This window comes from Companilactobacillus sp. HBUAS56275, from assembly GCF_036913655.1.
Classification (GTDB): domain Bacteria; phylum Bacillota; class Bacilli; order Lactobacillales; family Lactobacillaceae; genus Companilactobacillus; species Companilactobacillus pullicola.
Window position 1 is genome coordinate 1 of sequence record NZ_JAYKKK010000001.1, and the last position, 57,671, is coordinate 57,671.

General features: G+C 36.4%; 54 protein-coding genes and 1 pseudogene (1 of these 55 running past the window's edge). 44 read left to right on the plus strand and 11 right to left on the minus strand.

Annotated features, from left to right (window positions below):
* Window positions 1-563 precede the first annotated feature (563 nt).
* From U8526_RS00005 to recD2, 3 genes are read left to right on the plus strand one after another with little or no spacing between them, the layout of a single operon-like run.
* Window positions 564-1,214 (plus strand): histidine phosphatase family protein, encoded by a 651-nt coding sequence (locus U8526_RS00005; protein ID WP_334339909.1) that lies wholly within the window; start codon window positions 564-566, stop codon window positions 1,212-1,214.
* 8 nt (window positions 1,215-1,222) lie between these two features.
* The gene (locus U8526_RS00010) at window positions 1,223-1,885 is read left to right on the plus strand and encodes a tetratricopeptide repeat protein (protein ID WP_334339910.1); all 663 of its coding nucleotides are present in this window, start codon (window positions 1,223-1,225) and stop codon (window positions 1,883-1,885) included.
* The gene (gene recD2, locus U8526_RS00015; RefSeq protein ID WP_334339911.1) at window positions 1,878-4,259 is read left to right on the plus strand and encodes an SF1B family DNA helicase RecD2; all 2,382 of its coding nucleotides are present in this window, start codon (window positions 1,878-1,880) and stop codon (window positions 4,257-4,259) included. The genes U8526_RS00010 and recD2 overlap by 8 nt, the downstream gene beginning before the upstream one ends.
* Before the next feature lie 143 nt (window positions 4,260-4,402).
* Here recD2 and U8526_RS00020 read toward each other — a convergent pair whose 3' ends face one another.
* From U8526_RS00020 to def, 5 genes are all read right to left on the minus strand, one after another.
* Window positions 4,403-4,732 carry a diacylglycerol kinase gene (locus tag U8526_RS00020; RefSeq protein WP_334339912.1) on the minus strand — a complete coding sequence of 110 codons (330 nt, stop codon included), beginning with the start codon at window positions 4,730-4,732 and terminating at the stop codon, window positions 4,403-4,405.
* Complete coding sequence (locus U8526_RS00025; protein WP_334339913.1) at window positions 4,680-5,357, minus strand: diacylglycerol/lipid kinase family protein; 678 nt, start codon at window positions 5,355-5,357, stop codon at window positions 4,680-4,682. Before U8526_RS00025 ends, U8526_RS00020 begins: the two co-directional genes overlap by 53 nt.
* Before the next feature lie 54 nt (window positions 5,358-5,411).
* Complete coding sequence (gene rnjA / locus U8526_RS00030; protein WP_334339914.1) at window positions 5,412-7,103, minus strand: ribonuclease J1; 1,692 nt, start codon at window positions 7,101-7,103, stop codon at window positions 5,412-5,414.
* Between the two features lie 3 nt (window positions 7,104-7,106).
* Window positions 7,107-7,319: a DNA-directed RNA polymerase subunit epsilon gene (locus U8526_RS00035; RefSeq protein ID WP_334339915.1), complete on the minus strand. Its 213-nt coding sequence runs from the start codon at window positions 7,317-7,319 to the stop codon at window positions 7,107-7,109.
* A 137-nt stretch (window positions 7,320-7,456) separates the two neighbouring features.
* Window positions 7,457-8,017: a peptide deformylase gene (gene def, locus U8526_RS00040; RefSeq protein WP_334339916.1), complete on the minus strand. Its 561-nt coding sequence runs from the start codon at window positions 8,015-8,017 to the stop codon at window positions 7,457-7,459.
* Between the two features lie 221 nt (window positions 8,018-8,238).
* On the opposite strand from def, the gene U8526_RS00045 reads away from it, so the two are divergent.
* From U8526_RS00045 to holA, 16 genes are all read left to right on the plus strand, one after another.
* Window positions 8,239-9,237 (plus strand): D-2-hydroxyacid dehydrogenase, encoded by a 999-nt coding sequence (locus U8526_RS00045; RefSeq protein WP_334339917.1) that lies wholly within the window; start codon window positions 8,239-8,241, stop codon window positions 9,235-9,237.
* 145 nt (window positions 9,238-9,382) lie between these two features.
* Window positions 9,383-10,483: a pyruvate dehydrogenase (acetyl-transferring) E1 component subunit alpha gene (gene pdhA, locus U8526_RS00050; RefSeq protein ID WP_334339918.1), complete on the plus strand. Its 1,101-nt coding sequence runs from the start codon at window positions 9,383-9,385 to the stop codon at window positions 10,481-10,483.
* A 2-nt stretch (window positions 10,484-10,485) separates the two neighbouring features.
* Window positions 10,486-11,463 carry an alpha-ketoacid dehydrogenase subunit beta gene (locus tag U8526_RS00055; RefSeq protein WP_334339919.1) on the plus strand — a complete coding sequence of 326 codons (978 nt, stop codon included), beginning with the start codon at window positions 10,486-10,488 and terminating at the stop codon, window positions 11,461-11,463.
* 26 nt (window positions 11,464-11,489) lie between these two features.
* On the plus strand, window positions 11,490-12,776 hold the full coding sequence (locus tag U8526_RS00060) for a 2-oxo acid dehydrogenase subunit E2 (RefSeq protein WP_334339920.1): 1,287 nt from the start codon (window positions 11,490-11,492) through the stop codon (window positions 12,774-12,776).
* 5 nt (window positions 12,777-12,781) lie between these two features.
* Entirely contained in the window at window positions 12,782-14,209 is a 1,428-nt protein-coding gene (gene lpdA, locus U8526_RS00065) for a dihydrolipoyl dehydrogenase (protein WP_334339921.1), read from the plus strand.
* Between the two features lie 131 nt (window positions 14,210-14,340).
* Entirely contained in the window at window positions 14,341-14,631 is a 291-nt protein-coding gene (locus tag U8526_RS00070) for a UPF0223 family protein (RefSeq protein WP_334339922.1), read from the plus strand.
* Window positions 14,615-15,394, plus strand: coding sequence for an inositol monophosphatase family protein (locus tag U8526_RS00075; RefSeq protein ID WP_334339923.1), 780 nt, complete (start codon window positions 14,615-14,617; stop codon window positions 15,392-15,394). Before U8526_RS00070 ends, U8526_RS00075 begins: the two co-directional genes overlap by 17 nt.
* Before the next feature lie 55 nt (window positions 15,395-15,449).
* The gene (typA, locus tag U8526_RS00080; protein ID WP_334339924.1) at window positions 15,450-17,309 is read left to right on the plus strand and encodes a translational GTPase TypA; all 1,860 of its coding nucleotides are present in this window, start codon (window positions 15,450-15,452) and stop codon (window positions 17,307-17,309) included.
* A gap of 898 nt (window positions 17,310-18,207) precedes the next feature.
* Window positions 18,208-19,380 (plus strand): FtsW/RodA/SpoVE family cell cycle protein, encoded by a 1,173-nt coding sequence (locus U8526_RS00085; protein WP_334339925.1) that lies wholly within the window; start codon window positions 18,208-18,210, stop codon window positions 19,378-19,380.
* Window positions 19,364-19,651, plus strand: coding sequence for a YlbG family protein (locus U8526_RS00090; protein ID WP_334339926.1), 288 nt, complete (start codon window positions 19,364-19,366; stop codon window positions 19,649-19,651). The genes U8526_RS00085 and U8526_RS00090 overlap by 17 nt, the downstream gene beginning before the upstream one ends.
* Window positions 19,651-20,205, plus strand: a complete 555-nt coding sequence (gene rsmD / locus U8526_RS00095; RefSeq protein WP_334339927.1) for a 16S rRNA (guanine(966)-N(2))-methyltransferase RsmD — start codon at window positions 19,651-19,653, stop codon at window positions 20,203-20,205. Before U8526_RS00090 ends, rsmD begins: the two co-directional genes overlap by 1 nt.
* Before the next feature lies 1 nt (window position 20,206).
* Window positions 20,207-20,698, plus strand: coding sequence for a pantetheine-phosphate adenylyltransferase (gene coaD / locus U8526_RS00100; RefSeq protein WP_334339928.1), 492 nt, complete (start codon window positions 20,207-20,209; stop codon window positions 20,696-20,698).
* Between the two features lie 6 nt (window positions 20,699-20,704).
* Window positions 20,705-21,760, plus strand: a complete 1,056-nt coding sequence (locus U8526_RS00105) for a SepM family pheromone-processing serine protease (protein WP_334339929.1) — start codon at window positions 20,705-20,707, stop codon at window positions 21,758-21,760.
* 42 nt (window positions 21,761-21,802) lie between these two features.
* A complete protein-coding gene (locus U8526_RS00110; protein WP_334339930.1) occupies window positions 21,803-22,432 on the plus strand; it encodes a helix-hairpin-helix domain-containing protein in 630 nt (209 codons plus the stop codon).
* A gap of 79 nt (window positions 22,433-22,511) precedes the next feature.
* Window positions 22,512-24,686, plus strand: a complete 2,175-nt coding sequence (locus U8526_RS00115; RefSeq protein WP_334340605.1) for a DNA internalization-related competence protein ComEC/Rec2 — start codon at window positions 22,512-22,514, stop codon at window positions 24,684-24,686.
* Window positions 24,652-25,674, plus strand: a complete 1,023-nt coding sequence (gene holA / locus U8526_RS00120) for a DNA polymerase III subunit delta (RefSeq protein WP_334339931.1) — start codon at window positions 24,652-24,654, stop codon at window positions 25,672-25,674. The genes U8526_RS00115 and holA overlap by 35 nt, the downstream gene beginning before the upstream one ends.
* A 77-nt stretch (window positions 25,675-25,751) precedes the next feature.
* Here holA and rpsT read toward each other — a convergent pair whose 3' ends face one another.
* Window positions 25,752-26,000 carry a 30S ribosomal protein S20 gene (rpsT, locus tag U8526_RS00125; RefSeq protein WP_334339932.1) on the minus strand — a complete coding sequence of 83 codons (249 nt, stop codon included), beginning with the start codon at window positions 25,998-26,000 and terminating at the stop codon, window positions 25,752-25,754.
* A 223-nt stretch (window positions 26,001-26,223) separates the two neighbouring features.
* Window positions 26,224-26,280 (minus strand): annotated as a pseudogene (locus U8526_RS00130) (IS200/IS605 family transposase); the annotation flags it as partial.
* A gap of 354 nt (window positions 26,281-26,634) precedes the next feature.
* Here U8526_RS00130 and U8526_RS00135 point away from each other — a divergent pair.
* The 8 genes from U8526_RS00135 to yihA all read left to right on the plus strand — a co-directional run bounded on the left by U8526_RS00135 (window position 26,635) and on the right by yihA (window position 36,048).
* Window positions 26,635-27,804, plus strand: coding sequence for an RNA-guided endonuclease TnpB family protein (locus tag U8526_RS00135; RefSeq protein WP_334339933.1), 1,170 nt, complete (start codon window positions 26,635-26,637; stop codon window positions 27,802-27,804).
* Window positions 27,805-28,010: 206 nt separating this feature from the next.
* Window positions 28,011-28,280, plus strand: coding sequence for a 30S ribosomal protein S15 (rpsO, locus tag U8526_RS00140; RefSeq protein WP_334339934.1), 270 nt, complete (start codon window positions 28,011-28,013; stop codon window positions 28,278-28,280).
* Window positions 28,281-28,458: 178 nt separating this feature from the next.
* Window positions 28,459-30,156, plus strand: coding sequence for a ribonuclease J (locus tag U8526_RS00145; protein WP_334339935.1), 1,698 nt, complete (start codon window positions 28,459-28,461; stop codon window positions 30,154-30,156).
* 37 nt (window positions 30,157-30,193) lie between these two features.
* Complete coding sequence (locus U8526_RS00150; protein ID WP_334339936.1) at window positions 30,194-31,141, plus strand: tetratricopeptide repeat protein; 948 nt, start codon at window positions 30,194-30,196, stop codon at window positions 31,139-31,141.
* 205 nt (window positions 31,142-31,346) lie between these two features.
* On the plus strand, window positions 31,347-32,537 hold the full coding sequence (tuf, locus tag U8526_RS00155) for an elongation factor Tu (protein WP_334339937.1): 1,191 nt from the start codon (window positions 31,347-31,349) through the stop codon (window positions 32,535-32,537).
* A 210-nt stretch (window positions 32,538-32,747) separates the two neighbouring features.
* Window positions 32,748-34,034: a trigger factor gene (gene tig, locus U8526_RS00160; RefSeq protein WP_334339938.1), complete on the plus strand. Its 1,287-nt coding sequence runs from the start codon at window positions 32,748-32,750 to the stop codon at window positions 34,032-34,034.
* A 136-nt stretch (window positions 34,035-34,170) separates the two neighbouring features.
* A complete protein-coding gene (clpX, locus tag U8526_RS00165) occupies window positions 34,171-35,418 on the plus strand; it encodes an ATP-dependent Clp protease ATP-binding subunit ClpX (protein WP_334339939.1) in 1,248 nt (415 codons plus the stop codon).
* Between the two features lie 48 nt (window positions 35,419-35,466).
* Entirely contained in the window at window positions 35,467-36,048 is a 582-nt protein-coding gene (gene yihA, locus U8526_RS00170) for a ribosome biogenesis GTP-binding protein YihA/YsxC (RefSeq protein ID WP_334339941.1), read from the plus strand.
* Between the two features lie 59 nt (window positions 36,049-36,107).
* Here yihA and U8526_RS00175 read toward each other — a convergent pair whose 3' ends face one another.
* Window positions 36,108-36,683: a histidine phosphatase family protein gene (locus tag U8526_RS00175; protein WP_334339942.1), complete on the minus strand. Its 576-nt coding sequence runs from the start codon at window positions 36,681-36,683 to the stop codon at window positions 36,108-36,110.
* A 333-nt stretch (window positions 36,684-37,016) separates the two neighbouring features.
* Between U8526_RS00175 and tyrS the strand changes: the two genes are divergently transcribed.
* From tyrS to U8526_RS00210, 7 genes are all read left to right on the plus strand, one after another.
* The gene (tyrS, locus tag U8526_RS00180; protein WP_334339943.1) at window positions 37,017-38,261 is read left to right on the plus strand and encodes a tyrosine--tRNA ligase; all 1,245 of its coding nucleotides are present in this window, start codon (window positions 37,017-37,019) and stop codon (window positions 38,259-38,261) included.
* Window positions 38,262-38,528: 267 nt separating this feature from the next.
* The gene (locus U8526_RS00185; RefSeq protein WP_334339944.1) at window positions 38,529-39,428 is read left to right on the plus strand and encodes an aspartate carbamoyltransferase catalytic subunit; all 900 of its coding nucleotides are present in this window, start codon (window positions 38,529-38,531) and stop codon (window positions 39,426-39,428) included.
* The gene (locus tag U8526_RS00190) at window positions 39,428-40,711 is read left to right on the plus strand and encodes a dihydroorotase (RefSeq protein ID WP_334339945.1); all 1,284 of its coding nucleotides are present in this window, start codon (window positions 39,428-39,430) and stop codon (window positions 40,709-40,711) included. The genes U8526_RS00185 and U8526_RS00190 overlap by 1 nt, the downstream gene beginning before the upstream one ends.
* Before the next feature lie 2 nt (window positions 40,712-40,713).
* Entirely contained in the window at window positions 40,714-41,406 is a 693-nt protein-coding gene (pyrF, locus tag U8526_RS00195; RefSeq protein WP_334339946.1) for an orotidine-5'-phosphate decarboxylase, read from the plus strand.
* A complete protein-coding gene (gene pyrE / locus U8526_RS00200) occupies window positions 41,406-42,041 on the plus strand; it encodes an orotate phosphoribosyltransferase (protein ID WP_334339947.1) in 636 nt (211 codons plus the stop codon). The genes pyrF and pyrE overlap by 1 nt, the downstream gene beginning before the upstream one ends.
* The gene (locus U8526_RS00205) at window positions 42,041-43,189 is read left to right on the plus strand and encodes a quinone-dependent dihydroorotate dehydrogenase (protein ID WP_334339948.1); all 1,149 of its coding nucleotides are present in this window, start codon (window positions 42,041-42,043) and stop codon (window positions 43,187-43,189) included. The genes pyrE and U8526_RS00205 overlap by 1 nt, the downstream gene beginning before the upstream one ends.
* A gap of 136 nt (window positions 43,190-43,325) precedes the next feature.
* The gene (locus tag U8526_RS00210) at window positions 43,326-44,138 is read left to right on the plus strand and encodes a Cof-type HAD-IIB family hydrolase (protein ID WP_334339949.1); all 813 of its coding nucleotides are present in this window, start codon (window positions 43,326-43,328) and stop codon (window positions 44,136-44,138) included.
* Window positions 44,139-44,141: 3 nt separating this feature from the next.
* Here U8526_RS00210 and U8526_RS00215 read toward each other — a convergent pair whose 3' ends face one another.
* On the minus strand, window positions 44,142-44,513 hold the full coding sequence (locus tag U8526_RS00215; RefSeq protein WP_334339950.1) for a hypothetical protein: 372 nt from the start codon (window positions 44,511-44,513) through the stop codon (window positions 44,142-44,144).
* A gap of 127 nt (window positions 44,514-44,640) precedes the next feature.
* Window positions 44,641-46,227 (minus strand): L-lactate permease, encoded by a 1,587-nt coding sequence (locus U8526_RS00220; protein WP_334339951.1) that lies wholly within the window; start codon window positions 46,225-46,227, stop codon window positions 44,641-44,643.
* A gap of 864 nt (window positions 46,228-47,091) precedes the next feature.
* Between U8526_RS00220 and U8526_RS00225 the strand changes: the two genes are divergently transcribed.
* The 3 genes from U8526_RS00225 (at window position 47,092) to U8526_RS00235 (ending at window position 49,693) form a co-directional block, all read left to right on the plus strand.
* A complete protein-coding gene (locus U8526_RS00225; protein WP_334339952.1) occupies window positions 47,092-47,442 on the plus strand; it encodes a PadR family transcriptional regulator in 351 nt (116 codons plus the stop codon).
* Window positions 47,435-48,811, plus strand: coding sequence for a DUF4097 family beta strand repeat-containing protein (locus U8526_RS00230; protein ID WP_334339953.1), 1,377 nt, complete (start codon window positions 47,435-47,437; stop codon window positions 48,809-48,811). The genes U8526_RS00225 and U8526_RS00230 overlap by 8 nt, the downstream gene beginning before the upstream one ends.
* A gap of 111 nt (window positions 48,812-48,922) precedes the next feature.
* Window positions 48,923-49,693 carry a DUF4097 family beta strand repeat-containing protein gene (locus U8526_RS00235; protein ID WP_334339954.1) on the plus strand — a complete coding sequence of 257 codons (771 nt, stop codon included), beginning with the start codon at window positions 48,923-48,925 and terminating at the stop codon, window positions 49,691-49,693.
* Window positions 49,694-49,764: 71 nt separating this feature from the next.
* On the opposite strand, the gene U8526_RS00240 is transcribed toward U8526_RS00235, so the two are convergent.
* Window positions 49,765-50,307, minus strand: a complete 543-nt coding sequence (locus U8526_RS00240) for a hypothetical protein (RefSeq protein WP_334339955.1) — start codon at window positions 50,305-50,307, stop codon at window positions 49,765-49,767.
* 169 nt (window positions 50,308-50,476) lie between these two features.
* On the opposite strand from U8526_RS00240, the gene U8526_RS00245 reads away from it, so the two are divergent.
* The 7 genes from U8526_RS00245 to U8526_RS00275 form a co-directional block, all read left to right on the plus strand.
* Window positions 50,477-51,982 (plus strand): YfcC family protein, encoded by a 1,506-nt coding sequence (locus U8526_RS00245; protein ID WP_334339956.1) that lies wholly within the window; start codon window positions 50,477-50,479, stop codon window positions 51,980-51,982.
* A 13-nt stretch (window positions 51,983-51,995) separates the two neighbouring features.
* Window positions 51,996-53,330, plus strand: coding sequence for a M20 family metallopeptidase (locus U8526_RS00250; protein ID WP_334339957.1), 1,335 nt, complete (start codon window positions 51,996-51,998; stop codon window positions 53,328-53,330).
* A gap of 129 nt (window positions 53,331-53,459) precedes the next feature.
* Entirely contained in the window at window positions 53,460-54,767 is a 1,308-nt protein-coding gene (gene aroA / locus U8526_RS00255; RefSeq protein ID WP_334339958.1) for a 3-phosphoshikimate 1-carboxyvinyltransferase, read from the plus strand.
* A 75-nt stretch (window positions 54,768-54,842) separates the two neighbouring features.
* Window positions 54,843-55,664 (plus strand): HAD family hydrolase, encoded by an 822-nt coding sequence (locus tag U8526_RS00260; protein ID WP_334339959.1) that lies wholly within the window; start codon window positions 54,843-54,845, stop codon window positions 55,662-55,664.
* 1,008 nt (window positions 55,665-56,672) lie between these two features.
* A complete protein-coding gene (locus U8526_RS00265; RefSeq protein ID WP_334339960.1) occupies window positions 56,673-56,981 on the plus strand; it encodes a PTS sugar transporter subunit IIB in 309 nt (102 codons plus the stop codon).
* A 116-nt stretch (window positions 56,982-57,097) separates the two neighbouring features.
* The gene (locus tag U8526_RS00270; protein WP_334339961.1) at window positions 57,098-57,427 is read left to right on the plus strand and encodes a PTS lactose/cellobiose transporter subunit IIA; all 330 of its coding nucleotides are present in this window, start codon (window positions 57,098-57,100) and stop codon (window positions 57,425-57,427) included.
* An 18-nt stretch (window positions 57,428-57,445) separates the two neighbouring features.
* On the plus strand, window positions 57,446-57,671 hold the 5' end (the start) of the coding sequence (locus tag U8526_RS00275; RefSeq protein ID WP_334339962.1) for a 6-phospho-beta-glucosidase. Its footprint extends 1,220 nt past the window's final position; 226 of the gene's 1,446 nt are visible here — the first part of the coding sequence; its start codon is at window positions 57,446-57,448; its stop codon lies beyond the right edge, outside the window.

Consider the following 57,671-nt stretch of genomic DNA (forward strand, 5'->3'; position numbering starts at 1 on the left):
TTGTAATCGGCAAAGCCGATAACAATAATCTCATAGCTGAACGCATTCCCAATTTTTGCTCCGGACTAAAGAGTACTTTGATTGTTTAGTTGGTCAAATATAATTAGGTATTTAGACTTTGTTTCAAAAAACGTTCTTAATCTAGAAGAAAAAATCTGTATATAACGTGTAATGTGTGTAATAGGTAATATATTTAATCAGTCTAGAAATATATAATCGATTAGAACCGTTCCAGAAAAAATATAGAAATTAATAAACAGAATAGTACAAATATTTAACCCGGAACAACAAGGCACTATTGGTCTCAGCCGTGAGATTTTACTTGGTGGGTTTCCCACCTAGTAAAAGACCTGTATTTGAGATAATTGCGAACTTCAATTAGCTCAAATCAGTGTCCACAGCGTTCCAGACCAATAGCGCCTTGTTGTGGAGGGTGGCATACTTAACCAATAAGCTTTTCTGAGGGTTTAGTATTTATTTTCTGTAAAATTAGGGCTTAACTTGAAAAAAAATACTAAAAAACCCATAATTATAGTTAATTAACTTTGTAAGGTGAGAGAAAAATGGAATTGTATTTTGTCAGACATGGAAAGACCCAATGGAACTTAGAGGGGAAATATCAAGGTGGACATGGGGATTCACCTTTGTTGTCAGAAAGTATGCACGATATTGGTTTGTTAGCGAAGCGTCTTGAAGATGTTGAAATTGATCATATGTATTCAAGTCCGCTTCCACGCGCTAAAACAACTGCTGAAACGCTGATTAAAGATTTGCATCGTGACATTGACTTATCCATTGTTGATGATTTACGTGAATTCGATCTAGGAATTATGGAAGGTCGTAAATTTTCAGAATTAGAACGTGAGATGCCTGAGGTTATTTACGCTTTTAGAAATCAACCTAAGGATTACGATTATGATTTGATCCGTGGCGAATCTTTTGAAGAAGTGGCTCAAAGAACTACAGGCGCTGTTCAAAGAATTGTTGAAGCTAATAATGAAAAGGGTAGTATCGTAATTGTTAGTCATGGTGCTGCTTTAGTTACAATGATTCAGTCATTGTTGGGAACGAAAGTTGACGACATTAGAAAAGATGGCGGATTGTCGAATACAAGTTTGACGCATTTACAATATAATGATGGCCAATATAAATTGGTTGAATGGAATGAAACAGGTTACTTACATAAGAAACTTGAGAGTTCCGATACGATTTGAGGTATTAGATGGATAAAAAAGCAGAAAAATTATTCAACGATGGCAATAAACAGGATGCGATTAAATTATTAGTCGCCGATTTGAATAAAAATCCTAAACAGTTGCCGGAAATTTTACAATTGTCGACTTACTTAGTTCAAGCTGGCGATTTAGAACAAGCGGAGGAATTATTAGCTCGTTCGTTAGAAATGTTCAAGAATAATCAGGATTTACTTTATAATTTAGGAAATGTTTATTATTTGGCTGACAAGTATGATAAAGCTAATCAGATTTTTCAAAGTTTAATTGATGACAACTATGCCTTTGAAGCTTATTTTATGATGGCTAAAACATTGGATCAGCAAGGTAAACGTCAATTAGCAATTATGTATGCTTTGACGGCGGCTGAAAAAGCTCCCAAAGATTTACAAGCTAATGAGTTATTAGCCGATTTATTGCTTGCTAACGGTAATTTTAATGAGGCACTAGGATTTTATAAGGTTGCCAATGAAATCCAGCCAGAAGCTAAGCATTACTTTAATATGGCATTGTGTGCAATGAATCTAAAGCAAGACTATCAAAACTATTTAAATGAGTCCAAAAAATTGGATGAAGCTTACTATGTGAAGCACGAGAAAAAATTAGCTGATCTACAAGAATTTATTAAACAGCAAGGAGATAAGAATGACTGAAAGTGAGAAGCAGTATTTTGTGGGTACTGTTAAAGCCATTTTCTTCGAGAACCCTGAAAATCTATTCAAAATCTTTACGATCAAGATCAAAAAAACTAATACTGATTGGGACGCTAATGATATCGTCGTAACCGGTAGTTTTGGTGAAATCTCGGAAGAAGAAGAATATCGTTTTGAAGGCAATATGGTCGATCATCCAAAATACGGCAAACAATTTCAAGCCACTTCTTACAAACGTAGTCGTCCCAGCGGACGTAAAGAGTTGATCAGTTTCTTTTCCAGCGATGAATTTCCTGGGATTGGTAAAAAGAAAGCTGAAAAAATTGTTGATACACTTGGAGAAAATGCCATCGACAAGATTCTACAGGACCCTCATGCTTTGGATTTTTTGAAATTGGGTGAAGAGAAGACTAATAATATCGTTGACCAGATTTCAAAGAATCATTTAACAGAACAAGTTTTGTATCAACTCAATAATTATGGTTTCGGGACTACCTTGAGCGCACGTATTTTTCAAAAATATGGTCCGCAGACACTGGATAAGATTACAGAAGACCCCTATCAATTAGTTTTAGATGTTAAAGGAGTCGGATTCAAACGTGCTGATGAGTTAGCCAAGCGATTAGGAATTACTGGCGATGACCCCAGAAGAATCAAAGGAGCCTTGATTCAGATGGTCAGTTTGATCATCAATGAGACAGGTGACACCTATGTGGCCCAGGATGATTTGATCAAACGAGCTAGTGGTGTCCTTAATGCTAATTCGACTACTGATTTAAATAAGAAACTATTATCAGGATTGAAGAAGTTAGTCAACGATGGCGTTTTAGCAGTTGAAGACGGTCACGTTTATGAGAAAAATTTATCTGACAGTGAATGGTCGATTGCGCAATCACTCAAAATGATTACCGATACCTTCAAAGGTGTGGAATGGACTAAGCGTGAATTCAAAAAAGAGTTGAAGCATGTTGAAAAAACGTTTAAAGTCCAATACGATGAATCACAGGAAAGGGCTATCGAACAGTCTTTGACACATTCAATTTTCCTACTAACAGGTGGTCCGGGAACTGGTAAAACTACGATTATTAATGCCATCGTTTCGTCATATGCTAAGTTAAACGATATGACGTTAGATCCCAGTTCTGAAGATTATGCTATTGCCTTAGCTGCTCCGACTGGACGGGCGGCAAAACATATGGGTGAATCAACCGGTTTACCTGCGATGACGATTCACCGTTTACTAGGATTGACTGGTACAGAAGACGACGAATTTGCGGAACCAACTTTGGATTGTAAATTATTGATCATTGATGAGATGTCGATGGTCGATACGAAATTGTTTAGAACTTTGATCAATGCCGTTCAACCGGGAACACAGGTTGTTTTGGTAGGTGATAAGGATCAATTGCCATCAGTAGGACCAGGACAAGTTTTCTCAGATTTGATCAATAGTGACGCTTTTCCAACAACAATTTTGAATGAAATTCATCGTCAAGATGAGGATTCAACGATTATTCAATTAGCGCATGACATCAATGAGGGTATTATTGATGAAGGTATTTTCCAAAATAAAGCTGACCGTAGCTTTATCAATTCCAATAGCCGGAATGTTCCAGAAGTGTTGTCACAAATTATCAGCAAGTCAGAGGATCGTGGTTTTGATATTGCTGATGTCCAAGTATTAGCACCCATGTATCGAGGACAAGCAGGAATTGACAATTTGAATGTTGTCATTCAAAACGTCGTCAATCCTATGGCACCGAAGCGAAAAGAAGTTTCTGTTGGCAATACGAAATATCGTATCAATGATAAAGTCGTTTATCTGGTCAATTCTCCAGAAGATAATGTCTTTAATGGTGAGATTGGTAAAATTGTCGGAATCTTGTTAGCTAAAGAAAATACTGATCACGTTGATAAATTGGTGATCGATTTTGATGGCAACGAAGTCTCCTTGGATCGTAAGGATTGGTTAAATATCTCTTTAGCCTACTGTACTTCGATTCATAAGGCTCAAGGTTCTGAATTTGAAATGGTTATTCTACCGTTAGTCAATGAAGAATCTCGAATGTTGCGTCGGAATCTATTATATACAGCGGTAACCCGCTCAAGACGTCTGTTAATCATGGTCGGTGACCGTTCAGCTTTTGAAAGATCGATCCGTGATCAGTCCAACGAACGGCAGACAACTTTAAAAGAACGGATTTTTGCTACATTTAAGATTAAGCCTAAAAACGAAGATCCCGAAGAACCAGAAGACAGCGAGCCAATAGATTATCATTTAACCTTGGATATGGTAATGAACAATTCTATTGATCCAATGATCGGCATGGACAATGTCACTCCATATAATTTTCTCGAAAAAAATAACGCTTAGTATTATTGAATAAAATAATAATATTTAGAGATTCATATAAAAAAGCAGCTTCTATTAGGTATTCAAGGACAAACACGTATGTTCTTGAATCTCTTAATAGGAGCTGCTTTTTATTTGGTATTTGGATTTTATAATAAGATATATTAGGCGTTATTTTTCACGGGTAGCCAGAAAGGATGTTGACTGATTTCAAAATTAAAATCAAATTCATGCTGATTTAATTCCTCACCATCCATTTGACCATGCTGGTTAGTATAATTCTTTAATTCAAACTTGTCGGTTTCAATATGCCAAACATTTTTATCTTGCAAGTGTGAACCATTTGTTAATAATTTAGTCATCAATTTAGCAAATTTCGGTGTACTGATTTTTTTAACTACTACCAAGTTTAGATGATGATTAAATGGTGTAGCAGTTGGATCAATGGCAAAACCACCCCCCAAAATAAGGATGGTTGGTAGCAACAACGACATATGCAGAATCAAAGTGCTTTTGGTGTTGCTGATAATTGACATCTAATCCAAAAGCTTGTTGACGCTTCAGTACTTTGAGCAGATTGGTGAAGTAGGAGAGAGTCCCCAATCCTAGACTGTTGAGAAACTCTTTGCGTTCTGAATGATTAGTGTAATAAACAGTACTGGCGTCAAAGCCGATTCCAATATTATTGATAAAATAATGGGAAAAGTTTTTACTAGTTGCTTTACCAACATCGATCATTCGAGGATTTTTCAAAGAGAGAATGGCTTGCATCAGAATAACGGGATCCTTAGTCTTTAATTTGATTCCGCGACAAAAGTCGTTACCAGAACCACCAGGGATATAACCTAAAGCAGTGTCAGGATAATTGGATGTTTTAACGCCATTAACCGCCTGATTTAAAGTTCCATCGCCACCGATGACGACAATTTTATCATTTTGGTGTAGGTCGGCTAATTGTTTAGCAATTCTTTGACCGTCACCGTCACACTTTGTTAAATGAACCTCATAGGGAATATTTTGTTGTCTCAGAAAGTCTGTGACTTTGTTACAAGCTTTTTGGGCACGTCCGTTTCCAGCGTGATGGTTTAAGATGATTTCGATTCTTTCAGTTTTTTCCATTTTATAACCCTTAAATAAAAAAAGTAGATCAAGTGATCTACTTTAAAATTGAATTTAGATTGAAGTACCAATTAGCATTGGTAAGATAACAGGATTTCTTTCAGTACGTTTGTAAAGGAATTCTTGTAATCCTTCAATGATAACACGTTTCAGCACTGCTTCGGTTACTTTAGTTTCTTCATCGTCAAAGGCATTCTTGATCAAGTGGAAGACACGTTTTTGTGCTTGATTGATCAATTCACCTGACTCACGCATATAGACAAATCCACGTGAAAGAATATCAGGACCAGCTAAAACGATATGTTTTTGATAATCGATAGTTGCTACAACTACGACCATTCCTTCCTCAGAAAGAACTTGACGATCATGGATAACAACATTACCGATATCACCAACACCTTTACCGTCGACATAAACATCGCCAGCAGGGAAGTGACCTGCAACTCGTGCATTGTCCTTAGTCAAAGCTAAGACATCACCATTTTCTAGTAAGAATGAGTGATCTTGAGGAACGTCACACAATTCAGCTAATTCTGTGTGAATCTTCAACATACGATATTCACCGTGAATTGGCATGAAGAACTTAGGTTTCATTAAACGAAGCATCAACTCTTGTTCCTCTTGACCACCGTGTCCTGAAGCATGGATGTTGTTAACTTTACCATGAATAACTTCAGCACCAGCTTCTGATAATTGGTTGATCAAGTGGTTAACACTGATTGTATTACCAGGAATTGGATTACTTGAGAAGATAACAGTATCTCCAGGTTGAATAGTGATCTGTCTATGTGTTCCGTTAGCGATACGGCTCAAAGCAGCTAATGGTTCACCTTGAGAACCAGTACATAGAATCAAAGTTTCACTAGCAGGTGTTTGATTCAAGGCGTGTGGGTCGATCAACATATCATCAGAGATATTTAGATAACCTAGTTCACGTCCATTTTCGATTGCTTGTTCCATACTTCGTCCAAAGACCGCAATCTTTCGACCTTGTTGGATAGCAGCATCAACTGCTTGAGAAATACGATAAATATTAGAAGCAAAGGTAGCAAAAATAATTCTGCCATTGATAGTTTCGAATATTTGATGAATTGTTAAACCAACTGAACGTTCAGACTTTGAAAATGTAGGAATTTCTGCATTTGTACTATCTGATAGTAAACATAAAACACCCTTTTGTCCCAAGGCAGCCATCTTTTGTAGGTTAGGGGATGGTAGGCCAGCAACTGGAGTTAAATCAAATTTGAAATCACCAGTTTCAACGATAATACCTTGAGGCGTATGAACAGCAACACCTAAAGTATCAGGAATAGAGTGAGTAGTTCTGAAGAAAGAAACGCTTGTCTTAGGGAATTTGATAACATCATCTTCGTGCAAGACATGCATTTCTGTAGTTCTTAATAAGCCATGCTCTTCCAATTTACCCTTGATCAATGCACATGCCAATGGACCGGCGTAAACAGGGATGTTTGGAAGTTGTTGGAGTAGATAAGGAATACCACCAATGTGATCTTCGTGACCATGAGTGATGAATAATCCCTTGATCTTGTCCTTGTTTTCTACTAAGTAACTGTAATCAGAAATGACGTAGTCAATTCCTAGAAGTTCATCTTCGGGAAATTTAATTCCGGCATCAATAACGATCAGTTCGTCTTGATATTGAACTCCATACATATTTTTACCGATTTCACCAAGGCCCCCGATGGCAAAAACAGCAACTTCATTATTTTTAACTTTAAATGACATTAATTAAAACTCCGTCAATTTAAAATCAGGGCTCTTCTTTTCGTACTCTAAGTGTTTTTCGTCGAGTTCCTGAATAAATTCAATGTTATAGTCAGTATTTTTTTCAACTGCTTCACGGACGGCAATGTTTGATTCTGCATCCATGTATAGTGAATGTGTAAATTCACGACGGGGGTTATCTAGTTCGCTTGTTTGATATAAAACTTTATAAATCAATATAATTTTCTCCTTTAAATCGAATTAAATGAAACAGGTCAGTTTCATTTGACGTTTTTTCTAGTCCATTTGTGCGTTAATCAATAGATAGCACAATTCTACCATATATAAAATGGTAAGTATACTTGAAGACTATATTAAGAAATCACAACAGTACTTGGGTCAAGCGTGAATGGTTCTTTCTTATTAATCTTGTCGTAATATAGGTGACCATTCAAATGGTCAATTTCATGTTGACAAACGATGGCAGGGTAACCTTTAACACGTAGTGTCTGAGAATTTCCTTCAAAATCATCATATTTAATAGTAATACGATCTGCACGTGGAACGAATCCAGGAACATCTTTATCAACTGATAGGCAACCTTCACCCTCAGATAAGGCAGCTTTTTGAACTGAGTTTCTGACGATAACAGGATTGATTAGAGTGATTTTTAGAAGAGGCTTGTCAGGATCTTCTTCATTAGGTACTAAGACAGCGGCCATCATTTCTGAAACACCAACTTGAGGAGCGGCCAAACCGACACCAGCACGTAATTGATGTTTTTCAGCGTAATCTTCATCTTGACTCTTAACAAGATATTCCATCATATTAGCGGCTAAGGCTTTGTCTTCGTCACTCAATGGAAATTTAACATCTGCTGCAACTTTTCTTAAAACGGGATCGCCATCACGGACGATATCTTTCATAAAATACATAGTTTCCTCCGAATGTTTAATTGTATAAAAATACTTCAGTATATCTATTATAGATTATTTTGCCTAAAAAATAGAAGTATTTGGAAAAAAAGCTGTCTGATAATATTAGAAAACGATTTCAGATGTACTATTTTTGTTTTAGTAAGGGGTTGCATGATAAAATATTCTTATATGTTATCGGTTACACGATAATACATAAATACTGCTACTGGAGGTTTTGTATGAGATTAATTGATTTTGGTGTCAGACACGACGAAAAGAAATATATTGAGGAATGGTCAAAAGAGAACAATATAGAAGTAAAAATCGTTACAGATTTATTAACACCTGAGACTGTTCAGCTAGCAAAAGGCTATGACGGTATTGTTGCTTACCAACAATTGCCATATGACGAGAAAATATTCGACAAGATGAATGAATATGGTATTCATGTTCTTTCACTTAGAAATGTTGGTGTCGACAATGTTCCGTTTGAGGCTCTAAAGAAGAATCAGATTCGTTTAACGAATGTACCAAGTTATTCACCAGAGGCTATCGCTGAATATTCTGTTGCAGGCTTGATGGCTTTGTTAAGAAATCTAAAACATATGTTCAGAAAAATAGATAATCATGACTTTAGATGGGCTCCAGACATCGGTCGAGAGCTAAATCAACTAACAGTTGGTGTAGCTGGTACCGGTAGAATCGGTCGAGCTGCAATAAAAATTTATCAAGGTTTTGGAGCAAAAGTTATAGCATATGACAAATTTCACAATCAAGAATTAGAAAAACAAGGAATGTACGTTAATGATCTGGATACCTTGTTGAAAGAATCAGACGTAGTAACTCTACATATACCAAGTTTAGGTAAGGGACACACTGTAATCAATCGTGAGTCTATTGCTGAGATGAAAGATAACTCCATTGTGGTTAATAGTGCCCGTGGCGATTTGATCAACACTAAGGATCTATACGACGCAGTTGCATCTGGTAAGCTATATGGCGCTGTTTTGGATGTTTATGAAAATGAAGTTGGTGTCTTTAACTCCGATTTAAGTGATCAAGAATTTTCTGATGAAGTTTTGGAAAAGGTAATTAAGAGTCCAAGATTCATTTTGACACCACATATTGCGTTCTATACAACTAAGGCTGTGAAAAACATGGCAACTATTTCATTGAATTCGATGGTTTCAGAATTAGAAACTGGAACCTCAGAAAATGAGATAAAATTAGAAAAATAGTGACCACTTTCACAAGCTTTATAAAATTTTTTATATGCAAAGAATGCCTAAACTACTTGTTTTTTGAGCGATCAATGTTAGACTAAATTTATGAAAGCCCTTACAGGATTCACAAGGGATAGTTTTTATGAAAGGACTGTGGAGAATGGCAAATAAACCAATTGTTGATTTTGAAGCACTTAAAAATAATTTATCGGATGTTTCAAAACCCATTCAAGTATTGAATGAAAAAGCTGAGATAACAGATCAAGAAGTCTTTGATTCATTTTCAGATGATGATTTAGTTGAGTTTATGAAAAAAATGGTATGGGAGCGTGCATTGCATGAACAGACAATGAACTTCTCACGTCAAGGTCGGATGGGCTTCTATGCACCGACTGAAGGTGAGGAAGCTTCAGAGATGGGAACTGTTTTAGCAATGAAGAAGAATGATTATCTTCTTCCTGCATATCGTGATGTACCTCAATTAATTCAACATGGTGCTACTGTAACCCAAGCTTATTTGTGGTCACGTGGACATGTTGCTGGTAATAAATATGATGCTCGTTCAATGATGCCTCAAATTATCATCGGTGCTGCATATGATGAAGCTGCCGGTGTAGCTATGGGTCTAAAGAAGAATGGCGAAGATGCTATTGCCTTTACCTATACTGGTGATGGTGGTACTTCTCAAGGTGATAGTTATGAAGGTATGAACTTTGCTGGTGCCTTTAAAGTTCCTGCATTGTTCATCGTTCAAAATAATGGCTTTGCTATTTCAACACCACGTGCAAAACAAACTGCTGCTCCAACATTAGCTCAAAAAGCTGTTGCTGCCGGTATTCCAAGTATTCAAGTAGATGGTATGGATATTTTGGCATGTTACGCTGTTGCTAAAGCAGCCCGTGAGTACATTACAGCTGGTAATGGTCCTGTAATGATCGAAACTTTGACATATCGTTTCGGTGCTCACTCAAGTGCTGGTGATGATCCTAAGCGTTACAGAACCAAGGATGAAGAACAACCATGGTTCGATAAGGATCCATTAATTCGTTTAAGAAAAGTTCTTGAAGACAAGGGTCTATGGTCTGAAGAACAAGAAGATAAGTTAGTTGATGAATATAAAGCTTCATTTAAGGAAGCAATTAAGGAAGCCGATGCTGTTCCTGAAGACAAGGTTTCAGATATGTTGAAACGTACCTTTGAAATTCCAACTCCAGAAATGAAAAAAGAAATCGCTAAATTTGAAGCAAAGGAGTCGAAGTAAAAATGGCTAAGAAAACTTACATTCAAGCAATTACAGACGCCTTAGATATCGTTCTTGAAGATGATCCAAAAACTTTGATCTTTGGTGAAGACGTTGGTAAAAACGGTGGTGTTTTCAGAACGACTCAAGGGCTTCAAGAAAAATATGGTGAAGACCGTGTATTCGATACACCTTTAGCTGAATCAGGAATTTTAGGTTTAGCAACTGGATTGGGCCTAACTGGATGGCGTCCAATTCCAGAAATTCAATTTATGGGATTCTCACTTGAAGCTGTTGACCAAATTATTGGTCAAGAAGCTAGAATGCGTTTCCGTTTTGACGGACTAAGAACATCCCCTGTAACAATTCGTACACCTTATGGTGGTGGTACTCATACTGCTGAAATGCATGCTGATAATCTAGAAAATATCTTTGCAAGCACACCAGGTCTACGTGTTGTTATGCCAAGTAACCCATACGATGCTAAGGGACTATTGATTTCATCTGTTGAAAATAACGATCCTGTTCTATTTATGGAAAACTTGAAGTTATATCGTTCAATGAAAGATGACATTCCTGATGGCAAGTATACTGTACCTTTGGACAAGGCAAATGTTGCCCGTGAAGGTAATGATATTACAATCGTTGCTTACGGTGCTGAAGTAAATGAAGCATTGAAAGTTGCTGACGATTTAGCTAAAAAGAATATCTCTGTTGAAGTTATTGATCTTAGAACTGTTTCACCAATTGATACAGATACAATTTTCAAATCAATCGAAAAGACTCATAAAGTAGTTATCGTTCAAGAAGCACAAAAGATAGCTGGTGTGGGCGCACAAGTTGCCTCAGCTATTGCCGAGGACGCGGTTCTTTCTCTTGATGCACCAATTGGTAGAGTTGCAGCTCCAAATAGTGTATATCCATTTGCTTTAGGTGAGGACATTTGGATTCCACGTGCAAAAGAAATTGAAGAAAAAGTAAATGAAATTCTCAACTACTAATTAGATCGAAGGAAGGGAATCCAACTATGGCTTACAAATTTAAATTACCTGAACTAGGCGAAGGGATGGCCGAAGGTGAAATTGCCAGCTGGCTAGTAAAAGAAGGAGACACAGTTAAAGAAGATGACTCCTTAGTAGAAATTCAAAATGATAAATCAGTTGAAGAATTGCCTTCACCTGTTGCTGGTACAGTTAAACAAATTGTTGCGCAAGAGGGAGACACTGTTGAAATTGGAGACACATTGATTGTTATTGATGACGGCTCTCCTGATACAGGTGACGATGATCAACCAGCTAAGGATGATAAAGAAGCTGACAAGTCAGAACAAAAGGATGAAAGTAACTCAGAACAAGCACCAGCAACAGCCGGACCTGCTACTGGATCAGCTGATACTAATTACTTAGCAATGCCTTCAGTTCGTCAATATGCTCGTGATAAGGGTGTCGATTTGGCAAAGGTCACACCTAGTGGCAAACATGGACAAATCACTAAAGCTGATGTTGACTCATTCGATGGAAGTGCTGCACCACAAACAGCCGCTCCTGCAGCAGCTGCAGCACCACAGGCACCAGCAAATACAATTACACCATACAAGTCTGCTACTCCAGAGCTTGAGACACGTGAGAAGATGTCTATGACTAGAAAAGCTATTGCTAAGGCAATGCTCAATAGTAAGCACACAGCTCCACACGTAACTAGTTTTGATGACGTTGAAGTAAGCGCTTTAATGGCTAACCGTAAGAAGTATAAAGCAATCGCTGCTGATAAGGACATTCATCTAACATTCTTACCTTATATTGTTAAGGCTTTGGTAGCCGTAATGAAGGCATATCCAGAATTGAATGCTTCAATCGATGATTCTACAGAAGAAATCGTCTACAAGCACTATTACAATGTAGGTATTGCTACTAATACAGAACATGGACTTTATGTTCCAAATGTTAAGAACGTTGATTCCAAAGGTATGTTTGAAATTGCCAAAGAAATCACTGAAAACTCACAAGCTGCTTATGACAACAAGTTGAGTATGGATAAGATGTCCGGTGGATCAATCACAATTAGTAATGTTGGTTCTATCGGTGGTGGCTGGTTCACACCAGTTATCAATTACCCAGAAGTAGCAATCCTTGGTGTCGGTAAGATTGCTAAAGAACCTTATGTTGATGAGGATGGCAACATTCAAGTAGGTAATATGTTGAAGTTATCATTGAGTTATGATCACAGATTAATTGATGGTGCATTGGCTCAGAATGCTTTGAATCTATTGAAGAAATTGTTGCATGATCCAGATATGTTATTAATGGAGGGCTAGTTAACATGGCAGAAGACGTAATAGAAAAAGATACCGTTATTATTGGTTCCGGCCCTGGTGGTTACGTTGCAGCAATCAGAGCTTCAGAATTAGGACAAGATGTTACTATCATTGAAAAATCAGATACCGTTGGTGGTGTTTGTCTAAATGTTGGTTGTGTGCCATCAAAAGCTTTAATTACAGCTGGACACAGACTTCAACAAGCTAAAGACTCATCAACTTATGGAATTACCACAAGTGATGCCACAATTGATTTTACTAAGACACAAGCTTGGAAAGATGAAAAAGTTGTTGCCAGAATGACTGGCGGTGTACAAATGCTTTTGAAGAAGCATCATGTTGAATTGATCAACGGTGAAGCTTATCTAGACAGTGATACACAATTAAGAGTTATGCCAAGTGGTCCTAGACAATTCATGGACAACGGTGGTGGACAAACTATCAAGTTCAAGCATTTGATTTTGGCAACTGGTAGTCGTCCTATCGAAATCAGAGGATTCAAGTTCGATGACCGCGTGATTGATTCAACTGGTGGTTTGAACTTGAAAGAAGTTCCAAAGGAATTCGTCATCATTGGTGGTGGCTATGTCGGAACAGAATTAGCTGGAGCATATGCTGATCTAGGTTCTCATGTAACTATCCTTGAAGGTTCACCTAACATTATTCCTAACTTTGAAAAAGATATGGTCTCAATCGTTAAGAAGAACCTTGAAAAGAAGGGCGTTACAATCATTACTAACGCTATGGCTAAGAAGAGTGAAAACAAAGGCGATAGTGTTGAAGTAACTTATGAAGTCGATGGTAAACCAACAACAATCAGTGCTGATTATTGTATGGTAACTGTTGGTCGTCGTCCAAACACAGATAACTTTGGCCTTGAAATGACTAATGTTAAGTTGACTGATAAGGGTCTAGTTGAAGTAGACGAACAAGGTAAGACTTCAGTTGATAATATTTATGCAATTGGTGATATTACACCGGGACCAGCTTTGGCTCACAAGGCATTCTTTGAGGCTAAGACAGTTGCTGGAGCAATCTCTGGCAAAAACACTGCAAACGACTATATTGGCGTTCCAGCAGTTTGTTTCACTGATCCAGAACTAGCTAGCGTTGGTTTGACAGAACAAGATGCTAAGGATAAAGGAATTGAAGTTAAAGTAGCTAAATTCCCATTTGCCGGAAATGCACGTGCTGTTTCACTTGATGCTGCTGAAGGATTCGTTAAATTAGTTGCTCAAAAAGACACTGGCACACTATTGGGTGGACAAATTGTCGGACCTGGAGCTAGTGACTTGATTTCTGAGTTGAGTGTGGCTGTTAACTGTCAACTCAATGCTGAAGATATTGCTCTAACGATTCATCCACATCCAACATTGGGTGAACCTATTCAAGAAGCTGCCGATATGTTAATTGGTTTCCCAACACACATTTAATAGAAAAAGGGAAGAACGTTTAGAAACCGAAAAGAGGATTTTTCGTATACTAAATTAATTATTTCCGTATAAAAGCGATGCAATTGTATCGCTTTTTTTGTATAGTAGAGTAAAAATGAAGGGAGTTATCAATGCATAATTACAGTTATCCCCTTGATGAAACATGGTCACAAGATGACATTGTTAAAGTAATTGCTTTGTATAATGCGGTCGAAAAGGCCTATGAATCAAGTATTAAAAGTGATGAATTTTTGCAGAAATATCGCGCATTCCAACAAGTTGTCCCAATGAAGATGGAACAAAAGAAATTAGATAAAGAGTTTGAACTTGAGTCAGGTTATTCTATTTATCAGGTGTTTAAAATGAGTCGTGCGGCAAAAAAAGGCGAGAAAGTAAGGATTCATAATGACAGTAGACAGTAAAGAAATAGATGAATTTCTAGTAAAGCTTTTAAGAAATGTTGGTGAAAGCTTAAAAGACGATGCCCTGAAGAAAAAATCAGTCGATACTAAAAAGAATCGAAACGATTTAGTAACAAATTTTGACAAAAAAACAGAGCGCTATATTAATTCAGAACTTAAAGAGGCTTTTCCTGAAGCTACGATCGTTAGTGAAGAAGGCTATGGTGATTTAGTTACCGATATGTCAGGACTAGTATTTTTTGTTGATCCAATCGACGGTACGATGAATTTTGTTAAACGCGGTGATGATTTTGCATCCATGATTGGCGTTTACATTGATGGAAAACCATTAATTGGTGCTATTATAGATGTTATGGGTAATAACATTTACCACGGCGGTAAAGAAATTGGCTTGTTCATTAATGATGAGAAAATAGATGCTCCTAAGAATTTGTCTTTAGTTGAAGGTTTAGTTGATGTATCCGCACCAATGGCTTTAGCTAATAGATTTAATGTTCAGGACGTTATTAAAAAAAGCAGTGGTTATAGGGTTTATGGAAGTGCAGGAATTATTTTCGGTCATCTCCTGACTGGAAAAGAAGTCATGTATATGTCATACTTAGCACCATGGGATTTGGCTGCAGGACGTGTTTTGTGTGAAGCTGCAGGTATGGACGTAGTAAGTATTGACGATACACCAATAAATATGCTAAAATCACAAGTCGTAATAGTTGGTACTCAGAAAGTTGTTTCTGAAGCACTGACGACAGTCAAAACGCGTTAGTGAACTGTGAGAGGTTTCACAGTTTTTTTATTGCAAGTAATTTAAACACGTATTTATGGAAGGAAGAACTAATTTGACTAAGAGAAGAGAAGATATTAGAAACATTGCGATCATCGCTCACGTTGACCACGGTAAAACTACATTAGTTAACGAAATGTTAAAACAATCAGACACACTAGGATCACATTATGAAATTCAAGATCGTGCCCTTGATTCAAATGCTATTGAAAGAGAACGTGGTATCACAATCCTTTCTAAGAATACTGCTGTTGATTACGATGGCAAGAAGATCAACATTTTGGATACACCAGGACACGCGGACTTCGGTGGTGAAGTTGAACGTATCATGAAGATGGTTGATGGTGTACTTTTGGTTGTTGATGCTTATGAGGGTACAATGCCACAAACACGTTTCGTGTTGAAGAAGGCTTTGGAACAACATCTAACACCAATCGTTGTTATCAACAAAATTGATAGACCAGGTGCTCGTCCTGCCGAAGTAGTTGACGAAGTTCTTGAATTATTTATCGAATTAGGCGCTGATGACTCACAACTTGATTTCCCAGTTGTTTATGCTTCAGCTATCAACGGAACATCAAGTTACTCAGATGATCCTGCTGACCAAGAACACACAATGAACCCTATCTTTGATACAATTTTGAAGACAATTCCTGCACCAATCGACAACTCAGACGAACCATTACAATTCCAAGTTGCCTTACTAGATTACAACGATTATGTTGGTCGTATTGGTATCGGACGTGTGTTCCGTGGAAAGATCAAGGTTGGTGACAGTGTTACTGTTATGAAGCTTGACGGTTCTACAAAGAACTTCCGTGTTACAAAGCTATTTGGTTTCCTAGGTTTGAACCGTGTTGAAATCAACGAAGCTAAGGCCGGAGACTTAATTGCCGTTTCCGGTATGGAAGATATCTATGTTGGTGAAACAGTTACACCAGTTGATCATCAAGAAGCTTTACCATTATTGCGTATTGATGAACCAACACTACAAATGACTTTCTTACAAAATAACTCACCATTCGCTGGTCGTGAAGGTACAGAAGTTACTGCTAGAAAGATCGAAGATCGTTTAAGAAGACAACTACATACTGATGTTTCACTTAAAGTTGAAAATACTGACCAAGCTGGTTCATGGCTAGTTTCAGGTCGTGGTGAACTTCACTTGTCAATTCTTGTTGAAGAAATGCGTCGTGAAGGTTTCGAATTACAACTATCACGTCCAGAAGTTATTTACAAGACAATCGACAACCAAAAGTGCGAACCTTTTGAAGAGGTAACAATCGATACACCTGATGAATACGTTGGTTCAGTTATTGACTCAATGTCACAACGTAAGGGTGATATGGAAAACATGGAAAGTACTGGTAATGGTCAAACAAGACTTATTTTCTCAGCACCTTCACGTGGTTTGATCGGTTACTCTACAGAGTTCTTATCAATGACTGGTGGTTATGGTATCTTGAACCACACATTCTCAGAATACAAACCAGTTGTTAGAAACTGGAACCCAGGTAGAAGAACTGGTGCTTTGGTTTCAATCAACCAAGGTCCATCAACAACATACTCACTACAATCAGTTGAAGATCGTGGTACATTGTTCATCGGTGCCGGTGTTGATGTATATGAAGGTATGATCGTTGGTGAAAGTAGTCGTGATCAAGATATCGCTGTTACTGTTACTAAGGGTAAGAACCTTACAAATACTCGTGCTTCTGGTAAAGATCATGCTGCTGCAATCAAGACTCCTAAGGCAATGTCACTTGAACAATCAATCGAATTCCTAAACGAAGACGAACTTTGTGAAGTAACACCTAAGAGTGTAAGATTACGTAAGAAGATCTTGAACACAAACGAACGTAAGAAGTTCGATAAGACAAAGAAAATGTCAAAATAGTTAATTATTTATGAAGCTAGGGATGGTCTAATCCCTGGCTTCTTTTTTTGTTTTGAGAGGGATGCGCTTGATGCCGTCTTCCATAAAACTTGGGAATGCATTGGAACGCTGTGGGCGCGATTTGAAGCTAATTATTTCACACTTCGTGCAAAATAATGGATCTTCAAAATCGGCCTCATTGTAAATGGCAAAGCCATTAACAATGATTTCACAGCTGAATGCATTCCCAAGTTTTATTCCAGACTAAATCCTAGTTTAATTGTTTGGTTAGAGTATTGAAAAAGGGGTTGTTCTATTCTTTGATAGGAAGCCCATTAATAATAACTCCGACTTGCATACTGTTCTGCTTAATTCAAGACCTTGATGGTATTTGTTAAAAACATTAATATGGCAAATGATGTAATTTTGGGTCGATACCAGTATTTTTATCAAATTAGAATGAACAGTGAATAGAATTATAATTCGTTCAGAACAACATTTTTTGTTTTTGGTTGTGGCGTTAATACTAACGGATGTGCTTGATTTTCTAAATAGAGGTTGTTTTCTATTTAGGTTTAATAATGACCGATAAATAAAGCTGGATTTAGTCCGGAGCAACAAGAAAATTGGCCCAGCCATGAAATTTACCTTGGCAATTTATTGCCTAGGTAAAGGCCGAGCTTTAAGCTAATAATTTTGCACAACGTGCAAAATTATTAGCTTAAAGTCGTGCCCATGGCGTTCCGGCCAAATTTTCTTGTTGTGGAGGACGGAAATTTAAGCATATTCTTCAGAGAGTGGCATACTTCATCACAACCAAATAAGAACTGAATTCTTATGCCAAAAGACAGTAATGACCAGTTTTTTTCTAGTATTATTTGGTGGTATAATCTTATTATTAGATTTTAGGAGTTAAGACGTGAAAAAATTAAAAAAAATTGACTTATGGATTGTCATTCCATATATCATCCTATTAGGTATTGGAATCGTTATGGTTTATTCAGCCAGTTTTTACAATTCACTGATTTCTGGCGGAAGTACAACCCAATATTTAGTCAAACAGGCGATTTTTGCGGTTTTGGGATTGTTTTTATGTTATTTTAACTTTATTCTCAAAGCTAAAATTTTTAAAAATCGGCACATTATCAAGTATGCATTGTTATTTACGATTTTATCTCTAGCAGCGTTACCGATCTTGGGTAAACTGTTTCCTAGTTTGCGTGTCAATGGTGCGGTGGCCTGGATTCCGATAGGACCATTTAATTACCAACCCTTAGAGTTGGCTAAGTTAGTCTTAATTCTCTATTTATCGTTTGTATTAACCAGTAAGCAAGAGCGATTGTTGTCTTATCAGAATTGGAAGGAAATCGGTTTTGAAGTTTTACCTCCCATATTGGTTGTGGCTCTAATCGTTATGTTACTTTTGATTCAACCTGATTTTGGTGGAGCAATTGTTATTTCGTTAATTACTTGGGTCCTTCTTGGTGCTTCAACGATACCTGGAAAGTATATCGTGCGGTTGAGTGTCGGCTTGGGTGCCTTTTTAGGGTTATCGATCTATGGAATTTTTAAAATAGCTCCTTCAATTATTACGAGCCATTATCAGTATCAACGTATTTTGGCTATGCAACATCCCTTTAAATTGGAACAACATGCTGGAGCACAGCTAGTTAATTCCTTTTATGCTATTAGTAATGGTGGCGTCTTCGGTGTTGGCCTGGGTAATGGGATACAAAAACGTGGTTACTTACCAGAACCACATACCGATTTTATTTTGGCGGTTATTAGTGAGGAATTAGGCTTAGTGGGTGTCTTCATTGTTTTGGCTTTATTGGCACTGATTATTTTAAGAATTATTCTTATCGGTATTCGTGCAAAGAAAAATTATAATGCTTTAGTTTGTTATGGTGTGGCGACAATGATGTTGACACAGGTAATTTTAAACGTTGGTGGATTGTTAGGCATGATCCCACTGACTGGTGTTACATTGCCGTTTATTAGCTATGGTGGATCCAGTATGTTGATTTTATCAATAGCTTTAGGAATTGTACTGAATCTGGATGCCACGAATAAATTTGAAAGAACAAGGTGATTTTATGTTTAAAAAGGTGGAACGCCAAGCATTGTATGTTTGGGTCTACTCACTTAAATGGCGAAAAAAGTTACAACGCTATGGAACCATTTATTACACTTCTCCGAAAATGAAATATGTGATGATGTATGTGAATGCTAATCGTGTTGCAGAAGTTAAAAAAGAATTAAGCTCAAAGAATTATGTAAAACGAGTTTCGTTGGCTCATCGCAAAGAATTAGATGAACATTATGTTTTAAAAACTTCTGAAAGTAAGCAAGAGGAAAAGTAATGAAAGTTGTATCTGGAAAATTCCGCGGTTTAAATTTAAAAGCAGTACCTAGTAATAATACTCGACCCACTTCAGCTAAAGTTAAAGAAGCTGTTTTTAGCATGTTGACGCCATATTTAGTTGATGACGGTGTTGCATTAGACTTGTTTGCAGGAACTGGTAGTTTAGGAATCGAGGCCGTTTCACGTGGTTATAAGACGGCTTACTTAGTCGATAAGGCTTATAAAGCCATCAGTACGATCAAAGAAAATGTCGACAAGACTAGAGCTAATGATAGTTTTGTGGTTATGAAAACAGCTGCAACTGAGGCTCTAACTAAATTTAAAGATGATCAAGTAAAATTCGATCTCGTATTTTTAGATCCACCTTATCGTATGAAGATCACTGAACAAATCATTGAAGACATGGTTGAAGAAGATTTATTGAACCCTGGTGCTATTATTGTCGATGAAACGGATTATGATATTGATCTTTCCAATTTTTCTAAAATCGATTTATTAAAAGAAAAGAACTATAAAGATACAAAAGTCGCATTATATCAGTTTGGAGGCTAAAATGACTGAAAGAATTGGACTCTATGCAGGCAGTTTCGATCCAGTTACGAATGGACACTTAGATATAATTCGTCGAGCTTCAAAATTATTCGACAAATTATATGTGGCACCGATGACCAATACGTCTAAGAATTATTTATTTTCTTATCAAGAGAAAAAAGCTTTTATTGAAGCAGAGATAAAGGATTTATCAAATGTCTCAGTCGTAGATGGAAAGTCAGAACTTTCAACTAATTTGGCTCGCCAACTAGGGGCTGGATTTATGGTGCGGTCAATGCGTAATCCAGATGATTTTGGTTATGAGTCAGGAGTGGCCTCAATTAATAAAGTCTTGGATAAAAATATTGAAACAATATTCCTGCTAGCAAATGATCAGTATGCTACGATATCATCGTCAATGATGAAAGAAGTAGCTAAATTTGGTGGCGATATATCCGAATTCGTACCTCAAAAGGTTGCTTTGGAATTGATAAAGAAATTGAGGAAGGAATAAACTATTTTGAGATTTAACAAAACTAGAAATAAAATCTTTGGTGCTATATTCATATTCATCGTTGTTGTGGCATTTTTCTTTACACCAACTGGTTATTATTTGGAAGTTCCCGGTAGTGCTGAAGATACTTCTCAATTTGTGAAGGTCAATGGTAAGCAGGATAAGAAAAAGGGTAATCTATTGCTTACGACAGTCGGAATTGTCAGTGGGACGCCATTTACCATTTTGAAATCCTTTGGAAATGATTTTGAAACGCTTTACACCCAGAATGAATTGATGGGAAATGAGAATAGTCAGGAGTACTTCAAAGTACAGCAGTATTACATGAAGTCAGCTACTAATAATGCTATTCAAGCGGCTTACTCTAAGGCAGGCAAACCTTTTACTAAGAAGTATTTAGGTGTCTATATAATGGATGTCATGGATAATTCTGATTTTAAAGGTAAATTGCAAATTGGCGATACGATCACGTCAATCAACAATTACCGCTTCAAGAATTCAGAACAGTTTATAAATTACGTCAAGAAACAGAATAAAAAGTCTACAGTTAAAATTAATTTTACTCGTGATGGTAAAAAGAAATCAGCTTCAGGTAAACTGGTAAAATTAGCAGATACCAAACGTTTCGGCTTAGGAATCACTTTGACTGATAATACTGAGGCCAAAGGAAATCCACCAACGAAGATCGATGCCGGCAGCATCGGTGGTCCTTCAGCGGGATTGATGTTTACCTTGCAGGTCTACTCACAAATCAGCAATAAGGATTTGAAAGCTGGACGTACAATTGCTGGAACAGGAACGATTGCTCCTGATGGAACAGTTGGCCCAATCGGGGGGATTGAAAAGAAAGTTTATGCGGCCTCAGAAATGGGTGCTACCGTCTTTTTTGCTCCGAATGATCCTGTCACAAAAGAAATTAAGAAATACGAACCAGGTTACGTTAACAACTATAATTTAGCTAAACGTGCTGCTAAAAAAATTCATACTAAGATGAAGATTGTTCCTGTTAAGAATTTAGACGACGCAATTAATTATCTTGAAAAAACTAAACAGTCCAAATAAGGGCTGTTTTTTTTTGCGTAATTTAGTTCGAGGTGATTAAAGATGGAAGAAGTTTATCAATATATTCGAAACAAGAGAATTATTTTACTGATTGCTACAATAGTTTTAATTGTGGGAGGATACTTTTTTCTGATTCACAGACCGATGTCGGTAAGTAAGGTGGAACCACAACAGGAATTAACTGCGAAAAAGAACGACGATACTAAAAGTGAATCAAAATCTAAAGCTAAGAAAGCACAGGATATTGTCGTTGATGTACAAGGGGCAGTCAAAAAGCCTGGAGTATATCACGTTAAAGATAAGGCAATTGTTCAAGAAGTAATCCAAATGGCCGGAGGACTAACTGAGAAAGCGGATTTAAAGCAAGTTAATCAAGCTAAACGAGTAAATGATCAAATGCAGATTTACATACCAATCAAAGGGGAAATAGCTAATCCATCAGTAAATAACGTAGCAGGGTCAAGTCATAGTCAGGATAAGAAAGTAGTTAACATTAATACAGCCACAGTTGATGATTTTAAAGATGTTACCGGTATTGGTCCTAAAAAGGCCGAGAAAGTTATTGCCTATCGTGAACAGCATGGACAGTTTAAATCTCTGCATGATTTAACTAATGTGTCGGGAATTGGTGAGAAAAGTTTGGCGAAATTAAAAGATCAGTTGACGATTTAAGTTTATGAAAGGCAAACTGATTTTTCCCGCGCTGATAGTAGTCTTACTAGTAGCGATATACTTTGGTAATAAATGGTTCATGATCCTGTTACTAATGTTAATGATCAGGGTCATATTGTTGAAAAATACTAAATTCAATTTCTTGATAATAATATTGATGATCCTATTTGGTGTGCGTTGTTGGTTGATAAAAGCACCTACGACAGTTCCACGAGTACGAGATGGCATAATTTCACCGGATCAAATAACAATTAATGGCGATTTATTGTCGGGTAACCTAAGAACTGCAAACGAAACAGTTAGATTTATATACCAGATAAAAACGCACCGAGAACAACAATACTGGAAAAATTTAGATCATTTGATACAGGTGCAAGTCCAGACTCAGAAGGTGACGCCTATAGCACAACCACGAAATCCTGGTGAGTTCGATTATGCCCAATATTTGGCAAAGAAGAACGTATACTATCAAGTTGAAATTTCTGGTTTTACGAGTCTTAAAAAATATCAGCCTAGAAGTCTAAGTGACAAGATAAATGTTTTACGAATACATATTATTAAGTATTTAGCGCAACTACCGAAGTGGTTACGAATTCACGCTCAGAGTTTAATAGTCGGATATACTGATTCATCGGATAAAGATTTTTTGAAAATATTAAGTGCGTTAGGAATCATTCATCTTTTTAGTCTATCAGGATTACATGTGCTACTTATCTTAACTATCTTAAGAAAGATAACCTCTCTTTTGCGAATTCCTCTAGAATGGGTTGATACCTTAATGTTATTTCTATTACCGAGTTATGGAATTTTAGTAGGTTCAAAGAGTGGTATCTGGCGAGCAATTATTTTAGCGATGGTTGGTATAATTTTAAAAAAATTGGATTGGTCGTTCAGTCGTTTAGATGTTTTTAGCATAACGATATTGATATGCTTGTTTGTTGATCCATTGGCAATTACGACAATGGGTGGACAGCTAAGTTTTTTATTAGCATTTGCTATTATGTACTTGTATAAAAATACTAATTTTATTTTGATGACTTTAAAAATGAATTTGGTCAGTTTGCCGATAATTTGTTTTTATACATATCAATTGAACTGGCTGACTCTGTTAGTTAATCTCATCTTCATTCCGTTATTTACCTATTTAATACTACCGTTGAGCCTGATTTCAGCATTGTTTGTCCATCTAAGTGTTTGGAATAGTGTTAATTTTCTATTTGAGAAAATGTATGCAATTCTCGATTATTTTGCTAGTGATGTTAATTTTATTTTTGTGACAGGTAAGTTTGCCAGTTGGTCAGTTATTTTGTTAGTTTTGATTAGCATCTTTTTGATTGAAAGTAAAAATATCCTTAACAAATATTTTTATCAATATATATTTGTTTTTAGTATTTGCGTGGCTTTGAATAAATTTCCTTTAAGTGGAGCCGTACACATAATTGATGTTGGTCAAGGAGATAGCATTCTGGTTACGACGCCTTTAATAAGAAAAACCTATTTGATCGATACAGCCGGCAAATTGAATTTTATGACTAAGCCATGGGCCAAACGAACTCGCAGCAACCAAGTGGAGCACAGTACGATTCCTTTTTTAAAATCACAGGGGATTTCACAAATCGACAAACTTTTCTTATCTCATAAGGATGTCGATCATATCGGTAATTTAGAAATTCTTCTGAGTAAGTTTCCTGTTAAACAGGTTAACTTTGGTATTGGATTGGATCAGAATCCTAGAATTAAAAAGGTGATTCATGATTATCCTAAAATTGAATTTAAGAGTCATCGTCAAGGAGATAAAATAAATACTGGATTTATCGATTGGCAGGTTTTGTGGCCTAAAGTCAGAGGAAAAGGAGAGAATAGTGATTCCTTAACCTTATTTGCTCAGATTAAGAATAAGAAATGGCTTTTTACTGGTGATTTAGACATTGCTTCAGAACAAAAGATATTGAAAGATTATCAATTTAAAGTGGATTATCTCAAACTCGGTCATCATGGATCTAAAACGGCAACGGGGGATGAACTGTTAACAAAAACGCGTCCTGGTTTAGGGTTGATTTCGGCCGGAATCAATAATCGCTATGGACATCCCAATAAAGAAACACTAGAACGGCTGGAAAAGCATCATGTAAAATATTTAAATACGGCTGATTATGGTATGATATCTTGGTATTACGATTTTTTCGGTAATGGAGAAAAGATAACAACTTTTTTAAAGGGTGACTCGTTTGAAAATAACAGAACTAAAAAATAATTTAAAACAAGGTAATTTGAGTAATGTTTATCTAATTACAGGTGCAGAACAAGTTTTTATCAAAGATATTCAAAAATCATTTAAAGATATCATGACCCCAGAAGAACGGGATATGAACTTTTCCAATTTTGATTTAGAAGAGACATCGTTGGATGACGTTATTAATGAGGCCATTTCAGCACCTTTCTTTGGTGAAAGAAGATTAGTCTTTGCTCAAAATCCTTATTTTTTAACCGCAGAACGTGTCAAGAATGCTGTTGAACAGAATACTGACCTATTGTTGAGATATATTCAAAATCCTACGCCATCGACAATTATGGTCATTTTTGCATCATATGAGAAATTGGATGCTCGTAAGAAAATTGTTAAACAGTTGAAAAAAATAGCAACAGTCGTGGATGCTGGACAAATGGAAGGGCCAGTGTTGACTAGAACGATTCAAAATGATTTAAAAGCTGACGGTTATCAAATCGATGGAGAAGCTTTAGATCTTTTGGTAAATAAAACTAAAAGTAACTATTCGTTGATAACTAATCAACTGGTTAAATTAAAGATGTACGCATTACAATCTAAAAAAATTGATAAACAGGCTGTGGAAGAATTGGTTCCACAATCGTTGGAAGATAATGTTTTTGACTTGATGAACGAAATCCTCAACAAAAATATCTACCAAGCCGAAGAACTATATCATCAATTTCTCTTACAAAAGATTGATCCAATACTTCTTATAGCCATTTTGATGTCACAATTGCGATTATTGATCCAGGTAAAGGTATTAACTGAAAGAGGGTTAACTGAAGCTACTATTTCTAAGAACCTTAAGCTACACCCATATCGAGTTAAACTTTCACATCAACAGTCAAGACGGTTAGTGATGAAACAATTAATTCTCATGTATCAGGATTTGGTCAATTTGGACTACCAGATCAAATCAGGACAAGGAGATAAGGAATTACTGTTTGATTTATTTATAGCTAAATTTGCATAACAAAGAAGGGGATTCAGATATTATTCTGAATCCCCTTTTTAAGAAATAAAAAAGCAACCAATAATAGGTCGCTTAGATTAATTCAATTTAGCAAGTCTTGACTTGTCGCGAGCAGCTTTGTTAGCCTTGATTAGACCCTTAGCTTTAGCCATGTCAATGGCGCGAACTGCCATTCTAAACATATCTTCTTTGTTGTCAGCGTTATTAGCGGCTGAAGCTTCAAAGTTTTTGATAGCTGAACGCATAGCGCTCTTTTGTGAAGTATTGCGAAGAGTTGCACTTTGTGCAGTCTTTACACGCTTCATAGCTGATTTGATTTGTGGCATCAATTTCACCTCCGATTACCTAGTAAGCTTAAAACTCAATACATAGAATTATACATAATTAGCTTTGGCAATGCAATGAAATGTCGTTTTTTTTTATAAAGGTCGTCAATTGAGAAAACTCGGTAATTTATTGCCGAGATGAATCAATGTCTTGGACGACCATTATTATATTTTGTCAATTGTTGATTCATGTATTCTATTACAATCTCTTTAGATACATTTCCTAATTACTCATAAAGTAACTTGGGGACCAAAGGTGACCACCCCATAATTGTGATTTTGTTTCTGGATATTTCTTGAACCATTTTCTTACCGATACTTTTTTCTAATTTTTCACGATATTCGTAGGTATTTCATCCGATGAAAAGTTTATTACCATATGAATATGGTAAAGCACTACTTCCATATTTTGGATTGTAATAGACTTCTTATCGTATATGGCTCTAAGAAATCTCTTTATTGATTCTAATGTTTTTTTAATAGTAAAAAATATTTTTGAATATTTTTTGATACTTAGTAACTTAAAAAAATAGAAATCAAAATCAAGAACACTAGTTCTTCTTTTCGCTATCGTAGATGTTCCTTTAGGTGTTATTATTATGGTGCATTTAACAGGGAAGGAGTTCTCACACGTATGGCTTTAAAGGGAATAAAATTAAGAATTTATCCTAATGAATATCAACGTGAATTGATTAATTTCAATTTTGGGGCTAATCGTTTTGTTTGGAACAATATGCTAGATATGATGATTAAACGTCACGAAAATAATCCAGATTTGAAATCCTTGAAAGTTTTTGATTTGAACTATATCCTAACTGCTTTTAAAAAGGAATATATCTGGTTAAAGAAAGCTGAAAGTACTAGTCTTCAAGCTTCTAATAAAGATTTGTTTGAAGCATATAAGGGCTTTTTTAGTAAAAAGTGTAAGTTTCCTCGTTTCAAAAGCAAGAAGTATCCCAAGCAAAGTTATCAATCTAAATTCGTGAATAACAACGTTGAAATCATTGATAGCTCTTATATTAAACTTCCTAAGCTTGGAATAATGAAATATAAGAATAAGAAATCAATTCCTAGTATCATCAAGTACGTTACTATTCGTAAGTCATCAACTAATGAGTATTACGCTGTTTTAACAGTTGATGAAGAGTTAGAACAGTTACCAAAGACCCATAAATCAGTTGGAATTGATATGGGTGTTTCTGATCTAGCTATTTGTTCAAATGGTAGAAAGTATAAAACTATTCGTTTTGATAAAAAATTGGCTAAAAAGAAACACTATTGGGAAAAACGATTAGCTAGAAGACGTACTCAGGCTTTGAAGGAAATACAATATAAGAAAAAGTTTGGGGTAAGTGATCCAAAACCTCTAGAACAATACAGTAATTATATGAAAGCTAAGCTCATGGTAGCTAAGTATAGTGAAAAGGTAGCTAATCAAAGAAAAGATTATCTTCATAAGATAACTCGTGAATTAGTTGGAAATAATGACACGATTGTAATTGAAGATTTGAAAACCAAAAATCTTCTTGGAAATCATAAACTATCACGCGCTATTGCTAATCAATCATGGAGAGCATTAAGACTAATGCTTGAATACAAGTGTGAATGGTATGGGAAACAACTTTTGATAGTTAATCCATTCAAAACTAGTCAAATCTGTTCTAACTGTGGTTACGACGACGGTAAACATGGATTAGATATTCGAGAATGGGATTGCCCAAGTTGCGGTGTTCACCATGATCGTGATATCAATGCAAGTAAAAACATATTGAATAATGGCTTGGAACAAGCCTTAGTAAAATAGTTCTAGCCACTACTGACTAGTTGAAATACTAGTTGGCAAGTATGGAATGTTCCTAGAAGCTCGGTACTTCAGTACCGATGTAGTTCACACTGTTGCAATATTCTCCATTATGTAGTAAACTAATTAGTTGTGTTAACCATGCTCTGTTTGACGAATCACCAACGCAGACATAGTTTGGCTAAATATATAAGGAAAAGGTGAATGAAATGGCTATTTCAAAACAAAAGAAAAATGAAATTATCAAGCAATATGCACGTAAAGACGGAGACACAGGTTCTCCAGAAGTACAAATTGCTGTATTAACTTACGATATTAATTCTCTAAATGATCACTTGAAAGTAAACAAGAAAGACCACCACTCATATGTTGGTCTATTGAAGAAGATTGGTCACCGTCGTAACCTATTAGCTTACTTACGTAATAATGATGTTCAACGTTACCGTGAATTGATCAAGTCATTAGGTCTACGTCGTTAATATTGAATTTAGAAGTTTCCTACATTGGAGGCTTCTTTTTTTTCGCTTTTTTTTATATATCGTCCCTCGTATGGTAGAATAGCAGACAGGTATAGCTTAAATAGTCTTATAAGACTTAAAAATCACAATAGAATATTATGACCTATGCTATTTTATTTTAATGAAATGAGAGATGAAAATGAGCAAAACAATTAAGATAATTTTATTAAGTGGCGTACGTGAAAACGGAAAGAATATGTACGCAGTAGAAGTAAATGACGAGATCTATATTTTGGACATTGGATTACAATATCCTGACAATGATCTTTATGGAATTGATGTAGTCGTACCTGATATGACTTACATTAAGAAGAATATCGACAAAGTGGTAGGTATTTTCTTATCACATGGACATGCAGATGCTATTGGAGCCTTGCCATATTTAATTAGTGATTACGATATTCCTGTATTTGGATCTGAAATGACAATTGAATTGGCTAAGATCGTTTGCTCAAACGATAATCGTAGCAAGAAGTTCTCAGACTTTCATGTTATTGATGAAAATACAGCAATTGATTTTGAGCAAGCTTCAGTTTCATTCTTCAAGACAACACATTCAATTCCCGGTTCTTTAGGAACAGTAATCAAAACTGAAGAAGGACAAATTGTTTATACCGGTGATTTCAAATTTGATCAAGCCGCTGTACCTGTTTACAAAACAGACTATGGTCGTATCGCAAAAATCGGTAGTGAACGTGTTCTAGCTTTATTAAGTGACTCAGCTAATGCGGAATCTCCATACGAGAATTCTAGTGAACGTGACATTTATGAATATATTTTAGATACTTTCAGTTATCATAACGGTCGTATCATTGTGGCTCAAGTGGCTTCAAATATTCAAAGAATGCAACAAGTTTTGGATGCAGCTGATAAAACTGGTAGAAGAGTCTTTTTGTCAGGAACTGATGCTGAAAAGATCGTTAAAACGGCTATGAAGTTAGGTTATTTGGAAGTTCCTAATAAGGAATTACTTTTGAAGCCTAAGGAACTTAAAGGCTTTGACAATAATAAATTGGTTGTAGTAGAAACTGGTAAGATGGGTGAGCCGGTCAAAGTTTTACGTAAGATGGCTAATCCTGCTGCTAAGACCAAGTTCCAAATTGAAGAAGGCGACCTAGTATTTATTGCTACAACACCTTCTCACTCAATGGACACGACAGTTGCTAAAGCTAGAGATGCTATTTATCGTACAGGTGCTGAAGTGAAAGCCTTAGGCGATGATAAGCATTCTTCAGGTCATGCTAATAAGTCAGACTTACAATTGATGATCAATCTTTTGAATCCAGAAAATGTTATCCCTATTCAAGGTGAATATCGTCTTTTGGATGCTCACGCTAGAATTGCTCATGAGACTGGTATTCCTTATCAAAACATTTTCCTTACTAAAAAGGGTGATGTTTTGAATTATGAAAATGGCCAATTTTATCAAGCTAAAGGTGTCGATGCCGGTGATACTATGATTGATGGAAAAGGTGTCGGCGATATTGGCAGCATAGTTTTACGTGATCGTGAATTATTGGCCGAGGACGGTGTTTTCATTGCGGTAGCTACAATTGACCGTAAGAAGAAAAAAGTCGTTGCTAAGCCTAAAATTACAGCTCGTGGTTTCGTTTACATGCGTGCTAGTCGTGACTTGTTAAGTGAAAGTTCGGATATTATCGTAAAAACTATTGTAGACTATATGCAAAATAGTAAAGACTTTGACTGGTCTGATTTGAAGCAAGATGTTCGTGATAAGCTAAATCATTTCTTATACGAGCAAACTAACCGTCATCCGGTAATTCTTCCAGTAATCATGGAAGTAAATCAAAACAGACATAGAAAAGCCAAAAAATAAACTGATTTAATTGGTTTAGATATTGTTGAGGTATTGTATGGACGACTCAGATAATCTAAAAAGAATTATTGATCAAGCGGATGAAGCCTTTGAACAAGGTCTTTGGCCTGAGGCGGTAGATTTATATACGCAAGCATACGCAATGCAGCAGTCATTCTCAATTAACAAGGGGTTGGCTGCTTCTTTGTTGAATCAAAAAAGACCAGGTGACGCGGAGGCTGTAATTTTAGATTATTTTAATTATTACCTCAGTGAACCAGAAACGGCTGAATTAGCACTAGATATTATTTTAGAAAATAATGATTTTCTATTAGCTAATCAGATGTTAAATTTTTATGACGCAGAGACATTACCTCACATCAAGCCTGAATTCATAGATGATATAACCAAGAGAATAGAAGTGGCTGAAGATCGACATGAACGTTCTTTTAAACCAGAGAAGGAAAGATTGATCAAACAGCTCTATTCTATAGTCACGGAATCGACTCCAAAACAAATTCAATTGTTAAGAAATTTGAGACAATTTAAAAAGGACGATTACGTGAAAAATGCCAAGATTTTATTGGCCAATCCCTTGCTACATCCGCTATTGAAGAGTGAGGCATTGGAAAATTTATTGAAGCTGGGAATCGATGAAACACTAGATATTTCATTCTACGGCAAAAATAAAACTTGCAATCCGAGTGACTTAATGCCTATTATGTCAACTGATGTCTATTTGAAAATGTGCGACGAATTAGAAAAATTATTAACTGACGAGAATGAATCTCAAATCGATAACTTTAAAGGTGAATTGTCACTTTATGCTGCATTTGTCTATCCCTTTGGCGATGAAATAATAAAAAGCCCTAGACTCTGGACAAAAGCTATGCTTTTAAGGTATCGTTTAGTTGATGAATCACAAATAAGTGATAATCAGGGGTTGAAGGAAGTAAATAATTGGCTGAAAAGGTTCGATGAACTGATAAATGCCTTTCAAGAGTGAAAAAGTTTAACTTTTTTCACTTAGAGTATTTACAATTTCGTTTACTCCCCGTATAATCCAAAGAGTATATTTTTAGTCGGTGATTTGCGCTTAATTACTTTGCTTTCACCTCTGAAAGTAGTATAATTTTTCAGTAAAGAGTCGTCTAAAGAACATTTTCTTTGGATCAATCTTATGAAATGAAATTTTAGGAGGATTCTTTGTAATGGCAGAAAAAGAACATTATGAGAGAACAAAGCCCCATGTAAATATTGGGACAATTGGTCACGTTGACCACGGTAAGACTACTTTAACAGCTGCAATCACTAAGGTATTGGCTGACAAAGGTTTAGCTAAGGCTGAAGATTACGCTGATATCGATAAGGCCCCAGAAGAAAAGGAACGTGGGATTACTATCAACACAGCCCATGTTGAATACGAAACTGAAAAGCGTCACTATGCACATATCGATGCTCCAGGACACGCTGATTACGTTAAGAATATGATCACTGGTGCTGCACAAATGGATGGTGCCATCCTTGTTGTTGCTGCAACTGATGGTCCTATGCCACAAACTCGTGAACATATCTTGCTTGCAAGACAAGTTGGTGTTGAATACATCGTTGTCTTCTTGAACAAGACTGATCTTGTTGACGATCCAGAACTAGTTGATCTAGTTGAGATGGAAGTTCGTGAACTTCTATCAGAATACGATTTCCCAGGGGATGACATTCCTGTTATCCGTGGTTCAGCTTTGAAAGCTCTTGAAGGTGACCCAGAAGAAATCAAACACGTTGAAGAATTACTTGATGTTGTTGATGAATACATCCCAACACCAGAACGTGATAATACAAAACCATTCATGATGCCTGTTGAAGATGTCTTCACTATCACTGGTCGTGGTACTGTTGCATCAGGTCGTATTGATCGTGGTGAAGTTAAGATTGGTGACGAAGTTGAAATCGTTGGTTTGAAGCCAGAAGTATTGAAGTCAACTGTTACTGGTCTAGAAATGTTCCGTAAGACACTTGATTTAGGTGAAGCCGGAGATAACGTTGGTATCTTACTACGTGGTATTAACCGTGATCAAATCGAACGTGGACAAGTTCTTGCTAAGCCAGGTTCAATCCAAACTCACAACAAGTTCAAGGGTGAAGTTTATATCATGAGTAAAGAAGAAGGTGGACGTCATACTCCATTCTTCTCAAACTACCGTCCACAATTCTACTTCCATACAACTGATGTTACTGGTGTTATTGAACTACCAGATGGTGTAGAAATGGTTATGCCTGGTGACCAAGTTACTTTCGAAGTTGACTTGATTGCTCCAGTTGCTATTGAAAATGGTACAAGATTTACTGTTCGTGAAGGTGGCCGTACTGTTGGTGCCGGAGTTGTTACAGAAATCTTAGACTAATTTCTAAGTGGTAATGATAAATAAAAAAGAGTTGGTTAATCCAGCTCTTTTTTTTATGGCTAAATTATTTAAAAATTATAAAAAGTGTCATATAATATACAAATGATGTCTTAAAAAACCTATTAAATAACGATGAATGTTTACAATATCACCATTTTAGGGTAATATTACAAAGTATGAGATCGTTGAAATACCGGAGGGATAATATAAATGTCTGCTAAGGCTAAATTTACAAAAAAAGAAAACAATACTGGTGAATTAAAATTTGAAATTGACCAAGATACAATTAAAAAAGGTTTAGATACTGCTTTTAATCGTGTAAAGAAGAGCTTGAATGTTCCTGGATTCAGAAAAGGAAGAGTTCCTCGCCAAATCTTTAACCGTATGTACGGTGAAGAAGCATTGTACGAAGATGCATTGAACGCTGTTTTACCAGCTGCATATCAAGATGCTGTTGATGAAACTAAAGTAGAACCTGTTGACCAACCACAAATTAGTGTTGAATCAATGGAAAAAGACCAACCATGGGCTATTACTGCAACAATTACAGTTAAACCAGACGTTAAACTTGGTGACTACAAGGGTATCGAAGTTACAAAGCAAAAACGTAATGTTATGAAGGCTGATGTTGAAGATCGTCTAAAGGAACTTCAAAAGCAACAAGCTGAACTTGTTCTTAAAGATGGTAAAGCTGAAAAGGGCGACACAGTTATTATTGACTATGTTGGTTCCGTTGATGGCAAAGAATTCGATGGTGGTAGCGCACAAAACTACTCACTAGAATTAGGTTCAGGTTCATTCATTCCTGGATTTGAAGATGAATTGATCGGTCATGCTGCTGATGAAGATGTTGACGTAAACGTTACATTCCCAGAAGATTACCAAGCAAAAGAACTTGCTGGTAAGAAAGCTATCTTCAAGACAAAGATTCACGAAGTTAAGTCAAAAGAATTACCAGAATTAGATGATGATTTTGCTAAGGATGTTGACGAAGACGTTGATACTCTTGAAGAATTAAAGACAAAGATTCATGATGAAATCAAGGATCAAAAGAAACAAACTGCTGAAGAAAACATTCAAGAAGAAGCAATTGCTGGAGCAGTTAAGAATGCCAAAATCGATGACATCCCACAAGCTATGATTGATACAGAGGTTGAAAATCAATTGAACCAATACTTAGCTAACCTACGTCGTCAAGGTATCGATCCTAAGTTGTACTACCAAATGACAGGTACAAACGAAGAAAGCTTGAAGAAGCAATTTGCTAAGGATGCTGAAGAACGTGTTAAGACTGACTTAGTTATCGAAGCAATTGTTGCTAAAGAAGATATCAAACCAACAGAAGACGAAATCAAGAATGAAGTTAAGTCACTAGCTGATGAATACAAGATGGAAGAATCCGCTGTAAGAAACGCACTTAGTGATGACATGCTTGCTCATGATATCGGTGCTAAGAAAGCTATCGAATTGATCGTTGACTCAGCTGTTGAAAAATAATGCTTTTTAGAACTGAGATTAGGGAAGCCATTGGGCTTCCTTTTTTTTTAATTATAGTTTCAAACTAATTACTTTACTCAAAGTTATTACAATGCTAGACTTTCAAAGTAATTGGAACTATTGAAGGAGAATAACTATGTTTGATAGTACAGAAAATACTGGCACAATTAGCTGTTCGTTCTGTGGTAAAACACAAGATCAAGTAAAGAAAATTGTTGCTGGACCAGGTGTGTACATTTGTAACGAATGTATTGATTTGTGTAAAGAAATCATTGATGAAGAATTAAACGATTCAACACCAATGGATCTTGAAAATATCCCAACACCTATTGAGATCAAAAAAATTCTTGATGATTATGTAATCGGCCAAACTGATGCGAAGAGGGCATTGTCAGTTGCTGTTTATAATCATTACAAGAGAATTAATAAAATGGAACATCTTAAAGATGGTGAAACAGAGCTACAAAAGAGTAATATTGCTTTAATCGGACCTACTGGTTCTGGTAAAACTTTCTTGGCTCAAACTCTAGCTCGTATCTTGAAAGTGCCATTTGCAATTGCTGATGCAACTACTTTGACTGAAGCAGGTTACGTTGGTGAAGATGTCGAAAACATTCTTTTGAAGCTTTTGCAAAATGCAGATTTTGATGTAGATAAGGCCGAACACGGTATCGTTTATATCGATGAAATTGATAAGATCGCTAAGAAGAGTGAGAATGTCTCCATCACCCGTGATGTGTCTGGTGAAGGTGTTCAACAAGCACTTCTAAAGATTCTTGAAGGAACGATTGCTAGTGTGCCACCACAAGGCGGTAGAAAGCATCCTCAACAAGAATTAATTCAAATTGATACAACAAACATCCTCTTTATCGTTGGTGGTGCCTTTGATGGTATTGAACAGATTGTTAAGAATCGTTTAGGCGATAAGACAATTGGTTTTGGTGCTGAACAAAAAGCAACTGTCGCAGAAGAGAAGAGTTTGATGCAACAAATTATCCCTGAAGATTTGATGAAATTTGGTATTATTCCAGAATTCATCGGTCGTATTCCAATCGTAACAGCTCTTGAGAAGCTTACAGAGAGTGATTTGGTTGATATCCTAACAAAACCAAAGAATGCTCTTATTAAGCAATATAAGGAACTATTAAGCTTGGATGGAGTTAATTTGATCTTCACTGATGGTGCTTTGAAAGAAATTGCTAAGATGTCGATCGAAAGAAATACTGGTGCCCGTGGATTGAGATCAATTGTTGAAGAAACAATGCTGGATACTATGTTCGATATTCCTGGTCGTGACGATGTCGAAAGCGTCAAAGTTACTAAAGAAGCAGTTAGAAAAATTAAAGAACCAGAATTGATTCTTAAAAATGGAGAAGTTGCCTAGTAGGCAGCTTTTTTTGTTTATGGTAAAATTACTTCATTGAGGTGAATTATGCAGGTAAATAATGTATCGATGAATTTGAGCGCGGTCAGCTCAAAACAATATCCAAGTGAAGGTTATCCAGAAATAGCCTTATTAGGCCGTTCTAACGTGGGAAAGTCTTCTTTGATAAATACACTTATCAATCGTAAAAGCTTTGCGAGAACGTCTAGTACGCCAGGTAAGACGCAAACACTTAACTTCTACAATATCGAGGATCAATTGTATCTTGTCGATGTTCCTGGATACGGATTTGCTAAAGTATCTAAGAAGCAACGTGAAGAATTTGGCGTTATGATTGAAGAATATTTGACTACTCGTGATGTTTTGAAAGGTGTAGTTATTTTGGTCGATGGTCGTCATCAACCAAGTGAAGACGACGTTTCAATGTACCAATTTGTGAGTTATTATCATATTCCTACATTGATCGTGGCTACAAAGATGGACAAGGTCAAAGGCAATCAGTGGAATAAAACAATCAGTCAAGTTAAGAAAACAATGCAGATCAATCAAACAGATGATCTACAGTTATTCAGTTCTGAGACGAAACATGGTAAAGATGAAGTCTGGGATTGGATCGAGAGACATATGTAACAAAAATAGAGATAATAATCATAATTTGATTACTATCTCTATTTTTTATAATTGTTAACTTAATTAAAATTAATAATTTTGTCGAAAGTAAATTCTCCGTCTGCAAATTCGAACTCTAAGATACTGCAGTTGCCAAAGCCGCTATCTTTTATTTTACCAATATCAGTCCATTGACTGGTAAAGTTCATGATAGAGCCAGCATGACTAACTACCAAAACTGATTGGTGATCTTGTTCCATAATGTCGTTTAAAGTCTTGTTTACACGATCCTTATTTTGTTGGGCACTTTCGCCGCCGTATTGGACAAAGAAATCACCAGATTGTTTTTTAGCATCAGTAATTTTGGGATTTAAATACTCATGTTCACCTTCAAACTTGCCAAAGGACATCTCACGTAATCCTTTTAAGCGTGTATAGGGCATGTCAGTAACTAATTCTAAGGTGTCGCTTGATCTTTCAGCCGTTGAACAAAAAGCGGCGTCAAAATGGATATTATTGTCTTTAAAGTATTTTCCAGCTGTTTTGGCCTGTTGAATGCCTTTATCTGTCAGTGGTGAATCACACCAACCTTGAATTTTGCATAAAACGTTAAAAAGCGTTTGACCATGACGCATTAAGTAAAGTTTTTTCCTCATGTTTCCCCTCCATAAAAGCACTTACATTATACAATAACTTTGCTTTTCTAAAAAAGACCTTGAAAAAGATATCACTCCTGTGTATCATCGTATTTATAAATAGTTTTGGTTTTAAACTAAGTAGTAATTTACTTCGGTGTTCAGAGAATTGACATTTGGTGAGAGTCAAGCAGGGTAAATTATCAAATACGAAACTAAAATTCGTGTCCTACGTTATAGGAGTAAAGAGCAAGTAGAAATACTTGAATTTGGGTGGTACCGCGCATAAGCGTCCCTGCATAACTGCAGGGGCGTTTTTTTTCTATAACGGGGATAATTATTGGAGGAAGATCTATGAATATTATTGATGAACTATCATGGCGTGGCTTGGTCAATCAACAATCTGACGAAGAGGGCCTACGTAAATTAGTTGATGAAAAAGCTATTTCACTTTACTGTGGTATGGATCCAACTGGTGACTCGATGCATATTGGTCACTTATTGCCATTTATGACTTTGGAAAGATTTGCTAGAGCAGGTCATCATCCATATGTTGTTATTGGTGGTGCTACTGGTTCTATCGGTGATCCAAGTGGTAAAAAAGCCGAACGTCCTATGCAAACAATGGATCAAGTTAATCACAACGTTGAAGCTTTGAGCAACCAAGTTACTAACATTTTCAGCGACTTCACAATGGTTAATAACTACGACTGGACAGAACCAATTGGTATTCTTGATTTTCTACGTGACTACGGTAAGTTATTTAACGTTAATACTATGCTTAACAAGGAAATTATCTCAAGTCGTCTAGAAGTGGGTATTTCCTTTACAGAGTTCACATACCAAATCCTACAATCACTTGACTTCTTGACACTATACCGCAAGCATAATGTTCAATTGCAAGTTGGTGGTGGTGATCAATGGGGTAATTTGACTGCTGGACTTGATTTGATTCATAAAGCTGAAGGTCAAGATGCTAAAGTTTATGCTTTGACAATCCCATTATTATTAAAAGCTGACGGTACAAAATTTGGTAAGACTGCTGGTGGTGCGGTTTGGCTTGACCCTAAGAAGACTTCACCTTACGAATTTTATCAATTCTGGTTCAATCAAGATGATAAAGATGTCGTTAACCTTTTGAAGAAGTTTACTTTCTTATCAAAAGAAGAAATCGACGAATTGGCTGAATCTATTAAGACAGCTCCAGAAAAACGCTTGGCTCAAAAAACTTTGGCTCAAGAAGTAACAAAATTCGTCCATGGCGAAGAAGCTTTGAAGACAGCTGAAAAAATTACTGATGTTTTATTCTCTGGTGAAATTCAATCACTAACAACAGCCGAAGTTGCTGAAGCTTTCCATGGTGTTCCTAGTGAAGAAATCTCTTCTGATCCAATTAATTTAGTTGATCTTCTAATTGCTACAAACGTTGATAAATCAAAGCGTCAAGCACGTGAAGATATTCAAAATGGTGCTATCAGAATCAATGGTGAAAAATTGACTGATACAACAATTGAAATTGATCCTAAGACATCATTTGATGGTAAGTACATCGTTATCCGTCGTGGTAAGAAGAAGTACTTCCTTGCAGAAATTAAATAAAAACCATTGACTGAGAATGTAAAATCGTATATATTATTTGCAACGAAAACTTTTAATCGAGTCCTGTGAGGCTTGGAAGGTATTAACTACATTTGGCAGAAAAAGTGTAAACTTCCTTTCCTTGTGGGATAGGAAGTTTTTTGTTTACTTAAGAAACTAGGGAACTTTTAATCAGATCCAGTGAGGTCTAAAAGGTTTAAGGGATAATACTAAACTTTTTAGGGGTAGCTGGACTGACAGCTACCCCTTTTAATTTGGAGGAAAACAATGAAAAACATACTTTCTATGTCACAATTATCAAATCAAGAGGTTCAAGATTATCTCAATGCAGCCTTGGAATTCAAAAACGGTCGACAATCCAATATTGGACAAGGTAAATTTGCCGTCAACATGTTTTTTGAAAACAGCACTAGAACTAAATCAAGCTTCCAAGTTGCGGAAATGAAATTAGGGATGCAACAGATCGTCTTTGATGCTGAGAAGTCTTCAACGAAGAAAGGCGAGAGTCTTTACGATACTTGTCGAACATTAGAAAGTGTGGGTGCTGATTTAGCTGTTATCCGTCATAGCCAAGATGAGTACTACAACCAACTATTGAATCGTAATCTTAATATTCCAATCATCAATGCTGGCGACGGTGCTGGACAACATCCTTCACAATCCCTACTCGATTTAATGACAATTTATGAACACTATGGACGACTAGATAGCTTAAAAGTGGGAATTATAGGTGATTTAAGCCATTCCAGAGTAGCCCATTCCGATGCGGAAATTTTGACACAATTAGGATCAGAAGTTTACTTCGGCGGACTTAATTCCTGGTACACATCAGAATTTCAAGCTATGGGACCTCACAAAGCAGTCGATGATCTTTGTAAAGAAATGGACGTTGTCATGTTGCTTCGAGTTCAGCATGAAAGACTATCCGCAGAAGAGAATCAAAACTTTTCTAAAGCTGATTACTTTGAAAAATATGGAGTAGATATGCGCCGTGTTAATTTAATGAAACCCGATGCTATGTTGATGCACCCAGCCCCAGTTAATCGTGGAGCTGAAATAGCTGATGATGTGGTTGAAAGTGATAAATCGTATATCTTTAAACAGATGGTCAATGGTACATTTATTAGGATGGCAATGATTGAATCAGTTTTGAAAGGTGTTAAATGATGAAAACATTAATAAAGAATGCACAGCTATTTTATCAAGGGCAGTTGACTCCGGCCGACCTGTTAGTAGAAAATGGAAAATTTACGGAAATTGCAGAAGAGATATCGACCGATGATGTTAACGTGATCGATGCGAAACAACAATTAGTCGCTCCAGGTCTAATCGATGTTCATGTTCATTTTCGTGAACCAGGACAAGTCCATAAAGAGACCATTAAAACTGGAACCTTAGCTTCAGCTCATGGTGGCTTTACAACAGTGGGAGCTATGCCCAACGTTATTCCAGTACCTGATGATCCTGAAAAATTTCAAAAGCAATTGGACTTGAACAAAAAGAATTCTTTGATCAACACACTACAATATGCACCTGTAACTAAAGATGAAACAAGCGATGAATTAGTTGATATCGAAGCTTTAGACAAATTAGGGGCCTTTGCTTTTTCTAATGATGGTCACGGAATCATGAATGCTCAATCAATGTTTGAAGCCATGGAAAGAATTGCAGCAATCAACAGTCATTTGGCTGCTCATGTTGAAGATAAGAATCTTTTCAACCATGGCGTGATCAATTTTGGTTCAGCTTCGCAAAGATTAGGCCTACCAGGTATCCAACAGGTTGCTGAAACTTCGCAATTGGCCAGAGATTTAATTTTAGCTAAAGAAACTGGCGTACATTATCACGTCTGTCATATTTCTACCAAAGATAGTGTTGACTTGATCAGAATGGCTAAGGATGCCGGTATCAATGTTACTTGTGAAGTGTCACCACACCATCTATTACTGAATGATGGCAATATTTTAAAAGATGACGCTAATTTCAAGATGAACCCACCATTGCGTTCACAAAAGGATCAAATGGCCTTATTAGATGCTTTAGAAGATGGAACAATTGATATGATTGCAACCGATCACGCTCCTCACGCTAAAGAAGAGAAGAATCAAGGCTTTGAAAAGAGTGCTTTTGGTATTACTGGGATTGAAACTTCGTTCCCATTAATGTATACACGTTTAGTTAAAACAGGCATGATCAGTTTAGAACGATTAATTGATCTGATGGCTGTAAAACCAGCTAAGTTATTTGGACTTAAAGATGTTGGTACGATTGGCTTAAATCAACAAGCTGACTTTACCATGATCGATTTGAACCAAGAGTACACGATCAATGAAGCTGACTTCTTATCTAAAGGCACTAATAGTCCTTTTATCGGACAATCTGTTTTTGGAAAAGTTATGGGCACTTATGTTAATGGCAAAGCAGTATATACAAGTAATCACGAGGGGTAAAAATGGATAAACCAGTTATAGTAGCATTAGATTTCGCAGATGATTTTGAATGCATTAATTTCTTGAATCAGTTTCCTAAGAATCAATCGTTATTTTTGAAGATCGGCTTAGAAATGTTTTGTCAATATGGCTATCCATTCGTCAAACGTTTACGAGAACGTGGCTATAATATCTTTTTGGACTTGAAATTACACGACATCCCTAATACCGTCAAAAGAACTTGTCAGGTAATCGCTAAGTGGGATGTTCAATTATTAACGATTCATGCTAGTGGTGGCGCAGAAATGATTGCAGCTGCTAAAGAAGGGCTAGCGGGTTCAAATACTAAATTATTGGCTGTTACCCAATTAACATCCTTAGGACAAGTTGAATTAACTAACGAGTTACAAGTTTCATTGCCGTCACAAGACTATGTTACAAGATTAGCTAAATTAGCTTTTAACAGTGGTGCTGATGGTGTTATCTCATCGGCTTTGGAAGTTCCTATGATCAAAGAGGCAACTAATGAAGACTTCCTCTGTGTGAGCCCTGGGATTAGACCTAAGTCAGCTCAAGTTGGCGATCAAAAGAGGGTAACAACGCCAAGTCAGGCTAAAAAATTAGGTAGCGATGCAATTGTGGTTGGACGTCCAATCACCCAGGCAAAAGATCAATACAATGCTTATATGAATATTGAGAAGGAGTGGACTAAATAATGGATAAAGAAGTAGCAAAAGATATTGCCAGTCAACTATTAAAGATCAAGGCGGTGACATTAAGTCCCAAAGAACCTTTTACTTGGGCCAGCGGCATCAAATCACCAATTTATACTGATAATCGCCTAACTATTGCCTATCCTAAATTTCGCCAAACAATTGCTGAAGATCTAGCAAAATTGATTAAAGAAAAATATCCCGAAGTAGAAGTTATCGGTGGAGTTGCTACAGCTGGTATTCCTCATGCAACCGGTGTTTCCAATATTCTTGATCTACCTTTGAATTATGTTCGCCCCAAGAAAAAAGATCATGGTAAAAAAGGACAAATTGAAGGTCGTTGCCAAAAGGGTGACAAAGTTGTATTGATCGATGACTTAATTTCAACTGGTGGCAGCATTTTGAAAGCAGTCGATGCCGTACGTGAAACTGGTGCCGAAGTCATTGGAACTGTAGCAATTTTTTCTTATGATTTGCCAGAAAGCACAACAAATTTTGCCGCAGCCAAGACACAATTGTATACGTTAACTGATTTCCCAACTTTGACTCAAGTAGCCAAAGAACAAGACTACATCGAAGCAAACGATACTGAACTACTAGAACAATGGTATAAAGACCCAGAAGGATGGTGCAAATAATGGATTTATATAAAGCAGTACGCCCGCTAATTTTTAAAGTTGATCCTGAAGTCGATCATCATCTCGTGGCCAATGGTTTAAAAATGTTTAATCGCTATCCTCAAGCACTACAAACAATGTTTCAAGCTAAGAAACCAGCTAACTTGAAAGTGACTGTAAAAGGAGTCGACTTCGATTCACCAATCGGTATCGCAGCTGGATTTGATAAAAAAGCTGAATTTTACAACAGTTTGGGTGCCTTAGGCGCTGGATTTGTTGAAATTGGTAGTGTTACTAAGGACAATCAACCTGGTAATCCCAAGAAAAGAATTTTTCGCTTAACTGAAGATCAAGCTATCATCAACCGTATGGGCTTGAACAACTTGGGTATTGAAGAAACTAGAAAACACTTAGCTAATACTCCAAAACATGTGACTTTAGGCATCAGTGTTGCTCCTGGACATGGTCTAAGCAGTGAAGAAATGGTTGACGAGATGGTGGATGATATCAAAGAAATTCATTCATTTGCCGACTATATTGCCTTGAATCAAAGTTGTCCTAATCAAAAAGGGGTAACAACACTACAAGAGATTCCAGTAGCTAAGCGATTGTTACAAAAAATCCATAATTTACATATTAAGGAACCGGTCTTTTGTAAATTTGGTAATGACATCACGGCTGAACAGTTGATTGAATTAATCAATGAAACTAAAGGATTGATGGATGGAATTATTTTAACCAACACAGCCTCTAATCCAAGTAAAGTTTACGATAATTTGAAGTCAGCCAATCGCGTTGAGGGTGGAGGCTTGAGTGGTAAACCAATCTTCTTTAAATCATTGAATTTGACTAAAGCAATTCATCAAGTTTTCCCTGAATTACCAATTATGTTTTCCGGCGGAATATTCACACCAGAGGATGCACAAACGGCTCTAGAAGCAGGTGCCAGTTTGGTACAAGTTTATACAGGTTTTATCTATAACGGACCTACGCTTTTGGAAAAAATCAATCGTCACTTGGCTGATAACGATGTGGTAAGTCGACTAGATTACTCATCAGTTTCAGAAGCTCCAGTTCGTGATGAACAAGATGTTGAAGTTACCGATATTAATGAAGATAAAAAAGTTGAATTAGATGCCAATTCAGGTGCATCATTCCACGAAGAATAGCTAAAAAGACTGTCAGATAAGGATTTTTATCCGGACAGTCTTTTTTTTATGGAAAAAAATTTATTGTTTAAAATTGCTATCTTCAAATTTCATTAGAAGATAAAATTACCTTTATTTATATTATGAGGGAGATTTTATGGGGTATAAATTAATTACCATTGATATGGACGACACACTTTTGACATCAGCTAAAGAAATTTCAGAGAAAAACAAAGTCACGATTCAAAAAGCCATGACCAATGGAACTAAAGTGGTTCTCTGTTCAGGTCGACCACACGAGGCAATGTATGACTATGCTCGTAGTTTGGGTATTAATGGCAATGATAATTATCTGATTACCAACGGTGGGGCCATTATTGAAAACATGAATGGTGAAATTTTTTATCAAAAAACACTTAATAACGATTTTTACCGAGAATTTGTCGATTTCGCTAAAAAATATGCATTTCCGTATTGTGTTTTGGACGTTCAAGGCAATACTTATACGAGCAATTTTGAATTCATCGACAAGTACACGATAGATATGGCTTATGAGAATAACCGTGGGTTATATATCAAAGAACCAGAAGATCTACCAGTCGATTTCGAGATTACCAAGGGAGTCATCAATGGTAATGAACAACGTTTGGATGAAATCACCGACTTTATCAATCGACAATTCAGTGATTACTTTGTCGTGAGAACTGGAGTTGGCTACCTGGAAGTTTTCCCTAAGAATGTCAATAAAGGCGAAGCGGTGAAATATTTAGCTCAACAGTTAGAAATCGAACTGAACGACGTTTTAGCAATTGGGGATCGTGACAATGATATCTCGATGCTTGAGATAGCTGGCAAGGGAGTAGCTATGGGCAATGCTCAGGCAGGTGTAAAAGCTGTCAGTGATTACGTAACAACTGATAATAATCATGATGGTGTGGGGAATGCAATTGAAAAGTTTGTTACGGCATAAATGTTAGATTTTGACCTTTTTCAAATCATCAATTAATTTAGTGATCTGAGATTGCTGCTCAGATGATAGTTGATCAGAATTACCAATAACATTGATAATGGTATCTCCCAATTGAATGATTTTGACAGTAGTGTCATTTGTAGCTAAAACTAAGTAGATTGAAACAAATTTTGTTAGTTCTTCGAATTGAAGCGACTCTTGAATTTTTGTTTGAGGTAAAAGCTTATTCGAAGTTTTAATGATGATCTGTTTTGCCTGCTGATTTTTTTCTTTGTTGGCTTTGCGTTTTTGGTAATAGGGTAAAAAGAGTGCAACTGAGACGGCTAAAATTTCGGCAAAACTTTCAACCCATTCAGCCAGAGAACCTATTTCCATAAGATCACTTCCGTAAAATTATTTGTGATAAGAATAGCATTGAATCGATTGATTAAGGTATTAGAAAGCACTAAAAAAGTTCTGAGTTAAAAGGATTATTCCTCTTAATTCAGAACTTTTTGATTATCTACATAAATAGAGTAAAGACAAAGCCAACGATACCAACTAAGAGTCCGTATAGTAAAGCTGGTAGAACGGTCTTACGTAAAATGTTACCTTCCTGACCAGTAAGCCCAACAACGGAGCTAACTGAAACAATGTTGTGAACACAGATCATGTTTCCGGCCGCAGCACCAATCAATTGAGTAGCCAAAACTAATTCGGTGCTGACATTAGCCTTGGAAGCAATATCGGCTTGAATTTGTCCGAAAGTCAAAGTAGAAACAGTTGTACTACCAGTAACGAAGGAACCTAATTGGCCTAAGAATGGTGCAATGATGATCCAGATACCGGAGAGATATTTGGAAATTACTTCGGCGATGTACATAGGCATACTAGGTAGTTTGGCCAAATTAATTTCAGAGTTAGTAAAAATTTGAACCATTATCAAAGTTACGGTTAAGGCTAAAGCAGTCGATTTCATGGAGAAGACAACCTTTTTAGCAATTGGGAAAAATTTCTTTAAAGATTTAAGTTGGATCAGTAATCCTAAAGCTGCGGCGATGGTTAAAAGTGTACCGGGTGAATATAGAAATTCCCAATCGGAACTAATTTGTGAGAAACCAAGAATATTTTTCCATGATAGATTGACATTTGTTACTAAAAAATTCTTCAAAGGAGCAATAGTTCTTGTAGCTAAAAGCATCAAAATAACGATGATGTAAGGTGACCAAGCTTTGAGTAAGGACATCTTTTTTTCGGAATCGATGGTTTTAGTGGAAGTAGTCCAAGGATTAGTGAAACTGTCCTTTGGTAATAAGAACTTCAATCTAATAGTGAGGATAGCAATGATGATTGTAGCAAATGGAGCCAAAATAGAGACAAACTCGTAACTTAAAACAGAGGAAATCAACAGTGCAAAGATGCTATATACTAAGCCAATAAATAATGACCAAGGGACTAATTTTAAGAAGTCTTTTTTCTGTTGCCCATCTTTTTTACCGAAGATGAAAACCAAAATAAAGATCAACATCAATGGCATAAAAGTACCAGCAAACAGATCTATTTGCGTGATTCGTTGCCCAATAGAATTCAGAAAACTAGTTTTTTCACTGACATTACTAAGACCAACAGTTAATGGCGTACCCACAGCTCCAAAAGAAGCAGGAGTCGAATCAGCCACAAGTGCCAGTGTTACAGCTGCCATAGGTGAAAATCCTAAAGCAATCATCAGAGGAGCAGTAACCATAGCTGGTGTTCCAAATCCAGAAACACCTTCAATAAGTCCACCGAATAAAAATGCTACCAAAATTAGTTGGATACGCATATCGGCCGACAACGTGTGAAAACCAGAGTTAATCCGGTTAATCGCCCCAGTTCGTTGCAAAATATTGAGCATCATTAAAGCTCCAAATAAAATCCAAAGAATTGGTAAAGCCTTATGGATTGATTGGAAAATTGAAGCTAATAGAGCCTTAGGTGGCATTTTCCAAAAGAAGTAGCCTTCCAGTAGAACAACGAAAGCACTGATCGACATACCTTTGTTTGCCGGCATATTGATGATTCCTAGAAGTATTAATGGCAAAATAACAGCCGATAAAGCGACAATGATCATGGATTTTCCCCTTTAAACATATTTTAAATATTATATAATTTTTCACTTATTCATTGTAGTAGAAAATCAGAAAAATATTTTTCTATAAATGAACTTAAAAGTAATCTAAGATTTTGGTACAAATTGAGTTATGACTAATATCAACTAACATGGTGTAAGTATGCCCGTCGGTAGAGGAAAATCTGTGGGCCACTGGAACGTGGTGGACACGGCTTGAAGCTAATAATTTTGCACTTTGTACAAAATTATGGATCTCCAAGTCCGGTCTTCTACTAACCTTGCTTCGCAAGATAAGTAGAATTTCACCACTTAGGGCCCACAGATTTTCCTCTACCGACTGTATTTTTGATTCTATTGTTATTTATCAAAACTGCAGTATTAGATGGCATGTAATCAGGTATGAATTTTAATTTAAAAATTGCTTATTAATTATATGAATCCACTTAGAATTCTTAGTGCATATTATTTTAACTATTTAATATTTTAAGAGTATACAAACAATAGAATAGGATACTAGTCCGGAGCAACAAGCCCGATTGGTCTCAGCCGTGAAATTATACTTAGCGATTTATCGCTTAGTATAAGACCTGTATTTGAGACAATTGTGATTTTCAATTGGCTCAAATCAGTGTCCACAATTCCAGACCAATCGGGCTTGTTGTGGAGGACGGCAAGTTACCACCATAACCGAATTTGAGCGAAAATCTAATCTAACTACCTTAATAGTATGACAGATTAGGCTAAAAAGGTAATGTTTGACTAGATTATTTGTAGATGAAATACTATTTTGAATAAATTACTTTGACACACATAGTAATTGGTGATACATTATCGATATAGAAAAGAAGGTAGATGAGAATAATAATGAAACCACTAATTTCCAAAGATATTATTCGCGGACATACAGCTACTATCGTTTTAAATATTCTCAATCAGGGTGACAGTTATGGTTATGAAATTGCTAAACGTGTCAAAGAACTGAGTCACGATGATTATGAGTTGAACGAAGCCACTCTTTATACCGTTTTTAGAAGACTAGAGAAGAATGGAGACATTGTTGGCTATTGGGGCGACGAAACTCAAGGTGGCCGTCGTAAGTATTATCAGATAACTACCCAAGGGAAACAGACGTTAACGGACAATATCAAGGCTTGGAATTTTGCTAAAAAGGTAATTGATGAATTGATTTTAGGAAGGATCGATAATCATGAGTGAAGAAATAAAAACATTAGTAAATCAAAGATTAAATAAAATCTTTAAAGATTACACTGAAACAGCTGAATTAAACGATCTAAAAGAAGAGTTGGCCTCTGATCTAATGTCCTCAGCCGAAGATAAAATGACTGACGATACAACTTCAGAAGAAGCAGTTGCAAAGGCTTTTAAGGAGTTCGGCGATATTGATGAGGTAATCAACCAAGTTGTGAATGATAATCATGAAAATGAACATCACAAGCATGCGGCGGGCCACACTTTTAATATTGACGATTCGGGGATCAGTATTGATAACGGTAAATTACTCAATATTACTGACGATGGCATTACAGTTAACAATGGCAAAACGATTAAGATTACTGATGAAGGTGTTAAGTTCGGTAACCTGGTGATCAACGACAATGGAATTAACTTTAATGGTAAGTTGAAACCATCTAAGAAAAGCAAAGATGACTTCGATTCGTACTTTGATGGAGCATTCGATGATTTTGATAAAGATTTTGATGACGATGACTTCAACACCGAAGTACATGTTGAAACATTGCCATTGACTGATGAATATGAATTTGATTATACGGATCTGGATAAAATTAAAATCAATTACACTAGTGCTGACGTAAGAATTGTGTCGACCGATGATGACAAGATTAAGGTCAGTGAGTATATATCACGCCCGAACCCTAATTATCAGATGAGAACTGATGTCTCCGATGGTGTTTTGAAAATCAGTCAGGGTGCCATTCCTCATTTTTTACCATTAAAGATCAGAGTAAAAATCATGCTTCCAAAAGGTTACACGAAAGCACTACAAATCTTTAATGCTAGTGGTAATCTGCAGATTCAAAGTGTTAAAAAATTGGAAAAAATTGCAGTTGAATGTCACAGCGGTGCAGTATATTTAAATAATCTTGAGAGTCAAAATTTAATGTTTGATATTAGCTCTGGAAAATTAACTTTGGATCATGTTTTAGCTAAGGAACAGTTAACTATCAGTGATCGTAGCGGCCTAGTTAATATGGACACTGTGGCAACGCCTAAATTCAATATTTCTTCAAGAAGTGGTTCAGTTAATGCAATTGATCTCAACGGTGCAGGTAATATCCTCGTTAAATCAGGTACAGTCCATATCAATTTTGCCCAAATTACTGATGATGTAAATGTTGAGAATAGTAGTGGGACCGTTAAACTAAAGATGCCAGAAAATGATTCTTATAAGTTTGACCTAGAGGCTAAAGATGGAATTGTACATATGAAACAAAAGGCCGAATTAGTGCACGATATTATGAATCTAAAAGAAGGAACTGTCGGAGATGATCCTCAGTATCAATTGACAGTCCGGGCAAAATCCGGAATTATCAAAGTTTCATAATTAGAATTTACATATTGGATAGTTGAAATCGTCTTCGTTACAATTTGATCGATATTAATTTATACTCATAGATAATTTTTGAGGGTAATACCTAGGTTAGGAGTATTGATCATGATTGAAAAGATAATAAATCAACACTTTATACCAATGTTTGATGTCGATAAGCTAAATATTGTCTGTAATAATGCCAATATTAGAGTGGTGTCGACAGATGGAGAAAAATTTATAGTACACGAACTCATGTCACGTCGTAATTTAAAATATATGTTTGACGTTGATGTTACAGGTAACGGTTTATCTATTAATCAAGAAAGATACCCTCGAATTCCCATCACAAAGTTTGAACTGCAAGTCTCCATTCCCAAAAGCTTTGTTGGTGATGTGGTAATTTCCAACGGTAACGGATCAATTTTGTTACATGATTTTGATTGTCAGCAGTTGTTCATCACCGATATTTCAGGGAAAGTAGTTTTGGATGACGTAAGAATCGAGAAAGGATTCTTTATCCAGTCTCGTAGTGGCGATATTAAATTGGACAATGTTAGAAGTCGTCGATTCTATATGAACTCTTACACCGGAATGATTAAAGCTGTCTCACTGAGCGGTGCGGGCAATGTGTCTAGCTCATCTGGGTATGTTCAACTGGATTTTGAAATGATTTCAGGAAATGTCGTAATCAATGATACTAATGGGACAGTTAAGGTGTCGATGCCGAAAAAAGAATCATATAATTTTAAATTGCAGTCTAAAGCGGCAAGAATAAAACCACCAATGGCTGATTTTAGTCATGACCTTCTGGAGTATAAAGAGGGAGCGGTGGGCGAGGATCCTAAATATCAGTTGAGCGTCCAAACCAAGTCCGGTCGAATTAAAGTTAAATAACATAAAAAAAACAAGTTCCATTAGAATTGACAGTACGCAATGTGTCCTGTACTTCTAGTGGAGCCTGTTTTTTAATTGATTTTTTCAGTAATGATCTTTAAAACATTGCTGACACGATAAAGTGTGTTCTTAGGATCGTGTCTTTGATTCCAAGATAGATCCAATGAAATATGTCCCTTATGGAGCTCAAGTACGAGATAGAATGGCTTCCTCAGCCAAGGGAAAAAAGACTGCTTAGCAGGTTTAATGGTGAGAATATTTTGCAGATCATACTTTTTATTATCTTCTAAAATATAACAATCTTTGACTTGTGAAAAACTGATAAATTGGTAATCAATACGGTCGGGGAAAAAGATCATTTTCAAACGATCACGATAAGTCAGCAATTTGTAGTAGGAAACACCATGAAGTTCTAATTGCCAGTGACCAAAAAGTTTTTGTAGATTTCTAGGATAGTAGACGAAAATTAACAAAAAGAAGATACCTAGGAATAGGCTCAATGCTGCTGAAGGACTAATTATTAATCCCAGTCCACCAAAGATTAAGCTAAGTAACAGACTGACTATTAAAGGACGACGATTAACTTTTTTTCCAAATTCAGTTTTTTCAATCATTTGCGTTATCCTTTCTTATATGCTAAGAATATTGTAACGGTTTGTAAACGCTATCACAAGCGAGATAATAGGAATTTAATTTGAAACTATTTTTTTAGAAAGCATTGTAATAACTAAATTTATCGTATATTCTACATGTATATTATGAAGATAGAGGAGGATGATGTTTATGGGAAAAAAGGCTAAAAAATGGCAAGTACCTTCTGCGTATACAATACTGTTTTTCTTAATAATTCTGGTAGCAATTTTAACTTGGATTATTCCTGCTGGCGAGTACGCCACTACCAAAGCAGGTAATATTGTAGCGGGGACTTACAAAGCTCGTGCCAGCAGCCCGCAAGGTATTTGGGATGTTTTCCTAGCACCAATCAATGGAATGGTAGGAACTTCAGAAACAGAAGGCTCCATTTCAGTATCACTGTTTATCTTAGTTATCGGTGGATTCTTAGGGGTCGTCAATAAGACTAAAGCCTTGGATGATGGAATCAGTGCCACCGTTAAAAGATATAGCGGCAAAGAAAAAGCTTTAATTCCAATTTTGATGGTATTATTCGCTATTGGTGGATCAGCTTACGGAATGGGTGAAGAAACAATCGCCTTTTATCCGATCCTGATCCCAGTCATGATTGGAGTAGGTTACGATTCAATCACAGCTATTTCGATTGCTTTAATCGGAACGCAAGTCGGATGTTTAGCTTCAACTGTCAATCCCTTTGCCACGGGGGTTGCATCACAAACTTTGGGTATTTCACCAGGTGATGGATTAATTCAACGTTTGATTTTGTTAGTTATTGTTACAACAATCAGTATCATTTATGTTATGCGTTACGCTGATAAAATTAAAAAAGATCCGTCACAATCATATGTTTTCGATCGACGTCAAAAAGATTTAGAGGAATTTTCAATGCCTGAACGAGATATCGACGAAAAGTTGTCTACTCGTCAAAAGGCAGTTCTATGGCTATTTGGTTTAACTTTCTTAGTTATGATCGTTAGTTTGATTCCTTGGTCAAGTTTGAATGACAATTGGACGTTCTTTGACAGTTTCACTAAATGGTTAACAAATATTCCTTTCTTAGGTGCTTTGATCGGTAAAGACTTAGCGCCATTAGGAACATGGTACTTTACAGAAATCACGACGTTGTTCTTCATGATGTCAGTGGTAGTTATGTTCGTTTTCCGCATGAAAGAATCCGAATTCATTGATGCCTTTTTAGGCGGGATGAACGATTTCTTGAGTGTTGCAATTATCGTTGCTGTAGCCCGTGGTATTCAAGTTGTAATGAATAATGGTTATATCACAGCCACAGTCTTACATGCTGGTGAAACTGGATTACAAAGTTTATCAGCCGGTGTCTTCATTGTTTTAACTTATATTTTCTACATACCAATGTCATTCTTGATTCCTTCTACTTCAGGTTTGGCAGCCGCTACAATGGGAATTATGGGTCCATTAGGTAAATTCTCAGGTGTTGACGGTTCCTTAGTTATTACGGCCTACCAAGCTGCTTCAGGTTGGGTAAATTTGATTACACCAACTTCTGGAGTTGTTATGGGAGCCTTGGCTATTGGTCACGTTGATATTGTTAAGTGGCTCAAGTACATGTGGAAATTGATGGTAATTCTTTTCGTTGTCGTAGCAGCATTCTTAGTTGTTTGTGCAATGATCAAATAGGGGGAATTTAGTAATGGAAAAATTTATAACAGATGAGATTCAAACTGAGGCAATCGCTGACTTGGCTAAAATTGTTGGTGTGGCTTCATACAATGAGCCCGCACAAGATAAGGCACCATTCGGTAAGGGGCCTAAAAAAGCTTTAGATGAAGTTTTAAAGATTGCTGAAAACTTAGGCTTTAAGACTTACGAAGATCCTGAAGGATACTATGGTTATGCCGATATCGGTGAAGGCGATGAGACCTTTGGTGTTATTGGACATATGGATGAAGTGCCAGCAGGAAATTTGGATGATTGGGATGTAGAACCTTATCAATTAACTGAAAAAGACGACAAACTATATGGTCGTGGGACACAAGATGACAAGGGCCCAACTATTGCTTCGATGTATGCAATTAAAGCTATTCTAGATAAAGGCTACAAATTTAATAAGAAGATCCGAGTAATTTTTGGTACTGACGAAGAAATCCTTTGGAGAGGTATAGCCGAATACAACAAGAAAGAAGATTCAATCGATTTGGGAATTGCACCCGATGCGGAATTTCCATTGATTTATGCTGAAAAAGGATTACAACAATCATATTTGGTTGGTTCGGGATCAGATGAATTGAATTTGGATTTGGAAAATGCTTTTAACGCCGTACCTGGTAAGGCTGTCTATGATGGTCCTAAACAGGATGAAGTTTTAATGGCTTTACAAAAACATAATTTTGCAGCCGATGAAAATAACGGAACTATTGAAGTTCACGGTAAGTCAGTTCATGCAATGAATGCTCCCGAAGGAACTAATGCTGTAGTCAGATTAGCAATCGCTTTAGCAGATGTGTTCCCAGATGTAGCCGTATTGAAGTTCTTAAAGGCTTTTGGTGAAGATGCCAACGGAACGAATCTTTTAGGTGATGTTTCTGATGATGTATCTGGAAAATTAACATTCAATATCTCTAGTTTAAAGATCACACCTGAAGAATCCAGAATGCAAATTGACTTGAGAATTCCTGTTAAGATCGATCATGATCAACTAATTCAAAAGATTTCAGATGCTGTTGCTAAATTTGATATGAAGTATGAGAACTTTGATTACGTTGCTCCATTGTATGTTCCAACAGATAGTGAATTAGTCAAAACTTTAATGTCGACTTATCAAGATTTAACTGGTGACACTGAATCACAACCAGCTATATCTGGTGGTGCTACTTTTGCTAGAACAATGCATAACTGTGTAGCTTTTGGTGGGATGCTACCAACAACTCCTGACTTCATGCATCAAGCAAATGAAAACTGGAGTAAAGCCGATATGAGAAAGGCTATGGAGATCTTCGCTGAAGCAATTTATCGTTTATGTGTTTAATAGGGCAATAGCCCTATTTTTTTGTTTTCAGGACAAAAAATTTGTTTTATAGGAAGAAATTAGGTAGCGTAGCATTAAGAAGTATCGGTTATATAAATGACCGTTTAGACATATTGAGGTGTAATGAAAATGTTTGATTATAATACACGCGCATCAAAGTTCAAGCTCCAAGGTGAAGTTATTGTCCCAGGTGATAAGAGTATTGCTCATCGGGCGATTACTTTCGGTGCATTAGCAGACGGTGTTACACAGATCAGTAATTTTTCCTATTCAGACGATTTGGCCGTAACAACTAAAGTTTTTAAAGAACTTGGTGCCAAAATCCATACAGAAATGAGTAACAACGACATGATCATCAAGGGCATTGATCATCAGCTCAACCCCCTAGATCATCCGTTACAGATTGATAACGTTGGTACGTTAGAAAGTCTCTTGTTTGGCGTTTTAGCAACTAGTGAGAATGAATATACAATTCAAGGCGGCAATTTTTTAAGTAAACGTCCGCTTGATCGTCTAGTAACGCTTTTACAACAAATGGGTGGCAAGTTCCAACAAGTATCAGAAGATGCTTTGCCGATCAAAATTCAGGGAAGTAGTGACTTACAGGGGATAACTTACCAACAAGATATTTCTAGCGCCCAGATAAAAAGTGGGCTCGTAATGGCAGGAATATATGCTAAAACACCAACAACAATTATTCGAAAACTTCCAACGAGAGATCATACAGAGGTTCTGGCAAACTATTTTGGTGCAGATGTTGACGCTAAACCAGATATAATTAAGGTCAATCCAAAACATACTCATTTAACCGGTCAGAGTTTAATGATACCGGGTGATTTTTCATCGGCAGCACCATATATTGCTGGAGCTCTAATCTCAAAAGATAGTGAAGTCAGATTACCTAAAGTTGGATTGAATTCCACGCGTATAGGTTTATTAAACGTTGCCAAACAGATGGGTGCCAATATTATGTTGGAGAGCCACTCAATCAATAGCGTTGAACCATATGGTGATTTGGTAGTGAAATCTCAACAGCTTCATGGAGCAACGGTTACAGCAAAACAAGTTCCATTTATTATTGATGAAATCCCACTAATTGCATTACTAGCATCACAAGCCCAAGGCCAAACGGTAATAGAAGGGATTCATGATGTTCACTTGCAATTGAGTGATCGGATTCGAAATATGCGTGTTGAATTAGCAAAATTAGGTATAGTTATGCAAGTAAACGATGATTCAATCGTAATTGATGGGGACCAGACTATCAACGTGAAAGATGATGTTGACAGTCATAATGATCATCGAATTGCGATGATGCTCTGCGTAGCTTCAATTTTGACAGAAACACCTTTCAAAATAAAAAATATTGAATCAATTGATATATCATATCCTAACTTTTTGGCTGATTTTAAGAAGGTCTTAGTTGCAAGAAATTAGAAAGAGACTTCTTTTTTATTAGGTAGTGTCGTATTATTAATGTAATTGAGATTTATGTAAGGGGTTACTTTATTAATGATTAAGTTTATTGGAACTGACTTAGACGGAACATTGCTGAATAGTTACAGTAAAATATCTACCCAAAACGCTCAGGCTATTCGCAATGCTGTCAATTCCGGAATTGTGTTTGCCATTTGTTCAGGGAGAACATTGCATTCCGTTAATAAATTTTTTGAAAAAGATTTGAAAGTACCAGGATATCGTGTGGTCTTAAATGGGGCAGTCGTAGTCGACTCTAAGGGGAAAAAAGTTGTCGACCAACCTTTAGATCGGGATGTAATTGCGGAAATCTTAAAACGGGCACAATTTAGCAAATTTAAGATAGTCTTAGATGGACTTAATGACACCTATATTTATGATCCCAATCGTCATTGGAATACTTATTTTGAAGGGATGGGACGGCATCACTTTAAGGAACAATCTGTGAACGATCTAATGAAGCTAAATGATCAAACAGACATAGATATCTATAAGGTTTGTTTCAGTTGTCCTCCAAAGAGACTACATGAGTTACAAAAGAAGTTAGAGTCGTTTACGGCCCTACCAATAACGATCAGTCGTTCAGGCAGTACTTATTTTGAGATCAACGGCCAAGATGTAACAAAGTTGTCAGCTTTGCAACATATTTCAGAACACGAAACAATTCCCATGAACGAATTCATGTGTTTTGGGGATTATGGCAATGATCTTGAAATGGTTAAAGAAGCTGGCTATGGAGTTGCTATGGCTAATGCTATCGATAAAGTAAAAGAAGTTGCTTGGAAGATTACGGATAATAATAATCAAAATGGTGTTGCAACAATGATTACACGTGTATTGAATAAGGAATTTGATTAGAGAGAGGGTAGGTTAAATGTGCCGTCCTCCACAAAAATTGGGAATACTGTTGGAACGCTATGGGCGCGATTCGGAGCTAATTATTTTACACTTCGTGCAAAATAATGGATCTTCGAAGTCGGCCTTATTGTAATCGGCAAAGCCGATAACAATAATCTCATAGCTGAACGCATTCCCAATTTTTGCTCCGGACTAAAGAGTACTTCTATTGTTTGTTCGTCTTTAAATATTTAGATAGTAAGATGGTAAATTACAGTTATTTCATTAGTATGGATTTTAACCATGTAAGGCTAGAAGATATCTAATCACTACATCATTTAGTGCTAGCGCTACAACAAAGTTTGAGCAAGGATCAGAATCTCATGGCTGAGTCAATTTTCTTGTTGTTCCGAACTAAATCCGGTTCTGTTTATCAGTTATTGTAAAATCTAAATATTAAAAAACAGACTCTATTAAGAGATTCAGACATATTTGCATGTCTTGAAATACTTAGTGGGTCTGTTTTTAGTTTAGACTTTAAAAGTTTCTATTTTGATCATGTAAGGTTAGATGATATCTAATTGCTGCATTTTTTCGATAATATTAGAAACGAGTATCTAGTCGGTAGTAAAAAATCTGTGGGCCCTCAGTGGTGCCATTCTACTTAGCTTGCGTAGCAAGGTTAGTAGAAGACCGGACTTGGAGATCCATGATTTTTCACAGAGTGAAAAACTATTATCAAGCCGTGTCCACCACGTTCCAGTGGCCCACAGATTTTTTGCGGACGACGGCATATTTCAACTACCTCAGTTGGTATCGGATACAATTTAATTAGTAACCGTAACCATCAAATTATCCACGTCTAATAACGATTTCGAAGAAAATTTATAAATTCAAAGTGTTTTTTGGTAAAAACATCTTGATAAATGTTGAAACTAGTTATACAATCTAATTGTTCTATGAAAGCGTTTTAAGTAAACGTTTTAAATAAAAAACAAATAAATATTTTATTCAAAGGGGTATTATATTATGGCTGAAAAAACAATTATGCTTTGCTGTGCTGCAGGTATGTCAACAAGTTTACTAGTATCAAAGATGCAAAAGGCTGCTGAAAGTGATGGCATTGATGCTGAAATCTTTGCTACTGCTGCTGCTGATGCTGACGCAAAATTGGAAGAAAAACATCCTGATGTTTTAATGCTTGGACCTCAAGTTAGATATCTAGAAGGCCAATTCAAAGAGAAGTTGAGCATTCCTGTTGAAGTTATCAACATGCAAGACTACGGAATGATGAACGGTGAAAAGGTTCTAAGAGAAGCCGTAAGCTTGATCAAATAATCATTCATTTATAAACAACAAAAGGGCGCATAATTAGCACCCTTTTCGTTTTTTACAGGTAAAGTAAGCGCTTAATAAATAAAAATAATAATAATCTAATTTAGGAGAAAAGAAAAATGTCAGAAGAACAACATGATGAAGAATTACAAACAGTTATGGGATTGATCATTAACGGAGGAAATGCTAAGAGTTCAGCCTTCGAAGCTATCAATGAAGCTAAAAAGGGTCACTTCACAGTTGCTGATCAAAAATTAAAGGAATCAGACAAGTTCTTAGTTGATGCACACAATTCTCAAACAGATATGTTAACTAAAGAAGCTAACGGTGACCATGCTAAAGTTACTTTGTTGATGGTACATTCACAAGATCACATCATGAATGCTATTACATTCAGAGATCTAGCTGGAGAAATCGTTGATCTATACAAGAGACTTGATAAAGAATAAAAAGGAGCATGAACTTAAATGAGTGAGGGAATTCAAATGCCCAAAGGTTTCCTTTGGGGAGGCGCTGTTGCAGCACACCAATTAGAAGGTGGCTGGAATGAGGGTGGCAAAGGCGTAAGTATTGCCGATGTTATGACAGCTGGTGCTAAAGGTGTTGCAAGAAGAGTTACTGACGGTGTCAAGGATGGAGAAATTTATCCTAATCATTGGGGTAATGATTTCTATCACAAGTATCCAGAGGATA

Coding starts and splice junctions, on each gene's coding strand:
- U8526_RS00005 (WP_334339909.1), top strand. CDS start 564: ATGGAATTGTATTTTGTCAGACATGGAAAGACCCAATGGAACTTAGAG.
- U8526_RS00010 (WP_334339910.1), top strand. CDS start 1,223: ATGGATAAAAAAGCAGAAAAATTATTCAACGATGGCAATAAACAGGAT.
- recD2 (WP_334339911.1), top strand. CDS start 1,878: ATGACTGAAAGTGAGAAGCAGTATTTTGTGGGTACTGTTAAAGCCATT.
- U8526_RS00020 (WP_334339912.1), bottom strand. CDS start 4,732: ATGTCGTTGTTGCTACCAACCATCCTTATTTTGGGGGGTGGTTTTGCC.
- U8526_RS00025 (WP_334339913.1), bottom strand. CDS start 5,357: ATGGAAAAAACTGAAAGAATCGAAATCATCTTAAACCATCACGCTGGA.
- rnjA (WP_334339914.1), bottom strand. CDS start 7,103: ATGTCATTTAAAGTTAAAAATAATGAAGTTGCTGTTTTTGCCATCGGG.
- def (WP_334339916.1), bottom strand. CDS start 8,017: ATGTATTTTATGAAAGATATCGTCCGTGATGGCGATCCCGTTTTAAGA.
- U8526_RS00045 (WP_334339917.1), top strand. CDS start 8,239: ATGAGATTAATTGATTTTGGTGTCAGACACGACGAAAAGAAATATATT.
- pdhA (WP_334339918.1), top strand. CDS start 9,383: ATGGCAAATAAACCAATTGTTGATTTTGAAGCACTTAAAAATAATTTA.
- U8526_RS00055 (WP_334339919.1), top strand. CDS start 10,486: ATGGCTAAGAAAACTTACATTCAAGCAATTACAGACGCCTTAGATATC.
- U8526_RS00060 (WP_334339920.1), top strand. CDS start 11,490: ATGGCTTACAAATTTAAATTACCTGAACTAGGCGAAGGGATGGCCGAA.
- lpdA (WP_334339921.1), top strand. CDS start 12,782: ATGGCAGAAGACGTAATAGAAAAAGATACCGTTATTATTGGTTCCGGC.
- U8526_RS00070 (WP_334339922.1), top strand. CDS start 14,341: ATGCATAATTACAGTTATCCCCTTGATGAAACATGGTCACAAGATGAC.
- U8526_RS00075 (WP_334339923.1), top strand. CDS start 14,615: ATGACAGTAGACAGTAAAGAAATAGATGAATTTCTAGTAAAGCTTTTA.
- typA (WP_334339924.1), top strand. CDS start 15,450: ATGGAAGGAAGAACTAATTTGACTAAGAGAAGAGAAGATATTAGAAAC.
- rsmD (WP_334339927.1), top strand. CDS start 19,651: ATGAAAGTTGTATCTGGAAAATTCCGCGGTTTAAATTTAAAAGCAGTA.
- coaD (WP_334339928.1), top strand. CDS start 20,207: ATGACTGAAAGAATTGGACTCTATGCAGGCAGTTTCGATCCAGTTACG.
- U8526_RS00110 (WP_334339930.1), top strand. CDS start 21,803: ATGGAAGAAGTTTATCAATATATTCGAAACAAGAGAATTATTTTACTG.
- U8526_RS00115 (WP_334340605.1), top strand. CDS start 22,512: ATGATCCTGTTACTAATGTTAATGATCAGGGTCATATTGTTGAAAAAT.
- rpsT (WP_334339932.1), bottom strand. CDS start 26,000: ATGCCACAAATCAAATCAGCTATGAAGCGTGTAAAGACTGCACAAAGT.
- U8526_RS00135 (WP_334339933.1), top strand. CDS start 26,635: ATGGCTTTAAAGGGAATAAAATTAAGAATTTATCCTAATGAATATCAA.
- rpsO (WP_334339934.1), top strand. CDS start 28,011: ATGGCTATTTCAAAACAAAAGAAAAATGAAATTATCAAGCAATATGCA.
- U8526_RS00145 (WP_334339935.1), top strand. CDS start 28,459: ATGAGCAAAACAATTAAGATAATTTTATTAAGTGGCGTACGTGAAAAC.
- U8526_RS00150 (WP_334339936.1), top strand. CDS start 30,194: ATGGACGACTCAGATAATCTAAAAAGAATTATTGATCAAGCGGATGAA.
- tuf (WP_334339937.1), top strand. CDS start 31,347: ATGGCAGAAAAAGAACATTATGAGAGAACAAAGCCCCATGTAAATATT.
- tig (WP_334339938.1), top strand. CDS start 32,748: ATGTCTGCTAAGGCTAAATTTACAAAAAAAGAAAACAATACTGGTGAA.
- clpX (WP_334339939.1), top strand. CDS start 34,171: ATGTTTGATAGTACAGAAAATACTGGCACAATTAGCTGTTCGTTCTGT.
- yihA (WP_334339941.1), top strand. CDS start 35,467: ATGCAGGTAAATAATGTATCGATGAATTTGAGCGCGGTCAGCTCAAAA.
- U8526_RS00175 (WP_334339942.1), bottom strand. CDS start 36,683: ATGAGGAAAAAACTTTACTTAATGCGTCATGGTCAAACGCTTTTTAAC.
- tyrS (WP_334339943.1), top strand. CDS start 37,017: ATGAATATTATTGATGAACTATCATGGCGTGGCTTGGTCAATCAACAA.
- U8526_RS00185 (WP_334339944.1), top strand. CDS start 38,529: ATGAAAAACATACTTTCTATGTCACAATTATCAAATCAAGAGGTTCAA.
- U8526_RS00190 (WP_334339945.1), top strand. CDS start 39,428: ATGAAAACATTAATAAAGAATGCACAGCTATTTTATCAAGGGCAGTTG.
- pyrF (WP_334339946.1), top strand. CDS start 40,714: ATGGATAAACCAGTTATAGTAGCATTAGATTTCGCAGATGATTTTGAA.
- pyrE (WP_334339947.1), top strand. CDS start 41,406: ATGGATAAAGAAGTAGCAAAAGATATTGCCAGTCAACTATTAAAGATC.
- U8526_RS00205 (WP_334339948.1), top strand. CDS start 42,041: ATGGATTTATATAAAGCAGTACGCCCGCTAATTTTTAAAGTTGATCCT.
- U8526_RS00210 (WP_334339949.1), top strand. CDS start 43,326: ATGGGGTATAAATTAATTACCATTGATATGGACGACACACTTTTGACA.
- U8526_RS00215 (WP_334339950.1), bottom strand. CDS start 44,513: ATGGAAATAGGTTCTCTGGCTGAATGGGTTGAAAGTTTTGCCGAAATT.
- U8526_RS00220 (WP_334339951.1), bottom strand. CDS start 46,227: ATGATCATTGTCGCTTTATCGGCTGTTATTTTGCCATTAATACTTCTA.
- U8526_RS00225 (WP_334339952.1), top strand. CDS start 47,092: ATGAAACCACTAATTTCCAAAGATATTATTCGCGGACATACAGCTACT.
- U8526_RS00230 (WP_334339953.1), top strand. CDS start 47,435: ATGAGTGAAGAAATAAAAACATTAGTAAATCAAAGATTAAATAAAATC.
- U8526_RS00235 (WP_334339954.1), top strand. CDS start 48,923: ATGATTGAAAAGATAATAAATCAACACTTTATACCAATGTTTGATGTC.
- U8526_RS00240 (WP_334339955.1), bottom strand. CDS start 50,307: ATGATTGAAAAAACTGAATTTGGAAAAAAAGTTAATCGTCGTCCTTTA.
- U8526_RS00245 (WP_334339956.1), top strand. CDS start 50,477: ATGGGAAAAAAGGCTAAAAAATGGCAAGTACCTTCTGCGTATACAATA.
- U8526_RS00250 (WP_334339957.1), top strand. CDS start 51,996: ATGGAAAAATTTATAACAGATGAGATTCAAACTGAGGCAATCGCTGAC.
- aroA (WP_334339958.1), top strand. CDS start 53,460: ATGTTTGATTATAATACACGCGCATCAAAGTTCAAGCTCCAAGGTGAA.
- U8526_RS00260 (WP_334339959.1), top strand. CDS start 54,843: ATGATTAAGTTTATTGGAACTGACTTAGACGGAACATTGCTGAATAGT.
- U8526_RS00265 (WP_334339960.1), top strand. CDS start 56,673: ATGGCTGAAAAAACAATTATGCTTTGCTGTGCTGCAGGTATGTCAACA.
- U8526_RS00270 (WP_334339961.1), top strand. CDS start 57,098: ATGTCAGAAGAACAACATGATGAAGAATTACAAACAGTTATGGGATTG.